The organism is Vibrio sp. 1402 (assembly GCF_033340275.1).
Genome location: NZ_JAWOWE010000009.1, coordinates 115,343 through 173,013 on the forward strand (window position 1 = coordinate 115,343; position 57,671 = coordinate 173,013).

The following is a 57,671-nucleotide window of genomic DNA, read 5'->3' on the forward strand; positions in this document are numbered from 1 at the left end:
AACGTTTAACGTTGAATATGGAAGCGAATCAGCTTCAAATCCAAACTGAGGAAGGTGCAGTTTGTGCTCTGACAGATGCTAAACAAGTTGTAAACGTTGCAGAATACTCAGTGGTGGACTTTGAGGCGCTTGCCAATGAAGCAGATGAGATTGACTTCGCTGTTAAATCAGGTGACAACCAGCTTAGGTTCAATGTCGAAGGTGCAGTAGCAACAGACTCGTTGAGCTTGCCTTTGCTACTCAACCGAGGCCGTTACCACAAGTTATTCAAAGATGAATACAACGGCGAGTTTTACTCCCAAAAAGGTAAAGTTGGCATTGATAACAGCGAATTTGTTGTACCTGGTGTTCGTTTAAAACTGCTGCGCTGGGAAGAAGCCTTCATCAATGACAAAGTCGTTTCTATTTCTGACTGTGACACAATCAAGTTGGATGAGGTGCAAGCCATTGATGACGCAATGCATTCATCCTATGTCGAATTGTATGATTACCTTGAGCAACGCCGTAGTACGCCATCTCTAGCCTCTTGGGGGGATGATTTCACGACACTTGTACAAAATGTAGTAGATGCAAGTCTTGCTTATTTTGAAGCGATTCCAACGGGCAGTATGCTGACCAAAGAGCAAAAAGTAGCGCTGCAAATTGGTTTGGTTAAATCTGAAGGCGAAGAGTATTACTCTCCGTTTCACCCGTTAATCTTGGCTTACTACCTAAACCTACGCAAAGTGATTCGTCAAGATGAAAGCTTTGCTAGCTTGCCAGATGTGACGTTCGAGCGCCTATCGCCTAAAGGCTTATTACCATACGTTTATCATCCTCAGCATGAGTTTTCTTACAACCAACAAGTCAAAGAAAACGCTTTTTGGATCAAAAGTGTCCCTCAAGAGAAGAGCTCACTGACGTTCGTTCGTAAACTCGTCAAAGAAAAAATCGATGAGTTCCAAACCGCATTTTGTCAGTTATTCACAGGTTCTGAGAAGAGCATCATCATTAACGCTGTGAATCAAGATAGCGCAGAAGAACTGTTCATGGGGCTAGTGGATTACATTCGCAGTCACTTGGAACAAGCTGCTTGTGTCCATGTAAACCTTTATGATGACAAGCTGACGTTCAACGCTTTTGACCGTTTTGCAGAGGCGGCAAGCTACGACGAGTTAAAGGAAAGCTTAGAGCTAAATAGAAATAAGAAAGTTCGTGAGCTTGCTGACACAATCATAGATACTCTGCGAACCCGCCTCACGTACAGTAAGTTCACCAATGAACAAGCGGAGAAGGGTGGTCAGGCTTATGCGCATATTTCATTCTTCCGAAACAACGGCAAAGTGGACTGTGCGGATATAGCGATTGAAGACATGACTTCTGGGATTGCATGTGACGGCCTCTTAACTGGAGATGCATCCGAGAGTAATTCGGGCTCTTACTTTACTGGCTTTGGTTTGAAGGGGATTGATTACCAAGACCATCCACACCTAATGATGGCGAAGTACGTTGGTGCTTTACTAAAGCCTGCACTAAAGCCAAATACGCCATACAACGGTACTAACGCAGTTGCGCTTGCAGTGAGTGAAGACTTCAAAGGCCTGTTAGAGCGCTCGTACGACAGCTCCATTTGGACAACTATCATTGATCCAAAAGTGACATTAGACTTCTTCCACAGCAATGAAGATGTAGTGCTAATTCACTATTCCGATCAGTACACCAGTTCATCCAGCTATGATGCGATTACCGTAACGGCGCAGCGTGGTCTGTTCGAAAAAGTCATTAAGCAGGGTGATGGTGGGCAAATTAACGAGTTCAATGCCTTTAATGGCGATTGGCTGTTGAAGATGATGACCTGCGCGCCAACTATCAACAAAGAGCGCAAAGGTGTTATTGGTGCTTATAAGTTTGTGACCAGCTTAGTGCATAACTCAGATATCACTTGGGTTCCGCTTTCTGTGGCAGAAATGATCCGTGTTTCAGGAAACATCGGCCTGAAAATGTCCGACAGTGAATTCTCGCGCAACGTTCATGGTTACAAAAAAGGTGAGATTTCTGATGATGTATTGCTCGTTGGCTTTAAAGGGCAAGACATGTATTTGCTACCCGTGGAAGTAAAAACGGGTTCAATTCCGGACTACAAAAAAGCAGTTAAGCAATCAAAAGAGTTGTTGCGTTACCTTAGCGAAGATCTGCTTGGCAATGACAACCTTGCAAGCAAGCTTTACCGCGGTCTGTTCATGCGCCAAGTGCTAATACAGGTAGACAAGTACCGCTTGTACAACGTGTTCGCTCCAGACTACTTTGACGCACTGCTAGACAACAAAGAAGAGTGGCTGAAAGGCGATTACTCGCTAGCAAAAGTGGCTGATTACCCAGATGGATTTGTTGTCAGCCATCTTGAGGGCGCAGGTTGCTTGCAACCTGAATACCAAATGTTGGAAGGCGTACTAAAAGTTGACCTTCCGATGGGCTTGCTTCCTCGTTTGGTCGAAACGCCACTTCAAGAAGTGCTTAACGGGTTAGATATCGTCAAGTTATGCCACGTACCGACCGAATATGTTCTAGGTGGAAAAACTCAAGCAGAAGTGCTCGAAGCCGACTGCCAAACAGATGTTACGAGTGAAAACGTACACCAAGAAACAGCTGACTCTGAGATTGAGTTAGACACTGAATCTGAAGATCGTTGCTTTGAAGTCGAAGGAGATCAAACTGCTCCGGAGAAAGACGTTTCGGTGCAAGGTGCTGAAGCAGTAGATACCTTTAAGTCACAGCCATCGGGTACTAACTTAAATGTGCTCTTTGGTCACAATGCTTTGACACAAGCACCGCTGAATTGGGAACCAACCAATACGGCTAAGTTTATGAATACCAACACCGGTATCATAGGCACTATGGGCACGGGTAAAACTCAGTTCACTAAATCGGTGATTACACAGCTTTATCGCAATCGGGCAGACAACGTAAACGGTGTGCCAATTGGCATGCTTATTTTCGACTACAAATCCGATTATGTAGACGACAAGTTCCAACAAGCGACAGCGGGTAAGAAGTTTAATCTTCATAAACTGCCATATAACCCATTGAGTTTGTTTGGTGATACGCCAATGCTGCCTGTGCACACTGCGCGTGGTTTTTCTGAAACCATGGGTAAAGCTTTTGGCTTAGGACAAAAACAGCAACTACGTCTGCGTAAGCTGGTGGGTGAAGCTTATGAGTTGGCTGGTATTCGCAAAGCGGATCCAAGCACTTGGACAAAACCAGCACCAACAATATCACAGGTGTGGGACTTGTTTATTGAAACTGATCCAGATGAAGATTCACTATACGCGGCACTTGAAAGCCTATACGAACTAGAGATTTTCGAAGACGACAACACTAAGTGTATGAGCCTTTACGACCTTGTTGATGGCATAACAGTTGTTGAGCTGGCGGGTTACCCGTCAGAGATCCAAAACCTCGTAGTAGCACTAACACTGGATTTGTTCTATTCACAAATGCAGAAGAAAGGTAAGCCAGAAGTACAAGGTGACTTCCGACAAATCACCAAGATGATTTTGGTGGACGAAGCCGACAACTTTATGTCTCAAAACTTCCCAAGCTTGCGCAAGATTTTAAAAGAAGGTCGTGAGTATGGTGTTGGTGTGATTCTGTCTACACAAGACATCACCCACTTCCAAACCGGTGAGAACGACTACTCAAGTTATGTGCTTACATGGGTAATTCACCGCGTTGCGAAGATTCGCCCACAAGAGCTTAAAGCGATGTTTGGTGTGAACGAGAAGGCTGAGCAAGAGAAGCTGATGGAAACCATCAATAAGCTAGAAAAGCACTACAGCTTATACATCGATGGTGCTAAGAAGATAGTCAAGATGCGAGATCGAGCATTTTGGGAAATAAAATTATAGGGTGGTATTACACTTATTTTACGTGTTTAATATCATTGTCATAATGATAACTTAAAAAATATTTATAGCTATGGTTTTTATATTTTTAGTTGAATGGAAAAGTTAGAAAATAAGGCTTATGGAAATAAAAGAGTTAAACTTACAAGTAAAGAATATCTTTCAAGACATTTTAGATGAAGAAATTGACTTGAAGCCAGAATTTCAAAGAGGAGAAGTTTGGACTACACCTAAGAAGCGTTTACTTGTTGATTCAATATTAAGAGATTGGCATATACCTCCACTGCATTTAGTTGAGCTTTCTGACGGTAGAAATGAAGTCTTAGATGGTCAGCAGAGATTGACTGCGATTAGAGATTTTATGAATAATAAATTTTCTATTGATGGCTCTATAGAACCTTATTCTGATGAAGTTGCAAGTCTAGATAAGCTTAAATACAAAGATCTTCCAAGAGAAATCAAGAGGAATGTGGACCAATTTTTGCTGAAAGTTTATAAAATTAGAAACTATGAAAACGGAGAGCCCAATGAGCTATTCCATCGTCTAAACCAAACTGTTAAGTTGACGTCTGCCGAAACGAGAAATTCTATATTTGGTGAGGTTAGAAATGAAATTTCTGAGTTAGTTTCTTATATGGATGAGATTGGCGTTGATAAAGATATATTAGGATTTAGTAATTCTAGGATGGCTTATAACGATATGCTTGCTAGATTAGCCCTAATTCTAGAGAAAGATAACCTAAGGTATCAACTATCAGATAGCAATCTTAATACTAGGTATAGAAGCGAGAAATCATTTGATGAATCGGTCATGAATTCAATCAGATTTTCATTATACTTTTTCTCGAAAGTTAAAATCTTTACAATAGCGAATAATCTAGATTTAAATCTGACTAAAGCTTCGAGTTTAAGTTGGTTGTATTCGATATCTAATGCTTACCTTAAAGGCTTTATTATTGAAAATGATACAAGTAAATTATTGCAATCATTTATACATTTGGAAACAGTTAAATCATATGTAAGAAAAAATGAAGTTGTTCCGGTGGTGTCTTTAGATTATTTCAAAATAGGAGAGCGTAACTTAAGAGAAATAGCATTTTTGTACATTGAACGCTCATCTTCTAGGGTTATGTCTCAGGGGTCATTGGTTGTTAGAGATATAATTATCAATTTAACCTGCTTTATTAATGGTTTAAAAGTATCCTCTTCTCAAGAGCAAGTCATGATAAGTGAACTTGTAAAGCAATTACATGACGGCTCTAAAGTGGATGTTAAGCTATTAGTTGAATCTCTTGCTGATAACTGGTTAGGTGGTAATTTTGAAGATTAAAGAAATAGAAAGAAGTTGGCTTAACGTTCAGAAACTCGGAAACTACCGTAAGCAGTTAAGAGCGGTTTCTTTGACTGATGAATCAAGAGAGGATCATCAATTAGAAATAGATTTTAATTCAGGTATTACAGCTATTTGTGGTAAAAATGGATCAGGTAAGTCATCTTTACTTCGAACAATTTATAATTTCTTTTCAGAATCCTCTTTAAGACATTCTAAAGAAGGACTTAAAGTATCAAAAATAACTGCTGTCAATCATAAAGAAGAAGTCCTTCCTCAAGAGTCTATTAAAAATATTTCAATTTTAGAACCGTTCTCAGTCTTTCAAAAAATACATGAATTTATAACTACAACCGACAATGTAGACGAATTACTTGAGGGGGTTGATTATAATAGTGTTTTGGACGCTAAATCCATTCGAGAAGAATTATCAAATGTAGTGGGTAAGAGTTATTCAAGTATAAAAGTATATGAGATAGAAGATATTTTTCCTGAAGATGAGAATTTCATTCTACCTATTTTTGAAGTTCAGACTAGTTCAGGATTAAGCTATTCAAATAGCAATATGGGTACTGGTGAGTTTATTTGTATTTATATCTTCTGGTATCTGAGTTGGATCGAGAAAGAAACAATACTACTAATTGATGAGTTGGAAAACTCAATCTCCGCTTATAGCCAAATGCGTTTATTAGATTATTTGGCGAAAATATCTAGCTTTAAAGGTATATGGTGTATAATAACAACCCATTCAGAGCATATACTAAACAAGGTTGGCTTGTCTAATATACGAATACTTTCGGAATTGCCAAGTAAAGGTTTGCATGTTGTTAGACCTGAACATCAAATTAAATATTTAAACTCTTTAGGTGTAGGTAAAGATATAAGCGGCTCTATTTTGCTTGAAGATTCATGCGCTCTGTCTTTTTGTAAAGAATTAATAAATAAATTTAACCCTTACTTTTTGCGAGAAAAGCAATTGGTTGGACTTGGTGGAGAGTCAAATATTGAAAAACTGATTAAGCACTTTAAGCCTCATCAAGCAATAAATTATGATTTGTTTGCAGTGTTTGACGCTGATATGTCAAATAAGCTAGAGTCAATGAGAAGCAGTAAAATAAAGTCAATTGCATTGCCTTCAAGTGATTTAAATAATCCAGATGTTGAGATATGGAATACTCTGATTGAACATATTGAATCTCTTGCTACTAGTCTAGATATATCGAAATCTATTTTCGAAGAATCAATTGAAGAGCATAGCGTCAAGGACTATCATGAGCGTTTGATTAGTATTTCTGGCGATATTAATATCCCAGTTGATCGGATACGAGCATCTGTTATAAAAAAATGGATTGAAATTAATCCCCAAAAAGCAGCTGAGTTTGCGCTATCGGCTATGACCCTAGGAAAAAAAGTCGAATCAGATAAGTTAGATTCTATAATTTCGATGATGGAAGAAAATTCTAAATTAGACTTGGGTTTTTTAAGAGAGTTAGTTAAAGCGGCTGAATCTTATGCGGTCTTTACTCATTTTAACGGTATTGAACTCAAAGTAACTCCAGCGACATAGACTTCCTTCGTAGATAAACGAAAGCCTAACGTAAGTTAGGCTTTTGGTTATATGTTGAGGCTAAGTGCATCTAAAGCTTTATGATTTCTAATTGAAGCAATTCCATCTTCGACATGTGCTGCCCAAGCTTGTTGATACGCTTTCGTATCTAGCTCTGGGTAGTACATCTTCAACATTAGTTCAGTAACATCACTAGTCTCGCCAAGCCAAGTGTACTTATCTAGTACAAGTGAACCATCTAACTTAGCTTCTTGGCCTTGGTATCGAAAATCACTTTCAATTGAACGGAAGAAAGCGATACGGGCTGAGACGTTTGGAGTGATGCCAGTATAGCCCTTCAACTTTTTAAGCTGCTCTTCAGTCGAGCGAGTCAGGTTCATACGATTAGGTAGCATTACACAGCCTCCTTAGTTGTTTCTCTCCAGAAGTAACCTTCCTTCAAAGTCGAAGACTTAGTTGTACCGTCAAAACAAATTTCGTAAGTACGAGCAATATCGTCTTGAATAAGACTGGTGTAGTTTCTATCGATCTCGGTATCTGTCGATAGAATCACAACTTGGTGACTGGCGGTAGGGAAGTAATTTTCTACCAGTTTGTCACGGTGATGTGAGTCTAAGCGTCCTAATGGTGTATCGATAATAACTGGTAGCTTACGCCCGGACGTACGACCTAGTGCTTCTAAAATTGAGATAGCATATATCTGCTTTTCACCTGCCGACATGGATTTACGATTGATCTTAATCCCGTGTTCATCCATTAGTTCAACATCAAATGATGTTGGGTTGATTGAAGCGGATAGCTGCAAATCTTCTTTACGAGCCAGCTTCTTGTAAGACTGGACGAACTCATTCTCTAGTTGGTTGACGCGAGCTTTAGTTAGCTGTTCACCAAATTTCTCTAGCAGTAAGATTGAGTTTTGGGCATTGCTAATACTCTGATCTTTATTGGATTGCTCTTTATTCTTATCGTGTAGCTTCTGAATTTGACGAGCAGACTCTAGTGCTTGGCGCAATTCACGTTTTGCTTCTTCAAGCAAAGCGTGGTATTCGACAATCAGCTTTTCTTTTTTCTTATCTAGTGCGCGCACGTCCGCAAAAAGCTCTTGCACCTGCTCTTGCTCAGGAGCTCGTGCGATATTGTTTGAAGCGTTGTCTATCTCTTCTTCGACTTTTTGAAGACGTACTCGTGCTTCATCGAAACGTGAAAAAGATTCTTGAGCCAGGTTTGAGAGTTGATAGTCAATCGTATTCGCTTGACGGTCGGAGATATCTAAAAGCAGCTCAGCAGAATCAAATTCACCCACGTGTGCTTTAAAGCTGTCAGCAATCGCACTTTGAGCCATCTCTGTATCAAAACTTGGGTACTTTGAACGCAGTGTTTCTAAGAATGAGTCCAGTTCATTACCAAAGTTCTGTTTCTTCTTAATCTGTTGTTCTTGCTTGATCTGAGTTTGAAGGCGTTGCATTGCATTAGGTGCTAGTGCGAATGGAAGACTTGTCTCCATCTCCATGCGAATTTGCTTTTCAAGCTCTACTTTCTCTTTAAGTAAGCTATCTACTTTTTGTTGCTCATCTTCTCGGGTTTTAGCCCAAGCGCCGCCGTTTTGAGATAACTTATTCTCTAAATTAAGAATATCGCGTGATACGAGCTCAATTTGTGCATCAACGATGTCCGCTTCACCGCGAAGTTTCTCTGCATTGCGTTCGTGGCTGATACGTTGCTCATCAAGAGAATCCATTTCCTCTTTTAAAGATTGGCTTAGTGCGCTAGAACCTTGTTTCTTCAAGAAGATATTTAAGTCACTCTTGAGCTTTGCGATTACATCTAAACCGAGTAGGCGACGCACTGCTGTTTTGAGTACGCTGCCAGATTCATCTTCCGCTAGTTCCGCGATTTTCTCGCCGTCGAAAAAGAATAAGTCAGCGATTCCTGTTGGGATTAATTCGTTTAGAAAGCCCTGACACTGCTCGTAGTTGAGCTCTGGTATTTGGACGCCATCTTTCTCAAGACACAGGCTATCTTTCTTACCGCGTTTCCAGCCGCGAATCACTTTATAAGTGTTTTCTTCGCCGTTTTGGCTGTATTTAAACTCAAGCTCAATCGATGCGTTATCTTGAACACCACCATGGCCAACGCCTTTATGGATAAGTTCGGATAGGGCATCAACGTACTCGCCATTTGACAACACTTGGCTAAATGATTGACGGCCAAAAAGAGCGAGTCGCACAGCGGTCAGAATTGATGTTTTACCCGCACCGTTAAGGCCACCGAACAGAATGATTGGTCGTTCGGTTCCTTCAATAGGGCCATTTTTACTCAGACGAGCAGGAGCAGGGCGCAAGTCAATCTCATGTACGCCACGGAACACTCGAAAGTTGTTGAGAGTTAGTTTTGTAATTAACATTTCAGTATTTAAAACTCTTTTTGAAGCTGCTTATCTAGATCGGCAAGCTGTTCGTTATAGCGCTCGATCTCTTTTTGGTGGATATCAAACTCGGCTTTACTCTGTAATGAAGCATGCTTTTGTTTGATTTCTTCTAAGCTTCCCCAATCTCTTTTTAATAGCGATGCGATTTTATTTGAAATACCGCTACGACGGCTTAAACCTTCCATCGAGACTTCTAGCTCGATAAGCTTCATGATCATCTCTGGTTCAATATCAAAGTTGTCACAAAGTTCATGGATAAGTTGTGCGTCATCTTTACCAAAACTTGCGTTATCGTCATATACCCAATCAAGGTCGTAACCATAAACTTCTTTGAAAATAGTAGGTAGAGAGTCGTCCCAGTCTGGCTCATTTGGATCGTGAATCCACTCTTGGCGAATAGCATGAAGTTCAGGTACTGTGATCAGCTCGATCTCTCTTCCTTCAGCTTTAAACTTCTTATCCAGTTCAAGCAACTCGCGCAACCATTGACGGCGATATTTCATCCAGTAAGGCCCCGGAACGTGCTTACGTTCGGTTGCGATGTCTTCGCCTTCTTTTGCGTATTGGTAGCTAACTTTACCTGTGCGACGTTTATGGTTTCGGTATTCTTCTTTGTTCGCAGGATCGGTTGTCATTGACAGCTTATTACGAAACTCAAGAAGAGGAGCCATCCATTGTTCACCATTTTGGATAAGACTTTCCATTGCACGGTCTTTCGTTACGACAGTACAGGTCCAGCAACCAAAGCGAGAGTTACCACAAGATGGTGTTGTCTCATCAATGACCATTGGGCATTCGCCTTGACCAGAAGAGTCTTTGTAGAGATTCCACAGCACAAGGTTTTTGCCACCCCACGGATTTTCCCATTCAAGATCATACTCATCGATCCAAATGTTCTTAGGTCCGTACGGGGTTTGTTTAGTTTCTAGGTGGCAAAGACGCAGTAGCTTCCAAACATCATCTACACCCCATGTATCGATAGGGGTAAAAATAAACGCATTTGCAAGTGTTGTGTGGCGGGCTAATCGTGAGCCATCAATTTTGTGTTTCGCGATGACCTGCGCACGTGATGCACTCTCTTGGCTACGAGAGCCAAGTACTACAATCACTTCATCAAACTGTGAGACTTTAGACTTGATAAAGTCGCTCACAGGGTCAATTTTCATTCGTTCTGTACACCAACGGAAAGAACGTGTTGGCGCTGGGTAGCCTTTACCAAGCAAGTTTGCCCAAAATGTTTGATTGTCTTTAGGGACGACTTTATGGCAAGTGATAGGTAGGTTATCGCGCTTCGCGCCTTTCTCGATAGCAGCCAACGAGTCTTTGATGTGGTTAACAACAACAGGTGTTTCAACAAGTGTGTCTGAAGATACAACAAAAACCGGTTTCTGGCGGTCTTTTGGCTCTAAGCCAAGTAGTGCCAAGTAAACTAACGACATTACTGCTGATGAGTCTTTACCACCGCTGTAGCCAATTACCCATGGGCGTTTGTCTGCACAGTAGACACGCTGCACATCTGCAATGTAGTGGCTTAGTTTGTTATTTGCGAAGTCTTCTGCGTTGATAAAGTCTTCGTATTCGGCTAGGTCTTCTGCCAGTTTTAGCTCGTGTATCATGATAACTGCTTCTCTAGAGCTTTCTCTTCTGGGGTTAGTGGTAACCCAAGTTTAATTTTTAGTGCGTTGGCAGTAAGTTGAATGTTCTGTGTCGACTTACTTAATTTGCCGTGGTTCATGCTTCGTTTGATCCAGTCCGGATTGGTTTTTAACCAGTTAACTTTGCGCAACTGCTGAAGCTTTTCTTTCCATTGTTTCGGTTCTTGGCACAGCAGGTGTTTACCTAGGACACCGATGGCATGTAACCCGACGCCATGCGCATGTATATATTCTTGGCGAAGTTGTGCTGGTGATACTTCTTTATCAATAACCAATTGCCAATCTTTTATGTGGCGAGTCACTTCTTCCCAGAATTCAGCTGCAAGTTGCTTTTCTTCTTCGTTAAAGCCGTCCTTGGGACCTTTGCTCAAGAGTGCGCGAGTCGATTGTTTGATGCTACTTAAAGTAAATAGCTTGTTCGACTTAGGGCTAATATTGGATTTCTCCATTTCAGTTAAACCGATGAAAGGCTTAACTTTAGTTGCCAATTCGCGAGCAAGCTCGGAGCTTTCATCTCTATGGTCATACAGCGTACCCAGAGACGGGCTAGGCTTTACCGCGTATTTGTTGAGATCAGCAAACATCTGTTGGCTGCGTGTAAGTCCCTCATCAATGAAGAACAACACAGGGATATTGTCCTGACCTAAGTCCGGGTTTTCCCTTAAGGCTTCTTCGATTGCTTTACGACGATGTTGCCCATCATTGATCAAGATTTGGGCATCCATAGGAACTTTTAGAGTTCCTAAATTCGGTGCACCATCATGATCTTCAAATGATATATCGACACCTACAGATACTGTTAGTGCAGAAAAAACATAATCTTTTGGGTTATCAAGAAGGTACTTAACCATTTCTGGAATACGAGTTTTATTCAACGTTCGTTGAGCTCTTAGCTCAGGCGGAACGTCGTCTTCGTTGTAACTGAAAATTTTAGGAATGATCCTAAGAGGGCACGTTGCAATGTAAAAGGGACGTCCTGCTTGAATACCTCTAACAGCAGGAAAGGAGTAGCAATAGCCTGAATCTTGATTTTGCATGTGAAACCTTAGTTGGTTTGTTATTTTTTGACGTAAAAACTAAAAGTAAGCAAAGTTCATGGTTTTTAGTTTGTCAAAAAATGACATACTTTCGATCTAGTTTGTTATGCAGTCATTTCAAATTTGCGAAATATTGCATTGGTTTGCCAAAATAGGTCGAGTATTTTACAGGGATAGACGTTAGATTTCCATGGCAAGGTCTGTTTTTTCTGAAGGTTTAAGTGGATGCTTTCTTATTTACTTTAAACCCTCTGATTTCCTTATTGTGTTTGCCTAAAAGCACCTCAAATTCTGCTCGAACCATCTGAGTCTCTTCAGTTGGTTCAAACTCCATTAACTTCCCTAATCGCTTATCAAAGCTCTGCTGCTTTTTGTAGTTCTCGTGTTCAGATGGCATATAAAGATGCTTGTTGAGCAGTGGTGGTCTGCGCTTCTCATCTACATAATCAAAGAAGTCGATATCTTGTTCTGCCATTTTTATTTTGATGCGCTCGACCAGAAATGGTACAGAGTGCTCGAAGTTGTCGTAAGCGGTTAAGGTTAGCTTGCCTGACGTGATATGGATTTTGATTAAATCGATTTCTTCATCCAGTTCGCCATACATTTGTAAACCCGCACCTACGTATGTACGCAGTAAGAGTGGTAAATCATCGATGTAGTCACGATGTAGGATAAGAGAATGTCCCTCATTCAATAAACTTGCAGGTAATTGCTTGTGGGCCTTTTCACATTGCGTGTTGATTAGGTCTGTATCGGCTATCGCAAACAGCAATTCTGCAGCGAGATTAAGTGCGGTTTTATAATCATCAAATAAAGCTTTAATATCGCGCTTGAGTGATTCTGGTTGTTGCGTATAAGGCTTTCTCTTCTCAAACAGTCCCATCGCAAAGTAAAGCAACAGGTCTTCTTTACGGCGCTTTTCTGCTTTTTCGAATTCTTTGGTGTCGAACATTTCTTGCAACAGACCAAACACTTTTTTGTGTGAGCCGATAAGTGCTCTTGTTTTGTCTGATTGCTCAAACTCTTCGTTAGCGGGTATGCGACCTAGCGTTAAGCATGTGTTCCAAAATGCGTCGAAAAGTTCTTGGTTTTGAGTGATCAGAAGCTTGGCTTTGTCTTTTGCTTCGACAGGCTCTGGAGAGGTGAGTTGCTGCCATTTATGGTGGCGCTTGTATTTGCTTTGTAAGTACTGCTGCTCTTCGAGCTTATCTTTGAATATGTAAAAAATGCCGGGTGCAACGGTAATGGCATCCTCTTGCAAGCTGCGTTCAATATAAGCCTTTATCTCAGACTGAGCGTAATACTTTTGAAAGGTATTACGGGAAGTAATCACTCCATCTTTATAGGGTTTGAATTGAGCGATATAGCTTTCGTTAGCAAGCATGACAGAAACAACAAGAAACTTATCCGCTAGCTCCCAAGCACCTAACAAAGCATCTAAACGTTCATCTTGGTCTTCAATCACGTTCAGAACAAAGCCAAGGTTGACGATGTCAGAACTCACTTTGTCGTTATCGGGCTGAAAGTTTGGATCCCACCCAAGAGCATCTAATCCATGAGCTTCCAACTCTCTTAAGTCATCACCACGCCCACAGCCATAATCAAAAATAGAATGATTGCCTTCCAAATATCCATATTTTACGAGACTTCTCATAGGAGCAGACAACGCATGCCTGACTAAAGCTGTTCGGTGTCGTTCTACTCCTATCTCGGCTAACTGCGGCACAGCTGAGCAACGAAACAAACGACCATCAACTAGCGCATAACCATGACGTTTAATTATATTCTCCCATGATCGTTTGAAACCAATAATACGACTGTTTACATAAAGGCCTGCATTTTCACCTTCTTGTGTGAGGGAAGAAAAGTGTTCGTAATATTTGCTTTCAGGCAAGACCATGGTTTCTTTACGATGTAAAATCGGCGGGTTATCGGAGTCATTGTAACTCATGGTTTTATGGCTGAGTTTTGATAAGTCGACATTCATGCTTTGCTGTAGCGCAGGGTAGGAGTCGCTATAGAAATCAGGATAGTAAAGTAAGGACAAGCGGAACTCTTTTTTAAACAATTTAACTAGATTCCAACTTTCGTCATCAAGGCTTACCGCTTTTGCTACCGCAGGGATAAACTGAGCTAAGGTGTTAGGCAAAGCACTGAATGCGTCTCTATGAAGGTAAACCGCGTTTGGAAGCTGTTTTCCTATTTTGATTTGTGACACTAGTTTAAAAAAAAGTTCTTCATTCATAGCATTGCTCTAGCTGCGTTGTATGAGGGGTAAGTATATGCCATGTGATTTTACTCAGTCGAACAAAAAAGCGCTGATTAACCAGCGCTTTTGCATTTACTAAGGGCATTACACCTTTTTAAAGATGATGGAGGTGTTGATGCCGCCAAAGGCGAAGTTGTTACTCATCAAATATTTCACGTCCAGTTCTCGGCCTTGTCCGGCGATGTAGTCTAAATCGCCACATTGCTCGTCGAGGTTTTCTAGGTTGAGCGTTGGGTTGAACCAGCCTGTGTGCATCATTTCTAAACCTAGCCACGCTTCAATTGCGCCACACGCGCCTAGTGTGTGGCCAAAGTAGCTCTTGAGTGAACTGATTGGCACTTTGCCCAGAGCATTCGCTGTTGCGTTGCTTTCTGCAATATCACCGCGGTCGGTGGCAGTGCCGTGAGCAGATACATAGTCGATCTTCTCCGCAGGAATGCCCGCGTTTTGCAAAGCCATTTCCATACAGATTTGCATGGTTTCCATCTGTGGTTGAGTGACGTGTGCGGCATCACAGTTGCTGGCAAAACCGATGATTTCTGCATAGATTTTCGCGCCACGAGCGACGGCGTGTTCGTACTCTTCCAGAACCAGCGTTCCCGCACCTTCACCAATCACCAAACCATCGCGATCGGAGTCATAAGGTCTTGGTGTGCTTTTCGGGTCTTCATTCTTCAGACTGGTGGCAAAAAGGGTATCGAAGACAGCGGATTCCGTTGGACACAATTCTTCAGCGCCACCAGCAACCATGACCGTTTGGTAGCCGTGTTTGATCGCTTCGTAGGCGTAGCCGATTGCTTGGCTGCCGGAGGTACATGCACTACTGGTTGGGATCACTCGGCCTTTCAAACCGAAAAATAGACCAACGTTCACCGCCGTGGTATGTGGCATCATCTGCACGTAAGTCGTTGCGGTGATCGCTTTAGTGGTTTTCTCATTCAGCATGACACCAAATGCGCCGATTGCGTCAGTACTGCCTGTTGATGAGCCGTATGCGATACCCGTTTGACCATTGGTGAGTACGTCGTTACCAATCAAACCTGCTTGGCTTAGTGCGTTTTCTGTTGCGACGGTCGCTAATTTGGAAACACGGCCCATGCCGCGTACTTGCTTGCGCTTGTAGTGCTTTGGCAGATCAAAATCTAAAATGGGTGCCGCGAGCTTGGTGTTCAAACCTTCATACTGTTCGTAAGAAGGCATGTATTGCGTCGCGTTCTGGCAGTCACGCAGTTTTGGTTCGACAGATTGCCAATCGTTACCAAACGCAGTCACGCCCGACATTCCGGTTACAACAACTCGACGGCTCATACTAGGCCTCCGTTTACCGAAATGACTTGGCGAGTTACATAGCCTGCGATGTCAGACATAAGGTAACTGACTAAACCAGCAACTTCTTCTGGCTCTCCCATGCGGCGCAAAGGAATTTGCGGCATCGCGTGTTCTTTCACGTGTTCGTCTACCATGCCTGTGTCGATAAGCCCTGGAGCAACGCAGTTTACGGTGATTTTGCGTTTTGCCAGTTCAAGCGCGAGTGATTTTGTTGCACCAATTACGCCCGCTTTCGCTGCGCTGTAGTTAGTTTGACCACGATTCCCCATTAGGCCAGAGACTGATGCAAGGGTAACAATTCGGCCTCCTTTGCGCTTTTGCACCATTGGCATAACACAAGGGTGAAGAACGTTGTAGAAGCTATCTAAGTTGGTATGAATCACACCATCCCATTCTTCTTCGGTCATCGCAGGGAAAGCGGTATCTTTTGTGATGCCAGCGTTGTTTACGACGCCATAGTAAGCGCCGTGTTCGGCGATATCGGCTTCTAGCTTCTCACGACAATCTGTACGGTCACTGATGTCGAATTGGATAAGACGACCGCTACCACTATGCTGTTCGATGGTGTTTAGGGTGTCTTGCGCGCCTTGTTGATCGCCCATGTAATGGACAATGACTTGGAAACCATCTTTGGCTAATTGAACGGCAATGGCTTTACCGATGCCTTTGCTGGCACCTGTAACGAGGACTTGTCGGGTCATTGTTGACTCCTGATTTTCATTTCTTGTAATTTTTCTTCTGATGGAACGTAAACGTTCAATTGGCAAGTCGCTACAACAGTTCCTTGTAGCTCAATACGGGCTGAAAAAACCGCCATACCGTTATCTTCCATAACTTTTTCAGCATACACATCGAGCACCTGTCCGCGAGAAAACGTATCGCATTCAGACGTGTATCGACGGCTACCAAGCAAAAAGCCAATCGGTGGCGCTTGTTCCTTCATTAATGCGTGGTAACTAGACCACGCCGCGACAGATTGCGCCATAAACTCAATGCCAACGTAAGCTGGCACGGTTTGAGAAGTCGAGTCGAAGAACGGGTTGTGTTCTGCGATATCAACCTGGCAGTGAATCGTATCTTGTTGAACATCCAAAGCACGATCAACCAAGATCATTGGTTTGTCGTGTGGCAAAAGTTGTTCGATGGGAGGAAGTTTAGTCATGAGCGTAACCAAAAATAAGACTAATATTATTGCCACCAAAAGCAAAAGAGTTGCTGAGAATCGCTTTGTTACCCAGTTTGGTTGGCGTCTCAACTAACGATATATGGATATCGTCTGCTTTGGTTTCGCAGTGTTGTATTGGCAAATCAAGGTTGTACTTGAGAATATGCCAAGCGATCGCGGCTTCCGTTGCACTTGCTGCGCCTAATGTGTGTCCGGTAAGTGGCTTTGTCGAGCTTACGGGAACGGAGTCACCAAAGCAGCGATGAATGGCTTTGCTTTCCATCGCATCGTTTAACGGCGTTGCTGTGCCATGCGCGTTGATGTAACCAATGTCTTGCGCTGTAAGTCCTGCATTGGCCAACGCTTTTTTCATCGCTTCTTCTGCGCCTAACCCTTCTGGATGTGGTGCGGAAATATGGTGTGCGTCTGAGCTATCGCCAGCTCCGAGAAGGGCAACAGGCGCGGGTGTTTTGCTTAGCAACATTAATGCTGCGGCTTCGCCGATATTGATGCCGTTGCGATGTTGGTCAAACGGCTTACAAAGGGTATCGGATAGGGCTTCTAAACCGTTAAAGCCGTTTAGTGTGAGGCGACAAATGGTATCCACACCACCCACAATGACCGCATCAACAATGCCAGAGCGAATCAGGCGTTGCGCGGTTAAAAAGACACGGCCACTAGAAGAGCAGGCGGTTGAAACTGAGTAATGTGGGCCGCTCAAATCAAAGTAGGCGGCAATAAAATCGCTGCAGTTGCCAAGCTCTTGTTTGGTGTAATGGTAGTCGGCAGGAAAATTACCGTTTGCCAGCTTTTCGCCAAATGCGATTTCGCCATCTGAAATGCCAGATGTGCTGGTGCCGATCACGACTGCGATACGGTCACGACCATATTTAGCAATGGCGTCACGCACGTCGCCTTCGATTTGCAGCAAAGCCGAAAGTGCGAGGCGGTTGTTTCTCGTATCAAACTGGCTGAGTGCGGTCGGTAATTGCGGTAACGTCTGTGCAATTCGACCGATTACTGTTTGGCGGCCTGAATTTAAAATATCTTGGTCAACCACCATGTTGGATGGCTTCGCTCCTGATAAACACTGGTGGATGAGCGCATCATCTTGTCCCATGGCAGAGTGAAAGCCACAGGCCTGAATATACAAAGGTTGAGAAGAGCGAATAGGCATATTGTTATTCTAAATTGTTCTTAATTAATCTGATGTTGCAGTGTTTGAATAGAAATTGAAAACTGATGTTTGAGGTGATGAAAATCAATCTTACCCTCTAACTTGTTAGAAGAGCTGTATTGAATCTTAATGATCTTTTCACCGTCGCTATCAAAGATGGCGCGAGAATTATTTTTATCAATAATTCGCCACCTTACCTCATTTAACGACCCTTCCCAAGCGGAACTCGGCCAGAGCGTGATCATCAGGTTAAATAATACCTGTTCTGGCTGCGGTAGCGAACCTTGTAAACCGTTGAGCACTTCGGTTTGAATTTGTTCTCCATCGTAAGACAGTGAGAGTACTCTCGTCCCCCAGGATGAGAAGCCTGCCAGCACCACTTCGTTGTTGATCACTTGCAGTTGTACCGGAAGTTGCTCAGATTTGGTTTTACCATCTATTGCCCAAGAAGCCGTAATTAACTGACTGGCAGACAACTGATAGCCCAAGCTTGCGGGAGTGGGCAAGCTAACTTGGGTGTGCTCGGCAATGTCGACCTGAGGCGTCGATTGGTGAGGGACCAAGCTGCATGCACTTAAAAACAGGCTCAGTGCGAATAACGTCGCGCAGCGAAAGGCGTGATTGAAAATCATGACGTCGTTTCCTCTGTTTTAATTGCAATCGGAGAGAGCAGCCAAGCGACAAAAATACCACTTAACACCGTAATGCCAAAACTGTGAATCGCGTGAGTTTGGCTGAGTGACAGCAATCCAAATGACAACACAGTGGTCATTGCCGAAAGGGTGATCGCCAATAGTGTGCTCACACTGCGGGCTTTCTCGGCAAAGAACAGAGTGTAATCGATCCCTATACCAAGAATGAGCACCAAGCCAAGCAAGTTGAACAGGTTTAATGTTGTTCCCATCGCGACAGCAGTTGCAAGACCGCAGGCGCAAGCAATCAATGATGGCAGTAAAACTCGGCAACTGTGTTGCAGACCGTACCGCTTGATTAATACCAGAAAGATCACAGCACTGGCGGCTGCCAATAGCTCCATGATTTTGATTCGGTATTCACCAAATAGGGTGGATATTTCTTCAGCTTTGTTTAGGTAGACAACATCAGACTGTGATTTGGCAAATGCCTTAACAACAGCGGAGTCTTGCAATTGGTTTAACACCACTACCGTTGCCGATTTTTCTTTAATTTTACCCAAATGAAGAAAACGTACAGGCGCTGATACCGGGTTTTGCAAGTACTGTTCAACCGTAACAGGGATAAAGTCGGCGTCCATTTTGGGCTTTTTACTTAAGCCCAACCCGGAAGTAAGTGGGCTGGATTGTGTCGCGTAAAGATCGCGAATCAATTGATAGTCTTGTTGCTGACGTTCCACTGAGCTCAAGTAGCGGCTCAGGCTCTGGTAGCTTTCGATGGTGCTTTCCGCTTTCCACGCTTCTAAAGTTGGTGTCAAAGACTCCAGCTTTTTCATTAGGCTTTCGTCATCGTCGGCGGTAACGACCAACATTTGCTGCGAAGATTGCATGCCACTGAGCGTCGTAATCAAGGTTTCTTGCTGCTTGAGATCTTTCGGCATCGTTTGCAGCAGACGAATGTCGTCATCGTAGTTCAATTGCAGCAAGAAAAAGCCACTCGCAACCACACATAACATCGGTAATCCGACTTTAATTCGAGGTTGATTCCAAAGCGTTAACCATTTCGCCAACAGTGATTGTCCTGGTAAGTTCGAAATGGATCGCGATGGGTTACGAGCCAGTATCGGATACCAAGCCACCACGGTGATGTAAGCAGCAATCAGACCAATGGATGAAAACAGCGCAAGCTGCTGCAAACCTGGAAACGGTGCCACTAACATGCCCAAATAGCCGATCAAACTGGTGATTAAGCCAAGTGTGATAGCTATGAAAATATGCTTTAATCCTTGCTCGCTATCCCATTCATTTCCCGCCGCAAGACGTTCGGTTAGGTAGTGGAATGCGTAGTCGATAGACACGCCGATTAAACTTGCGCCAAACACTAAACTGAACAGATGGACTTTTCCAAAAATCCACGTCGTAACGGACAAAGCAACGAGCAAACCAATGGTGATGGAAAGCAGTGCTAGGGACAGCGGCATCACACTCCGAAAGACCAGCAAGAACAATGCAATGATACCGAGTAGAGAGAATACACCGATGGTGCTGATCTCCGATTTTGCACTTTGCGTACCAAAGTCAGCGTAAAATAGAACGCCAGTATGTGCGACTTCAGCGCCATATTTCTGCGCGACGCCTTGTTCTAGCGCTTGAATATCAGGGACTGCAAGTTGCCCAGTTAGGCTATAAGGCGAGTCTTTTAGCTCGGCAGTAATAAGCAAGTATTGAGCACCGTCTTTTTCGACGGACAGATAGCCGTTATCCAATCGGAAAGAGGACGATTGCTGGGTAACTTGGCTCAAATAATCACGAAATAGCAAGAAAGGATCATTTTGTAACTCTTGCCCGGTCACTCCAGAAAACGGGTTGTACAGCGACTGAATCACATGCTGCACTTGCTGTTCTGGATTTTTGCTTAAACGCTCTCGTTGTTCAGGCGTCAGCAATTGGAAACGGTGCTTAAAGTAGTAACTCGCCCAAGCTTGCTGCTCTTGAGGTGAGATTTTTCCCACCACATCGCGAAAATGATTACTTTGTCGTAACCCCTTATCAAATTCAGTGGCCGCTGCAAAAAGGGCATTTTTGTCCGGCGCTGTGATCACGAAAATGACTTTGTCGCTCATACTTGCCGAGACCGACTCAAAGGCTTGCTCAGCCACTGGGTTTTGTTGGTTCTTCGGCAACAGTTTTAAAATGTTGGTCTCAATCGGAGATTCTGCACTCCAAACCCATTGTTTGAGTAGCAACGCGCCCGCTAAAACAACGAGATTGAGCCAAACCAGAGCAAAGGTATGAGTGCCAAGACTGAGTTTAGAAACGGAATTGAGCGTCTTCGGCATCCGTGAGTTCCTGAGGTAGAGAGGTCTGGTTTGTAAACGTGATTTCGGTCTTATCGCCACGCAGCTCTTGCAGGGTTAGGCGATCAATGTGCGTTTTACCGGAAAGAGTGATGGCTTTAAACACCGCATTTAATGGCGACTGTTTGGGCACTAAAACGAGCTGCCACTGATTGTTCTCAACTGAAAAATCGAGTGTGAATTGTTCTTGCAGTGCAGAAGTATCCCCGTGGAACACGGATAAAAACACATGACTAAAGTAGAACGCCATTGGGTTTTCTTGTGCAGAGATCGTTTTCGGTGCTTGGTCGGCAAAAGTCTGACGAAGTTTGTTTTCCGTCAATACCAAATTGACTGCGAAAGGTTCTGTTTGTTGCCACAACAAGCCATGTGTTTTGCTCAGTGTGAACTGACCTTTAGAGGTTAAAGGTTGACTAAACATTTCCAGATGACGCTGCTGCGTAAAATCTCCGCGTACGATTTCATGCTGAGACAACTGCTGTTGAAGCGATGCCAAATCCGTTACATTTGCTGTCGGTGTGGCCAGTGCTGGAACAGAAAATATCAGCAAAAAAGAGAGTAACCACTTTTGCATTAGTCCAGACTCCCATGGTTGTGCCATTGCTCTACTTTATCTAAAAAGATTGCTGGAGAAACAAAGCACATCTCTTGCTTTTCAATGGATACGGCGACTTGCGTTGTATGCGCTTTGCACATACGTTGATTCGTTTCGGCGTCGTAAATCACGTAATCCACACGTAAGCGGTTTTCCCACTCAGTGAGTTGCGCGGTAATACGAATGGTGTGATTAAACGGAATCGCCTTCACGTATTTAACGCGCGTGTCGATGATCGGCCACATGTACCCAGAGTCTTGCATATCGCGATAGCTGTATTGGATCTTCTCCATCAGCACACGACGCGCTTCTTCAAAATATCGAAAGAAGTTGCCGTGATAAATCACGCCCATTGGGTCAGCATCTTGAAAAGAGGTGACCATAGTCACCTCCGCTTCTAATGGGTAGAGAACCTGCTCTTGCATTATACCTCCGCGTAGAGTGGCCAATGACGTTGCTGAATGCGTTCAATGAAATGGCGCAAATCTTGTTCCAATGGGCGATCTTCAATCACAAATTCAAACTCGCTCAGTACGGCGTCACGAATTACTCGCAAACTCTGACTCATGTGGTGTTCGTCCAATTCGTTATGACGGCGACGAATCTCAACCGATTGAACGCTTGCTAGGAGTGAAGCCGCAGCAACTTGCTCTGTTAACTCAAGTACGCGTAAGCAATCACGAGCCGCAATGGTGCCCATGCTCACTTTGTCTTGGTTGTGACATTCGGTTGAGCGAGAAAAAACGCTCGCTGGCATGGTGTTTTTCAACGCTTCTGCCGTCCAAGCTGAGATACCAATCTGAACCGCTTTAAAGCCGTGGTTGATCGGTTTACGCTCGCCTTCTGCACCGGTTAAGTTAAACGGCAGGCCGTTATTGAACTTGTAATCCATCAATTGCGCCATCTGACGATCCAGCAAATCAGCTAAGTTGGCAATGTTCACTTTCAACGTATCCATCGCCATTGCGATATGACCACCGTAGAAGTGACCGCCGTGCAGAACGCGCTCATTGTCGCCATCGATGATTGGATTGTCGTTGGCACTATTTAGTTCATTCTCAATCAATTGACGTAGCCAAGGCAGTGAGTCTTGCACCATGCCAATGACGTGTGGCGCACAACGCAGCGAGTAACGCTCTTGCAGTCGGTCGCTATTGCGTGGCGGACGCTCAGCATTGAGATCATCACGCAGCCAAGCCGCAACTTGCTGTTGACCAGGATGAGGTTTTACCGCAAACAACGCTTCATCAAAGTGGAAGTCATTACCTTGCATACCCACAGAGACCATCGCGGTAATCTTGGTGCAAAGCTGCGCTAGGTATTCTGCACGTTTGTAGGCAAGACAGGCGAGGGCCGTCATCACGGATGTACCGTTCATTAACGCCAAACCTTCTTTTGGTTTTAGGCGAATTGGCTCAATGCCCAGCTCTGCAAACACTTCTTGTGTTGGTCGCACATCACCTTTGTAAAGCACTTCACGTTCGCCAATTAGGGTCGCCGCTAGGTAAGACAGAGGCGTTAAATCGCCACTTGCGCCCACCGAGCCCTCTTGTGGAATACGTGGCGCAATGTCGTGGTTGATAAACGTAACGATTTGGTTCAACAGATCGTGAGACACGCCAGATACGCCTTGCGACAATGAACATAAACGGGTTGCCAGCACCGCACGAGCTTGCTCATGAGAAAGGATTTGACCTAAGCCACAACCATGGAAGCGTGTAAGGTGCAACGGAAGTTCATCCACAAGAGCGGGTGGAATCGCCACAGTACATGAATCGCCGTAACCCGTGGTCACGCCGTAAATAACGCCTTCTTCTTTCAGTAATCGTTCCAGAAACGCCACGCCACGATCAATTTTCGCGGTAAATTCTGGCGAGGTGTTCATGTTTGCCTTTGCACCTTGAGCAATGGCAACGACATCTTCGATGGTTAAAGATTGGGCACCAAAAGTGATGTTGTGATTATTGTTGTTTGTCATGTGGCTGATTACTTAAAGTCCAGAAGTTAAAAAAGTTGTACCACTGTAACGGCGCTTGCAGTGTGTGGTGTTCTAATCTTTGTGCGTACTGTTGAACAACGTGTTCTAGTGCCTGCTGACGCTCCTTGCGCGGTAGCGTGATTTGGTCACTAAAGTGTTCAAAGTACACATTAAAATGCGGAGTGTTCGCTTCATCGTCGCGTAGGCCGAAGAGTAGATAGACCGGCGCTTTTAATACCGAGGCTAGCATGAATGGGCCTTGCGGGAATGGGGCAGGTTTACCAAGAAAATCTGCCCAAACGACACGATTTTCTTTGCTGGTGGAAGTGCGATCGCCAACGATCACCACCCATTCGCCTTGCTCGATTTTTTGTTGGAGCAGAATCGCGGTGTCTGGTCCCATTGAGCTGACTTGAATCAGATTCAGTTCCGAATTTGGGTTTACCGCCTTCATTACCGCATTAAATTGTTCAGCGTGTTGGGTAAATACCAAGGCATTGATTTTGACATGAGAGTGTCGACGACCAAGCGCACGGCAGAGTTCGATATTGCCAAGGTGCGAGCCTAAAATGAGCACGCCTTGTTTTTTCTGCGCCATCTCTTCGAAATGATGCTGGCCGTGAATGGTTAGGTTATCGACGTTAAAGTCACCTTGCCATGCTGCCAGTTTGTCGAGCATGGTTCGCCCAAAAGAAAGCAGATGATGATAGCTGTCCAACTGTTTTGGTAGTGCGATGCTCTGCTGCGTTGCGTAGTACTGCAAGTTTTGCAGGTAAATCTCAGACGCTTCACGGGCAGATTTACCCGTGAAGTGGTAGTAGCGCATGACTAATTTTAAAATCAGGTCAAACGCTTTTCTGCCGAACAAGCGGTAAACCGCGAGTAAGGTTTTGATGCCTAAAATCGTGCCTTGTTCTTTTCGTTTCGACCAGTGGGCATTACTGTCATCTGTGTTTTGGCGCTTTCTGGCGAGTAGCGAAGGAATGCGCGGCAACATGCCAAAAAATAGGCGAGTGTGCATCCAGCTTATCTTGACGTTATCCCACAATGCGTCGAAGTGGGAAATGCCACCTTCAGGGTAGATCACGCGCGTTGGAACAAAATCAATGTCGACGCCTTCCCAGTACATTCGCACTAGAATTTCGATATCAAAATCCATGCGTTTGCCGATACTGTACTTGTTCAACACGGCGACCGTTTTCGCCACTGGGTAGGCGCGAAAACCGCACATGCTGTCTTTGATAGACAGTGACAAGGTTTCTATCCACACCCACACGTGCGTAGCGTAGCGACCATACAAACGGGATTTAGGTACGCTCTCGTCGTATATCGGTTGGCCCGAAATCAGGTTATCTGGTTTTGTTTCGCTGGCGCTGAGCAATTTCGGCAATGCTTCTAGGTCGTGTTGACCGTCTGCGTCGATTTGAATGGTGTGCGTAAAACCAAGTTGGTGAGCTTGATGTAGGCCTGCCATCACCGCGCCACCTTTGCCTTGGTTTTCACTCAAACTAATCAGTTTTATCAGCCCTTGTTCACTCAAAGCAGAAAGCGCTTGTTTGGTGTCTTCATTGCTGCCGTCGTCCACGACCAGCACTGGCAAAGCGAAAGAGGATAACGATGCCACCACGTCTGCAATTGTGCTGCCGTGGTTGTAGCAAGGAATTAAAAAGCAGGGACGGTAATCACTCACGTGACTCACCCAGTTTCATTTTGCCTGAAGAGTGAGTCACCAAGGTTTCACCGTTTTTCGATGTGTACTTAAAGGTCAATTTCTCGCGCTCATTGTCCCAAGAGAGTGAGAGACAAACGTCGGCGTTTGGCAGAATCGGCTCTTGAAATTTGATGACTTCCATTCCTTTAAATACCTTGGGAGTGTTCAAATATTGAACGGCGTAGAACAACGCCCAATCAATTTGAGTGACGCCGGGTAAAAGAGGGAAGTGATTGAAATGACCTTGGAAATCTAAGATGTCAGCATCCACTCGCAGCGACAGCTCCGCGGTATGGTCACTCACTTCAATATTCTGAATAGTTGGTTTTCTTTTATCCATGTTACTAGCTTTATTGGAATAGTTTTTCAATTTCAGCAACTTGGCGTTTGCCTTGGCTGTTCAATGGAATTTCGTCGACCACTCGGAATTTTCTCGGGATAGCGATCGGTTCTAGCCAATTGCGCAGTGCCTTGCGAAGCTCAAGCCAAAATTTGCCTTTACCAAGTTCATTAAGCACATCGCTGCCTTGATCGTTAAGTACGATGATCGAGACTAATGTGAGGCGACCAGATTCTTCCATTGGGATCACCACGCTTTCTTGAATCCACGGCAATTGCTCTAAACGTTTTTCCACTTCGACAAGGGAAATACGCTTTTCTTCGACTTTGACGATTCGGTCAGTGCGTCCACGCAATTCAAAAGAAATACTATCATGGAAATAGCATTCATCCGCAGTTTGGTACCAAGTGTTTTCATCAATGTGTGGCGAGCGGAGCTTTAAACAATTTTCATGGTTAAGCTCGGCTTCAACACCAGGGAATAACGTCCAGGGAGTGCTAGCTACGTGCTGCTGACGGTAAGCGATGCCGCCGGTTTCTGTGCTGCCAAACACTTCAATAGGAAGTGACCCAAACAACTCCTGGCTGTGCTGCGCCGCTTGGTTTGGCAAGGGGCCGCCAGAAGAAAATACACACCGAATCGCAACCGGATCGTGCTCTTCACTGAGTCGTTTTAGTAACGCAGGGCTGCTTACTAGCGTGGTGTCAGCGTCAGCGTGATGGACAATTTGCTCTGGGAACTCAAGGTTGTGTGCTGAAAATGGACGTGCGGAGCACAAAGGCCACAATACGCGGAACAGCAAGCCGTAAATGTGTTGATGAGAAACGGTGCTTTCAACGCGTGTGCTGGCAATCGTGTCGCCCCATAGGTTATCTAGAATAGCAACTTCGATATCGAGCTGTTTCAGCGTTTTTGCAATGGCTTTTGGTGTGCCGCTTGAACCCGAAGTAAATAGCGTTACTGGTATTTCTGCCAGGTTTAATTCACGCCAAAAATAAGGTTGTTTGGCCTCTGGCTCGCTAATCACGGTGGTTTCTAGCAATGATTGAGCTTCGATCAAAAGCGAGCTCACGAGTTCTGGAGCCGAGACATCGGCATCATGCAGCAACAAATCGTAGTGCTCACTGAGCTCTTTGAGTGCTTCTGGTTGGTAATTACCAGGTAATACAATGGATTTTCCTGCATAACAACAAGCAAAAAAGCCAACGGCAAACAGGTAGCTGTTGCCAAAACACAACGCAATGTTTTGCGTTGGTTGGGTTTCTAGCTGTTGAGTAAGTGTTGCGACGTGCTGTTGGAAATCACCCCACGTGATAACCGTATCGCGATCGTAAGAGACTGGGGATTGCTCAGACCTCTCTGCGATGAACAAGGTCGCAAGGGAGGTAAAGCTCGAATACGTTGTATTCATACGATTAGTGTTCCTTTCGAACAAATTGACGCACGATCCATTCTCCAGCGAACAAGCCACCAGCAAGTAAGTAGCTGATGAGGCCGTTATAAAGCGTCCATATTTTTACTGGTAGGAAACAGGTATAGAGTGCAACGGCAGCGTTGAGCGTAAAAAAGGCGCACCAAACCACCGTCACTTTGCGAGTGTAAGCCACGCCACTAGCCGGAAGGTCGGGTTCTTGCAAGCGAGCAAGCCTCTCTATGATCGATTGCGGCTGTTTTAAGCTCAGTCCAAATACACACAGCATACATAAATTGACAACGACAGGGTAAAACTGAAGCCACCCGTGTTGTTTAAACACCATGCCAAGTGTAATTAGAACAATGCCAACAGCGCCCGTAGCGAGCGCCAAGAATTTAAACTCTTTTAGTGGGGTCTTATTTGCGACGAAAACACGCAAAAGTAACGCAGCAATTAACAAGCCCCCAACTAAGTTCAAGCCATATTTATCTATACCGAAATAGACGGCGAAGGGGTAGGCAAGCAGTACAATTGCAGACAGACCAGTCAGCAATTGGCGCATTAACTTTCCTTCAATAACTCAGTAACAGCGTTAACCACATCGTCAACGGTTCTTACTGCACTAAACTCTGCTGGCTTGATTTTTTTGCCAGTGACATTCTGTAGGTGTACGACCAAATCAACGGCGTCAATGCTATCAAGATCGAGATCTTGGTATAAGTGCGCATCTGATTGAATGTCGGCTGCGTCAATTTCGAACAGCTCAACAAGCGCATCTTTAACTTGTTCAAATACTTGATCTTTATTTACATCAGTCATGAATATACCTACAACTTATTCATTAGTTTGAGAAGAAACGTATTTCGCTAGATTTGCTACAGACGCAAAGTGTTCGCGCGTATTTGAGTCGTCGGCATCAATAACGATGTTGTATTGTTTTTTTATTGCGAGTCCAAGCTCAAGCGCGTCGATAGAATCTAAGCCAAGTCCATCACCAAAAAGTGGTGCATCCGTTTCAATATCATCTACGGTTAAATCTTCAAGGTTTAAAGCATCAATAATAAGTTGCTTAATGTCGTTGTGTAACTGTTCCACTGGGACCTGCTTATTAATAAAAGTTTTCTGGAAAAATGTTTTCAGCTAGGTGCTGTTGTAAGCGTCGCGCCGCTATTGTCGGCGACGTAGTTTGCTTTATAAAGGGGGTAATCTCAACTTTATCCTTAACTTCAACCCTGAAAAAGGGCTTTGTTGCCGGTACTTGATACCATTTTTTCTCTTTTGTGAGGAAACTTGGTGTTACCGTAATATGGACCACCCTTAAATCTCGCTCTGTTCTTACCGCAATTTGTGCTGCACCACGTTGTAATTTCGGTTCTACACCTGGCGTTGTTCTTGTTCCTTCAGGGAATATAAGCAACACGTTGCCTTTGTTAAATCGCTCATCACAAAGTGCTAATAAATCATCCGGTGCTTCATTGGGAATATATCCGGCTGCTTTTACGATGTGCTTCATAAAAGGATTCGACCATATTGCCGATTTTACTAAACAGTCGCAGCGATTTAATTGTGAAGCAATGAGAACGTAATCGATTAAACTAGGGTGGTTGGCAACAATTAAACAATTACGATCTTGTTGAAGAATATCGGCACCAATAATTTGATAATCGATTGCGCCACTCAACTTCATCAATTTACAAAATGTGTTGAATGAATATCGAATCGCACCTTGAACTTTATATTCGCGTTCCGTTTGGTCTGAAACAAAAATACGAATGGTCGGAATAACAATGAAGCTCAGTACTAAACCACCTAACCCAAATACTGAAAAACAAAAGCCTGTTGCTAGCACACGCCAATACTGATTTAAGCGAGTCATTTTTTGTGCCATTCCCAAGCTTGTTGCGGAGCGAAAATAGTCCACTGGCTTTTATCTAACAAGTATTGTTGCAAAAATACTAAACCTTGAGGAAGAGGATGACCGGAACGTTCTGCGTTTATGGAGCTTTGTATCGCGAACTTGTCTCCATGAGAAAGTATTAAGCCAAGTCCAAACCCTTGGTATTGTTGGTTTTCATATTCTAAATAAGAGTCAGGCATAGGCTCATCAAAATCAACAAGCAGTACTTTTTTGTCAGGATTGTCGGACAAAAACAGCCATGCTTCTAATATTGCGCTTTGGAATGTGTTTTCTGCCGCAGCGATAGAAGTTAGGGGAATGGGTTGTTTAGTTGCGATAGTGGCAAGCCCTGCGGCGGTATTGTGCACCGATTGAGAAAAAGCCATCGGAGACGCCTCTTCTCCATTAATTATATCTTCAACTAGTGCGACGCTGCGATGCAGTTCACCATGACGGCTTGAAAATACGAGGTAATCAACTTGATGTTGATTAAGCATTTCGATTGCAGTTTGTACCGCCAGTTTACTGAGTGGGCTCATTCTTCTGCGCATCATCGCAGGAATATTTGCAACATTGATTTTGCCATCTTCTGGCCATTTTATCTCTGTTGCCCATTGTTTCCATTCATTGGATTCGGATAAACCGAATGAATTCGCTGTCCACGCATCAATATTGAACGAAATGTTGATCTTCGAGTTTGGCATATTGGGTTAAATTGTTTATTTTACAGCTCGATACAAATTGGGGTTGACCCAAATTCACAATAAAAAGGAAATTATCATGTCGCGTTTTAAGCTGTATGTCTCGTTATTATTAACTTTGCTTCTTGTTGGTTGTGGACGAGTACAACCTGTAATGAATGTGGAGGATACTCCAGTTGCTTATGATCTTCAAAATAAACAAGTAAAAATGGCCATAGTGCAATCAGCAACTAACCGAGGCTGGACGATCGAAGAAGTAAGCCCTGGTGTTCTTATTGCAAAAATCCACGTTCGTAAACACTCTGCAGAAGTAAAAATCCCATACAATAATAAATATTACTCAATTATTTATCTCAACTCAGTAAATCTCAAAGCAAGTGATGGCAAAATCCACCGCAATTACAATCGTTGGGTAAACAACTTGAATGTTGATATTCAGCGAGCTATTGCATTGTTGGGCAATCAATCTCAACAATAAAACTATTAATTGCAGTTAGGTTTTTCCGTGTTAAATCAAAATAATGACCCTTTTAATGCTTTTGAAGCGAAGACAGAAGCTCAGAAGTTATCTTTTGCACCAATCGTGTTCCAGACCGCCAAAACGCTTCGAGATTTAGGTATTTTAGCCGCTTTAGACAGCGCTGGCGCTCAAGGCATGAGTGCCACAGATATTGCCGAGAAAACGGGAGTATCAGAATATGGTGTTAAAGTACTGTTGGATATGGCGATTAGTGCGCATATTGTTTTATGGGAACGACCTAACTATTCGCTTGCAAACCTTGGTTTTTACCTTCTTCATGATGGTATGACGAATGCAAACATGGATTTTACGGCAGATGTTTGTTACGCCGCGATGATGCATTTGACGGAAGCAATTCAAGAAGGTAAACCGTCTGGTTTGAAAGAGTTGGGCAATTGGGAGACCATCTATCAAGGTCTATCGACGTTACCAGAACAAGCCAAACAGAGCTGGTTTAAGTTCGATCATTTCTATTCGGATCGCTCGTTCCCACTTCTGCTTAAAGAGGTATTTGCAAGCAAGCCAAAGCATCTTGTGGATATTGGCGGAAATACGGGAAAATGGGCGATTCAGTGTTGTAAACATGACCCTGACGTTCAAGTGACGATTGTTGATTTACCGCAGCAATTAGAAGTAGCGATGAAGAATGTTTCAGAAAACCAGTTCGTCGAGCGTGTACGTCCATACCCTGCAAACATGCTTGATAAAGCACAAACATTGCCTGAGCATGCTGACGTATGGTGGATGAGCCAGTTCTTGGATTGCTTTTCCCCAATTGAGATCCTCAATATCCTTACAAAAGTTAAAGCCCAGTTAACGAAGGGAGATACTATTTACGTATTGGAGCTGTTTTGGGATGCTCAAAAATACGCGGGAGCTTCCTATAGCCTTAATGCCACTTCTCTTTATTTTACCTGTTTAGCTAACGGTAATAGTCGCTTTTATCGCAGTGATGATTTCTTAGAAATTGTCGAAGCGGCAGGTTTATCTGTCGTTGAAAGAACCGACAATATTGGCCTTGGTCATACCTTATTAAAACTACAAGCAAACTAAATTCAGAATGAAAACAGAGCTCAAGCAAGTTGTTGTCGTAGGAGCGGGGCCATCAGGTTCAACCGTTTCTGCGTTATTAAAATCGCGTGGCATAGATGTTGTTGTCTTAGAAAAAGCGACTTTTCCACGCTTTTCCATAGGAGAAAGCCTGCTCCCTGCATGTATGGAAGTTGTTGAACAAGCAGGAATGACCAATGCAGTAAAGCAGTTTGGCTTCCAGTATAAAGATGGTGCTGCATTTCGTCGTAATGGCGTATACACCCAGTTCGACTTTACAAACAAATACACGCCAGGACCGGGCACGACGTTTCAGGTTCAACGTGCCAGCTTTGATAAAGTATTGGCAGATAGCGCTGAAGAGCAAGGCGTAGAGATTCGCTATCAGCATGAACTGCTCAATCTAGTGTTTGAAGGGAAAAAGTCTCGATTAGAAGTGCTCGACTCAAATAAGAAGGCTTATCAAATCGAAGCAGATTTTGTGTTGGATGCCAGTGGCTTTGGGCGTGTTTTGCCACGCTTGTTGGAGCTAGAAGAACCTTCTTGTCTTCCGCCTAGAAAAGCGATCTTTACCCATATCGAAGATCATATCTCTCCCCAAGAGCCGGAATACGATCGCAACAAAATTTTAATTTCAGTTCATCCTGAAAATCACGATGTATGGTACTGGCTAATCCCATTCTCTAATGGTACCTGTTCGTTTGGTGTGGTGGGTGAGCCAGAATTTTTCGAACAATACCCAGAAGATAAGATTGCAGCGTTGCAGCAGTTAGCCAATGAAGAGCCGGGTTTGGCTGCTTTATTGCGAAACGCGAATTACCCGAATCCAGCAGGCGAGTTGGGTGGCTATTCTGCTAACGTCAAACGTTTAGCGACAGAGCACTACGCGTTGCTTGGTAATGCTGGTGAGTTTCTTGATCCTGTATTTTCATCGGGTGTCACTATCGCCATGAAATCGGCAGAGTTTGCAGCGGACTGCTTGGTTCGTCAGCTGAATGGTGAAAAGGTTGATTGGCAAGAAGAGTACTCGCAACGCTTAATGGTGGGAGTGAACACATTCCGCACTTATGTGGAAGGCTGGTACAACGGCACGTTGCAAGATGTGATTTTCTATCAAAACCCGAACCCACGTATTAAACAGATGATTAGTGCGATTTTGGCTGGATATGCTTGGGATACGAATAATCCTTACGTTAAACAAAGTGAGCAGCGTTTGTCGACGCTTGCAGAACTGGTTCGGGAAGCTGAACTGTAAGAATATACATTCGCTTATCCGAGAATCAGTAAACTTAGGTCTTACCAAAAAATTGGTAAGACCTTTTTAATGCCTCTTTACTTTTACTTCTAGCGTGTTGGAGACACATTGACCACTTACATCGGCGTGTATCGAATTTGAGAATTTTTATGGTGACATTGATCACATCCAGGATTCCTGTTGCTGATATTTATATTAAATTTGTAGGAAATGGATTACATTCTGGGAGTGTTCCCTACATCCGGCTTCGTTGTGAAAACGGTTTATAAGCAACTGTATAAGTTAGTAAAGTTCCAAAAACTACATCAAAAAAAAGACAAGTTTCTTACCAAATCAATTCGCTTGGTGAGTTCGAGCCATCGACTACGCCAAACGCTTCCTCTACTTTCTAAAATTGTCGAAGAACATGACGCATCAACGGTCTCTTCGATTGCAGATCCCGAGAACGCGGTCGCGTGGGGAGGTAAAGTTTCTCCAGAGTTCAAATCTAAAGTCATTCGTATTAGTAAAGAGCTAAAGATCAATCCTAATCATCTTATGGCGTGCATGGCATTTGAAACTGCTGAAACTTTCAGTCCAAGCATCAAAAATGGTTCCGGAAGCGGGGCTACAGGGTTAATTCAATTTATGCCCTCTACCGCAGAGTCATTAGGAGTGAACACAAAGACTCTTGCGAGAATGAGCGCGCTTGAACAACTTGACTATGTGAAAGCGTACTATTGGCCCTATCGAAATAAAATTAATAGCTTAGAAGATGCTTACATGGCCATTCTCTACCCTGCTGCGATTGGTAAACCGCCGTCTTTCGTTTTGTTCAGACAAGGCTCAATTGCCTATCGACAGAATGCAGGTATCGATCGCCACAACACGGGGAAAATCACGCTTAATGATGTTTCCTACAAAGTGAGGAAAAAATTAGAAAAAGGTTTGCAGCCCAATTTCATGGGCTAAGATTGTGTCATGTTCCTAGTTTTTCGCGCATGAATCCTTCTGTTACTTCACGGGGATTCTGATACACTACGCGCCCATTTCCTCTGTTGAGACCTTTCTATGCCATTTTCTAAGCTTGGTTTAAGCGCATCGATTGCTGATGCAGTAAAAGCGCTAGGTTATGAAAAACCCACTTCTATCCAACAAAAAGCCATTCCAATCGTATTGCGTGGCCGCAATTTAATTGCAGCAGCGCAAACGGGCACAGGTAAAACGGCCAGTTTTGTTCTGCCAATCTTAGAAAAGCTTAGTCGAGGCGAAACGCAACGTAAAAAACGCGCTCGTGCGATTATCCTAACGCCAACACGCGAACTTGCGCTTCAGGTTCATCAAAGTATTGAAGCTTATGGTAAAAACTTACCATTACGCTCAATGGCGATGTTTGGTGGTGTGGATTATGCACCACAAAAACAAGCCTTGATCGAGGGTGTCGATATTGTGGTAAGCACGCCTGGGCGCTTGATTGATCTGTACGGTCAACGCGCGATTCACTTTGATGAAGTGGAAACGCTAGTGCTTGATGAAGCCGACAAAATGTTGGATATGGGATTCATCGATGCGATCGACAAAATCGTCGACTGTATGCCAGAACATGTGCAAAGTTTGCTGTTCTCAGCGACGTTATCTAACCCTGTTCGTGACTTGGCGAAAAATGCGATTATTGATCCTGAAGAGATCACGATTGCAAAGCACAGCGCCTCAAAATCAAATATTAAACAGTGGATCACGACCGTCGATAAAGACATGAAGTCGTCGCTGTTAAGTCACTTGCTTAAAGAAAATGACTGGTCGCAAGTACTGGTATTTATTGAAACTAAACACGGCGCAGCCAAACTGGTAAGCCAACTTGAGAAACGTGGCATTGTGGCAGAAGCATTCCACAGTGGCCGTAATCAGCGTGTTCGCCAGGAATTAATAGAAAAGTTTAAAGCGGGTGAAATCCAGTACTTAGTCGCAACCGGCGTTGCTGCGCGCGGTATTGATATTGATAATCTGCCAGTTGTCATCAACTACGATTTACCTTACCCAGCGGATGAGTATGTACATCGTATTGGTCGTACAGGTCGTGCTGGCGCGAAAGGTGAGGCGATATCACTGGTTTCAAAAGACGACTTTAAGAACCTCTGCATGATTGAAAGTCGTTTAGGGCACTTGCTAGAGCGAGTGGAAATTGAAGGTTTTGCGCCAAGAAAGCCAGTACCAATTTCAATTTTAAATTACGTGCCTAAGAATAAACGTAAACCGCACGATAAGCGCGAATCAAAATAGCCAGTTTATCCCATGATCTAAAAGCCGCATTCTTGCGGCTTTTTGCGTTTTTAGGCATCCAATTATGTAGCCATCGCGACGGTTTCTATTCGGTAATGAGGAAAAAAGTTAATCAGTGTCATACGCTTAACACGTAAAGTGAATCAAGGTGCGTTAAGCTTTTGTCAATTATCTGTCCGCAGGTTTGCACAAGGTAAGGAATGGGCGCAAACTTTTTTGCTTGCTAATGAATGCATAAGATGGGGCACAAATGAAAACAGGTGATAAGCAATTCGCCGTTATTGGTCTTGGCCGATTTGGTTTGGCAGTGTGTAAAGAGTTACAAGATTCAGGTGCTCAAGTTTTAGCCGTTGACATAAACGAAGACAGAGTTAAAGAAGCCGCCAGTTTTGTTAGTCAGGCGGTTGTGGCTAACTGTACTCACGAAGAGACGGTTGCTGAGCTCAAACTTGATGATTACGACATGGTGATGATTGCCATCGGAGCGGATGTCAATGCCAGTATTCTTGCGACATTGATTGCTAAAGAGGCGGGAGTAAAGTCAGTATGGGTTAAAGCCAACGACCGGTTCCAAGCTCGTGTTCTGCAAAAAATTGGCGCAGACCACATTATCATGCCGGAGCGTGACATGGGGATACGTGTCGCGCGTAAAATGCTCGATAAACGGGTTCTTGAGTTCCACCCATTAGGCAGTGGCTTAGCTATGACGGAGTTTGTGATTGGCTCTCGTTGGATGGGTAAGACACTAAGTGATTTGGCCCTGTGCAAAGTCGATGGCGTGCAAGTGCTAGGGTTTAAACGGGGCCCAGAAATTACCAAGGCACCTGACCTTAATACCACACTAGAAATTGGTGACCTAATTATTGTGGTCGGCCCTCAAGATGCGCTCGCAAATAAATTAAAATCGCTATGACGTATTTTCATCAGAAAGGTGTTTTTTACGCACCAGATGGTAAACAAGAGAAAGCGAAAGGCAATGAACCGCGAATTATATTGCTCAGTTTTCTCGGTGTTTTACTGCCTTCTGCGGTATTGCTAACCTTGCCAGTTTTTTCTGTTACGGGCCTGTCGATAACGGATGCTTTGTTTACCGCAACGTCCGCTATTAGTGTGACAGGGCTTGGTGTTGTCGATACTGGGCAACACTTTACGCTTGCGGGTAAAATCTTGCTGATGTTTTTAATGCAAATCGGTGGATTGGGGCAGATGACTTTGTCGGCGGTCTTACTCTATATGTTCGGCGTGCGTTTGAGTTTGCGTCAACAAGCGCTGGCGAAAGAAGCATTAGGGCAAGATCGGCAAGTCAATCTAAACCGACTAGTAAAGCGGATTGTTGTTTTCGCGCTTGTTGCAGAAACGGTCGGGTTTATTTTTCTCTCTATCCGCTGGGTCCCTGAAATGGGCTGGCAGACTGGTATGTTTTACGCCTTGTTTCATGCAATTTCTGCATTTAACAACGCTGGGTTCGCGCTGTTTTCTGACAGTATGATGAGCTTTGTGAATGATCCGTTGGTTATCTTTACACTGGCGGGGCTATTCATTTTTGGCGGGCTTGGCTTTACTGTTGTGGGTGACATCTGGCTAAACTGGCGCAAAGGTTTCCACTTTTTGCATCTTCACACCAAAATCATGCTGATTGCGACACCGATATTGCTCTTAGTCGGAACGATGATGTTTTGGTTACTTGAGCGAAGCAACCCAAACACAATGGCGTCTTTACCTGCAACAGGGCAATGGTTGGCGGCATTCTTTCAATCTGCGAGTGCTCGAACGGCAGGGTTTAATAGTGTTGACTTGGCGTTGTTTACCCAGCCAGCCTTACTGGTCATGATTGTTCTGATGTTAATTGGAGCGGGTTCCACCTCAACGGGGGGCGGTATTAAAGTTTCCACATTTGCTGTTGCGTTTATGGCTACGTGGACCTTTTTACGCCAAAAGAAACATGTGGTTATGTTTAAGCGAACCATAAATTGGCAAACTGTGACTAAGTCATTGGCAATTATCGTTGTGAGCGGAGCCATCCTGACAAGTGCAATGTTTTTATTGATGCTTACCGAGAAGGCCAGCTTTGATAAAGTTATGTTTGAAACCATTTCCGCATTTGCCACAGTGGGGCTCACCGCAGGTTTGACTGCGGAACTTTCTGAACCTGGTAAATACATTATGATCGTGGTGATGATCATTGGTCGTATTGGGCCGCTCACGCTTGCCTACATGTTGGCACGTCCTGAACCTACCTTGGTCAAATACCCAGAAGACGCCGTTCTTACAGGTTAATATAGCGTTAAACAATGGCCGCGCGACCACTACGAGCATTGATTAATAGCAGTGCTCGTACATTTATAGAATATGTGGAATGTTGCCCAGTTTTACCTATAAATTCGTAGAAGTTCATTTCTTCTTCCTTTCGTTTCGATACTATTCATTCACTCAATTTATATTCTCAGAAGCTACGCTCATAACAGCGTTTTGGAATCCGACGCTTTTGTAGTGTGACACCAAACTACGTCGTGTTATCTGAGCGAATTGATACCAGCCTTCGTCAATAGTCACTCAGTCTTACTCTATGCCCATAGGGTTACTTTGTGTTTGTTGTGCTTGGTATGAATGAACGAATCGAAAAGATGGAGTCGTACTTTGAAATTCAACACACTCGCCATGGCTATGCTAACTGCGCTTCTTGCAGGGAAGAGCATGGCAACTACTCCGCCATCGCCGGTTTGGCATACTATTGCGTTGAGCGATGGTAGCTCCAGTGAGGCAATTCTACGTGGAACGGCAGATTTCCACTGGTTTGAAGATAAGCAGGGCAATGCCTTACTTCAGGAAGACGGCGTTTGGTTTTTCGCGCAGATTCAGCGCGAGTCAGACACGCCAATATTGATCTCGACAGGTGTGGTGAAAACGCAGTCGAGTGAGCCACCTGAGTCGGCGAAGTTTCGCCCGGATTTACAAGTTAAACCGCAATTATCTTCTCTAAAAACCATTGAGCCGATGGCACGAAAAAACCTACTGCGTTCGGCGCAAGGTTACCAGGCGATGAGCAGTTCAACGGTGAAGCAGCAGCCCCTATTGGTTGTGCAAGTTTCGTTTGATGACCAAGCAATGGTGCATGATTTTGAGCAACGCGTATTTAATACCAATGGTCAAAGCGTTGTGGATTACTTTGATAAAAACTCTCAAGGTAAATTCAAAGTTGTTCCTGCACTTGAGAGTTACGGCACCGCCAATGACGGTGTGATAGATGTGACTGTGGCACAAAGCCACCCTAACTGTCACTCTAGTTCGACTGATAAGACATGCACCGCCAAGTTGAATGCGGTTTTCACCGAGGCTTATCAAAAACTGGATCCATACTTTAATCTTTCGGCCTACGACAGCAATCAAAATGGTACCGTAGAACCGTCAGAACTCTCTGTCATGTTTATTTTTGCGGGGGGAGATCGTTCAACAGGGGTTCTCAACCGTCCTGCGATTTGGCCGCACAAATTCTCTCACGATGATGTCACACTAGATGGTAAAAAGATCACAGACTATTGTGTGTTCGCTGACTATCAAGTTGATCATCAAGCGACGTTGGGCGTGATCGTACACGAGCTTGGCCACTTAATGCTTGGCTTACCGGATTTGTACGCAAGGAACAGTGATGCCTCGATCGGCTCTTGGGGCGTGATGGGTGGCGGTTCATGGGCGCAGAAACCGGGAGATTCATACGCTGGTGACACTCCGGTGAACATGAGTGCATGGAGCAAACACGCTGCTGGTTTTGTTGTACCAACGGTAACTCATGAAAGTCCAGCGCCTATTTCTGTGAACAACGACGATGTCAAGCTGGTGTATCTCGACCCGTACTTGAAAGAGTTTGGCCCACGTGTTTACTTGGAAAATCGCACCTTTAGCGGTTACGACCGAGCATTGGCGGCTGAAGGTATCCTGGCGACGTCGGTCAATGTCCAGAACCGCTTTAATGATGTTGGCGCGATGCAGGTTCAAATCATGCAGGCTGATGGTCTGAATGAGTTAGAAAATGATGGTAGGAGTGACGCTGACGATTTATACCCTAATGGTGGCAATGTCATTTCAGATACATCGACCCCGGGTCTGAGAACGATCACAGGGTTTGATACTGGGGTTCGTATTTCCAACATTGCCAGCAACACCAACGGTGGTAGCTTTTCTCTTGAGCATACAAACGAACCAAATAAATCAGCATGGCTGAACTCTCTTCATCAAGGTTATGTGTACGCGAGTGGGAGTAACACTCTGGCGGTGTCACTGGACTTGAATAGTGATACAGAGCTTGATGGCCTTCAACTTTATGCGCAAAGAGATAGCGCTCAAAGTGACATGACTTATCGAGTTTGGCGATTCCCATTTTCTGGAAACATTGGCTATCGATTAATATTGAATCAAAACAACGCTGAGCTTTTACAGCAAGGTAACTTCCAAAAGTCATCTCGAATTTTATTCCCCCAATCAAGCCAATTGAGTGCGGGTCAGCACTTATTGGTCGTTGAATTGGAAGGCGGTCAATTTGATGCAAACTTTGACTTCGGCCGCTTGCTAAAAACTGAAAAAGCCTCCCTACCTGTAATGTGGACTGGTGATTACAGTGAGATTGGCACGTTTGGTCTAGAAAAAGCCGGGTTCTCTTATATTCCGTTTGCAGCATTATTAAATGTGGATGCGAGCAACTTGGTTGAAGCGAAATCTGATTCGTTACAAACCAATAAAAATACGCCAATCAAACTGAACCTGATGGACAATGATTTCATGGCGGTAGGGTATCAGTTCAATGTGGACATTGTGCAGAAGCCTGAGCACGGCACCATCTCTGGCAACCAGTACCAACCTGAAGCTAACTTCGTTGGTCTGGACACTTTCCAATATCGTTTGTTGTCGGTTGATGGTGCGTACTCATCTTCAATCGTGAATGTGCAGGTGGAAGTGCTTGGCAGCAACGAAGCGCCAGTGGCCGTGATTGATGTTGATAATAAAGACATGACGGTTGGGCAGCGAGTCACGTTGTCTGCGTTAAATAGTACGGATGCTGATGGTGATGTGTTGAGTTATAAATGGGAGCAGTTGGCTGGCACTTCAGTTTCTCTTGGCAATGCAACCAGTGTTAGCACAAGCTTTACGGTGCCTCAAGGTGCAAAAGCGGGTGAGGTTCTGACATTCCGTTTAACCGTGACTGATCCTAGTAATGAAACGTCCAGTGCTACCGTCGATTTAACCATGAAAAACGCAGCGCCACTTACGCTTGCAGATACGGCGACCGTTGCCGTTGGTGAAAGTATTCTGATTGATGCAGCGAGCAACGATTCGGATGTGAACGGCGATAAACTGGTTGTAGAAAGCGTACAGAACGTAACGGGTGTGGGAAGTGCGAGTGTAGAGAATGGCAAAATCCGTTTTCAAGCACCGGATAGCCCTACTGACGGCATCAAGCTGCAATATACGGTTTCAGATGGTCATGGTGCCACTGCTACGGGGGAAGTTATCGTGACGGTTGTTGCTTCTTTGAAGACAACGACATTCAAGAACTCTGAAGGTAGCGGCAGTGTTTCTTATTGGGCTTTGATGTTGCTTGCAACATTAGGCTGGCGACGTCGCGTCTAAAACGGTATTAATTGCGGTATAAGCCACTCACATTGAGTGGCTTATTTTTTACCTGATCTATTTTGGTTTCGTTCTCATTGTCTTATGAGATGTGTTTCTCATTATTTTTAAAGCGATTTTTCTACTCTGCGGTTACCCTAGGGGCCGATTTTTATGAACTAAGGATGTTATATGTCTACCGAGGGCTTTTCTGTTTCGGAAATATGCCGAGAAGCGGCAGTGATGGTGAGAAGGAATCTACTCGCAATTGTTATTGCTTGTATTCCGTTGATTATCGTGCACTCAATTTTTGCTTTTATGTATCCTGAAATGACGGGGCAAGATCAAGCGAACGTTCAAGAAGGCAATGTCGCAGGATTTTATTTCGTCACAATTATTTTGTACCCACTTGTTGCCGCTATGGCGGCTGTGCGTGTGCATCGAATTTATTTAGCCGGCGATTACATGCACTCTGCGTTGGATGTATTTCGTTTGTCAGCGCGAGAATTCCGTTTCATAGGCTGGTGGATACTGTTTGGACTGATGATGATGCTCGTTATTGGTATCCCGATCTTTGTGTTGTCGTTTATCTACATTGCAGAAAGTGGTGAAGCCGACTTTGTTGCTATGGCTATTATCACAACGATTGCAAGCATTCCCGGCTATTGGGTAATGGCGCGATGGTCATTTGTGTTGCCAGCGACTGCAATGGATCATCAGCCGCGCAGTTTGCGTCGTTCGTGGAATCAGAGCAGACCATACAACAAACAAGTATTCATTTTGATGGGACTAATTCCATTGGGGGCGGGCTTGCTCAGTCAGCTGATCTTTAGCCACTTTACGAATCTCTTTATGTTGAGCCTCGTCGGTGTGGCCTATGGTATTTTTGGCGCGTACCAGCTGGCATTGTTATCGTTGAGCTATAAAACGGTAGTGGATATCGAACGCGCTCGTTTTGATACGCCATCACAGCCACCAAAAACGGGTGAAGAATTTTCCGCTTAACCCTTTGATCGTTTTTACATGCTACCTCCGTTTAGGAGACGGTCTGCGGCAGGTTGATACCTTCCTGCCGCCTTCACGTTATTCACGCAAAATACCCATGCCCATTTCATGGCTGAATGACAGGGACATTCACACGTATACTCACAACAGTACTTCTTTTTGTTAAGGAACCCTACATGTCCATTTGGCAACGGGTCAATTTCACCCATCGCTTTAGTCAATTACCGTCAGCGTTCTATACGTTGGTCGAGCCACAACCCTTGGACAACACTCGCTGGGTCGCTTGGAATGGTGAGTTTGCACAGCAGTTTGGTTTACCAGCAGAGCAAAACGATGAGTTATTGGCGGTTTTTTCTGGGCTAAGTGAATTCGAACAATTTCGTCCTCTTGCGATGAAATATGCAGGCCATCAGTTTGGCGTTTACAACCCAGATTTGGGCGATGGACGTGGATTACTGTTGGCAGAAATTGAGCATCAGAATGGTACTTGGTTTGATCTTCACCTCAAAGGTGCAGGGCTAACGCCTTACTCGCGAATGGGAGATGGGCGAGCGGTATTACGCTCAACTATCCGTGAGTACCTGTGCAGTGAAGCCATGGCGGGCCTTGGGGTTCCGACGACACGTGCTCTCGGTATGATGGTCAGTGATACACCTGTTTATCGAGAAAAAACGGAATCGGGCGCTTTGTTACTTCGAATGGCTGAAACCCATGTTCGATTTGGTCACTTTGAGCATTTCTTTTACACCAACCAGTTAGCAGAGCAGAAGCTGTTGGCGGATAAGGTGATTGAGTGGCACTTTGCTGATTGTGCATCGGCGGAGAAACCATATGCCGCGATGTTTGACGCCATCGTGACTAAAACAGCCGAGATGATCGCATATTGGCAAGCTTTTGGTTTTGCGCATGGTGTGATGAATACCGATAACATGTCAATTCTTGGGCAAACTTTTGATTATGGTCCGTTTGGCTTTCTTGATGATTATGAGCCGGGATACATTTGTAATCATTCAGACTACCAGGGTCGTTACGCATTTGATCAACAGCCTAGAATTGCGCTTTGGAACTTGTCAGCATTGGCGCATGCGCTATCGCCACTCGTTGAACGAGAAGATTTAGAATCGTCGTTGAGTCAATTTGAAGTTCATTTAAGCCAGCAGTTCAGCCGCCTCATGCGTGAGAAGTTGGGCTTAAAAACTAAGATAGCGGAAGACGGGCGTTTGTTTGAAGCTATGTTTGAGCTTCTTCACCAGAACAAAACGGACTACACTCGCTTCTTCAGAACACTTTCAAACCTTGATAATGCGCCTTCCCAAGCCGTAATCGATTTATTTCTCGACCGAGAAGCTGCGCGAGCTTGGCTTGATCTGTACTTAGCTCGGTGTGAGCTAGAGGTTGATAAACTAGGGGGCCAGATTTCAACCGAACAGCGTTGCAAACAGATGCGTCAAGCCAATCCCAAATACATCTTGCGTAACTACTTGGCTCAGTTGGCGATTGATAAAGCGGAAGAAGGGGACTTTAGCGAATTACACCGATTGGCCGAACTGTTAAAACGCCCATTTGATGAGCAACCCGAGTTTGATGATTATGCGAAATTGCCGCCGGAATGGGGGAAGAAAATGGAGATAAGCTGTTCTTCATAAATGGGTCATTTCCCACCCATTTATATCTTTTTCTTGGGTGGAATTCACTCGTTACACTTCGGATTCATGTTAATGGTCTTTTTTAATTTATTGAAATACATATAAATTTTAACATGGTCCATTAATTGCTCTTTGTTGAACATCCGTACCCATCGCCTAACACCTAGTTACTCATGGACGGGATGGGATGTGATTCAACAAGGAGAATAATAATGTTTAAGCCTCTAACTCTACTATCTGTCTCTGCACTTGCTGTTACCAGTTTTAATGCTGCCGCAAATTGTGACCCAGGTGAAACGGTCATCAAGTTTAGCCATGTAACGAATGCGGACAAACACCCTAAAGGCATCGCGGCTTCGTTACTTGAAAAGCGCGTCAACGAAGAGATGAACGGTAAAGTCTGTATGCAGGTGTTTCCTAACTCAACACTTTATGATGATGACAAAGTGTTGGAAGCGCTACTGAATGGTGATGTTCAACTCGCTGCTCCTTCTCTTTCTAAGTTTGAGAAATTCACCAAGAAGTACCGCCTTTTCGATCTTCCTTTCTTGTTCGATGATGTCGACGCGGTTGACCGTTTCCAAAACTCGGAAGCGGGTGAAAAGCTGAAAAATTCAATGAAACGTCGTGGCCTACAAGGCATTGCGTTTTGGCATAACGGCATGAAGCAAATGTCAGCCAACAAGCCGCTCATTTCTCCAACTGATGCTGAAGGACTTAAGTTCCGTGTTCAAGCCTCTGATGTACTCGTTGCTCAGTTTGAGCAGCTAGGTGCTAACCCACAAAAAATGTCGTTCAAAGAAGTTTACGGCGGCTTGCAAACTAAGGTTATTGATGGTCAAGAAAATACTTGGTCAAACATTTACGGCAAAAAATTCTTCGAAGTTCAAGATGGCATTACGGAAACGAACCACGGAATTCTGGATTACTTAGTTGTGACGTCAAACGACTTCTGGAAAAACCTACCAGATGATCAGCGCGAGCAGTTAAATACCATTATTCAAGAGGTAACTGCGCAGCGTAATGCTGAGTCAACCAAAGTAAACCTTGCGAATAAGAACAATATCATCGAAGCCGGTGGTGTGGTTCGTACTCTAACGCCAGAACAGCGCCAAGAGTGGGTCACTGCACTTCAACCAGTATGGAAGAAGTTCGAAAAAGACATTGGTTCTGACCTAATCGAAGCCGCTTTGGCGTCTAACCAAAAATAATAACAGCTAGCACATTTAGCCCTCTCAAACTGAGGGGGCTCTTTCCCCCTACAGACGACGTGATGTAATTATGGAACAGACTTTTTTTGCCAAGGCTGGACGAATCACCGATGCCATTGAAGAGACTTTGATTGCTTTCTTCTTGGGTGCCATGACCTTGCTGACCTTTGCCAATGTCATCTTTCGTTATGTCTTTAACGACAATATTCTTTGGGCGCTTGAGCTCACCGTTTTCATGTTCGCATGGATGGTGTTGGTTGGCGCATCTTATGGTGTGAAAAAACACTTTCATATTGGTGTCGATGTCATTATTAACATCGTTCCGGAAGGTAAACGAAAAGCCCTGGCGCTTTTTGCAGCAATGTGTTGCTTAGCCTTCTCTATTTTGCTGTTAATTGGCGCTTGGAACTACTGGTATCCGTTCGCTACCGACCGAGCGTGGTATGAAACGGACGATATTCCGATGCCTGAAATACTCCAGTTCATGGCCGACTGGTTAAATGAGGGAGAGCGTTATGAAAAGCTGCCACGTTTTATTCCTTACTTCGCTTTGCCACTTGGAATGGCGCTACTAACGTTTAGATTTGTTCAAGTCACGTGGCAAATCGCTACTGGTAAGCTCGATCGCTTGATTGCAGGACATGAAGCGGAGGAAGAGCTCGAATCTCTTAAAGCTGAGATGAGTGACGCTGAAGACGTAATGGCTCCAAAGGCCTCGCAAGACGCTAAAAACAAGGAGCAATAAGCCATGGATATCTTATTTCTATTTTTGATGGTAATTGGCTTTATGCTGGTTGGCGTGCCAATTGCTATTTCGCTGGGCCTTTCCAGTGTTCTTTTCCTTTTAATGCATTCGGATGCCTCTTTAGCGTCAGTTGCTCAAACGCTGTTTAATGCATTCGCGGGCCACTACACGCTATTGGCTATTCCATTCTTTATATTGGCTTCAAGCTTTATGTCGACGGGTGGCGTAGCAAAGCGGATCATTCGTTTCGCCATTGCCATTGTAGGCTGGTTCCGCGGCGGTTTGGCGATGGCTTCGGTTGTAGCGTGTATGATGTTTGCCGCGTTGTCAGGTTCCTCACCTGCAACGGTTGTTGCCATAGGTAGTATTGTTATCGCAGGTATGATCAAAAACGGTTACTCAAAAGAGTTTGCCTCTGGGGTAATTTGTAACGCAGGTACGCTAGGGATTTTGATCCCACCTTCGATTGTGATGGTGGTGTATGCAGCCGCAACGGATGTGTCAGTTGGACGTATGTTCCTTGGTGGTGTGATTCCCGGTTTGCTGGCGGGTGTCATGTTGATGATCGCGATTTACATTGCCGCGAGAATCAAGAACCTTCCAAAGCAACCTTTTGTCGGTTGGAAAGAAACTTTTGATGCCGCCAAGGATGCAAGCTGGGGCTTGTTGTTGGTCGTCATCATTCTTGGTGGTATCTATGGCGGTATCTTTACGCCGACAGAAGCCGCTGCGGTTGCTGCTGTGTACTCATTCTTTATTGCTAACTTTGTATACAAAGACATGGGGCCATTTGCAGACAAGAAAAACACTAAACCTGCGCTCGTTAAAATCTTCCAAACCTTTGTTCATAAAGACACGAAACACACCCTGTATGAAGCGGGCAAACTCACCATCATGCTGCTGTTCATCATTGCTAATGCCTTAATTTTGAAGCATGTTTTAACGGAAGAACGCATCCCGCAAATGATCACCGAGTCGATGCTCTCGGCTGGTCTCGGACCAATCACTTTTTTGATTGTGGTGAACGTCTTGTTGCTGATTGGTGGTCAGTTCATGGAGCCATCAGGCTTGTTGATCATTGTTGCGCCGCTCGTGTTCCCAATTGCGATTGCATTAGGTATAGACCCAATTCATTTGGGCATAATGATGGTGGTGAATATGGAGATAGGAATGATAACGCCGCCCGTGGGTCTTAACTTATTTGTGACCGCTGGTGTTGCCAAAATGTCGATGATGAACGTAGTGAAGGCAGCATTACCCTGGGTTGGAGTGATGTTCTTGTTCCTAATTATCGTCACATATGTACCATGGGTTTCGACTTGGTTGCCTACTACCTTGATGGGGCCGGAGATCATTACCAAGTAATGGAAGCCAGAAAGTAGAAAGAGGTGTGAGAATTCACACCTCTTCGTCTATTGACTTGTAACAAGTTTTGCGCGGGTCTGAATTAATTCGACGTTCATAGTGTCGCCACCTCTTTTTATTTTTACGACGCTCTTCACCGAATCTTCTCTCTTCTTGATAGCAACCGTCTACGAGCACGGTATCTGTAACAATCGGTATTCTCACTTTTTCGTTCATATCTATAACAACCATGATAAACCCGTTGTTAAAAATTATGATTCAAGTTGAATATAATGCCAGCTATTTGAACGTGTTTTATTTGTAAAGGTCTTTATTTATTTGGTAGCGCTGCATCTTGTCGTAAAGGGTTTTTCTTGGCACATTCAATTGGCACATTGTCTGTTTAATACTACCGTTGTTTTCTAATAAAGCGCCTTCAATGGCTGCTCTCTCAAACTCCGCCACTTGCTCTGCAAGGCTTGAGGAAGACTTAGCGACTGGGTTTGATTCTCCCAACTGAATTAACTTACCCAATAGCACAAAACGCTCTGCAGCATTTCTGAGTTCTCGAACATTGCCAGGCCAGTCATGGCTCATCAGTTGCGCTAGATCTTGGGGTGACAAGCTAGGTGAGCTTTTGCCATAACGTGAAGCTGCTACCAACAGAAAGTGGTGAAAGAGGGCTGGAATGTCTTCTTTTCGTTCGCGTAGTGGCGGGAGATCCAAGGTCACGACATTGAGCCGATAATAGAGATCCTGACGGAAAGTACCTTCTTCAGCTGCGTGTTTTAAATCGACCTTTGTTGCGGCAATCACTCGAATATCTAAAGGCAATAATTCATTTGAACCGACACGCTCAATCACGCGCTCTTGTAATACCCTCAATAAACGAATTTGGGCTTGGATAGGCATCGACTCGATCTCATCCAAGAAAAGTGTGCCGCCTTGTGCAAACTCAAATTTACCGATACGACGGCTTTCGGCGCCAGTGAATGCGCCTTTTTCATGGCCGTAGAGTTCACTCTCAATTAAGTTCTCTGGAACCGCTCCACAATTTACGGCGACAAAGTTTTGGTTCCGGCGAGAGCTTTGCTCATGTAAAGAACGAGCGATTAACTCTTTCCCTGTACCGGTTTCACCAAACAATAAAATATCGGCGTCGGTATCGGCGATTTGGGTGATGGTCTCTCGTAATATTTGGATGCTAGAGGTTTCACCAATAACTCGTGGACCAAGGGTTTTACTGGCTTTAAGTGACAGGCGCAGTTTTTCATTTTCATTGGTTAGTTTGCGCTTCTCAATCGCCCGCTTAACCGTTTCAACCAAATGCTCTGGCGCAAAAGGTTTCTCAATAAAGTCGTAAGCGCCTTGATGAAGGGCTTGCACTGCCATGGAAATATCACCGTGTCCAGTGATCATGATGACGGGTAAGTTTGCATCGCGTTGAGTCAAAGTTGTTAGCATATCCATACCAGAAATGCCCGGTAAACAGATATCAGTGACCACGACGCCAGCTTCTTCTCCTTGCTGCATCGCTATTAAAGCCGATTCTGCATCCACAAAAAACTTGGCGTCGATATCCGCAAGTTCAAAGGTCTGTTCTATAGCGAGTCTGAGATCGGCCTCATCATCAATAAAAAACACCTGACACATGATCTTATCCTTTTGATGGTTCAGTGTTGTAAGAAGTGATAGGTAAACACAATGAGAATCGAGCGCCGCCTTGTTCTCGATTATGGGCACATAATTTTCCATTCATACTGGCTAAGATTTGTTGCGAGATAGAGAGACCCAAACCTAAACCGTTCAGTTTAGTGGTTAGAAACGGCTCACATAAATCAGAAAGTGAGAAAGAGCCAAGTCCTGGGCCATTATCATCAACATGAATCCAAACTAAATCAGTGTGCTCATCGTGTTCTACAGATAATTCTACCTGTTTGTCTTGTTGTTCTTTGAGTGCTTCTATCGCATTAGTCAGTAAATTGACCAACACTTGCTCCAGTTGAATAATATTGATCTGCACTTCAACATCATGCTCTGGCAAATTTGTTTCTAACGTGACGCGCCCTGATTTAAATGCGGGCTTCATCAGTTCTTTTACAGAGGCTATCACAGGGAACAATCGAGATTGAGCCAACTCGTCACCACTGGTTTTTTTGGCGAAAGAGCGAAGTTGCTGACTGATATTTGCCATACGGTCAGTGAGAGCAGAAATGCGAGTGAGATTATCTTCCACTCGCTCATATTTTTCTTTTTTTAGAAACAGCTTGCCGTTCTCCGCAAAGCTACGAATTGCTGCAAGTGGATTATTCAGTTCATGGCTGATACTGGCCGACATTTGTCCTAACACCGCGAGTTTCGCTGCTTGCACCAATTCATCTTGAGTAACGCGTAAAGTTTGCTCGGTATCGATACGCTGTGCGATCTCCGCTTGCAACTCGGCAGTCCGTGCCATGACTTGATATTCCAACTTTTGATTTGCTTCTTGTTGAATTCGTTCAAGTTGCAAGTGACGCTGTTGACGGTGATAGATAAGCTGACCAATTAAAAACAAAACCATGAATGCTAGAGTGAGTACAAAGATGTAACCCATGGTGAACCAAACGATCGACTGTTTAGGAGACAGCACACGAATTGTCAGTTTGAGTTCGGGAAGGGGCAGCGAAGAGACCACCAAGGTTCCTTTATTGTATGGGTAACCCTGTTTAAGCTCAGAATGCACCTCGTCCAAACTACCCACTAATCCAAGCGTTTCAATTGGCGCATCAAGATATTGTTGGCTTGCCCAAACTTGCTTTTTCTCTTTTTTTGTCAGTGGTTGTAAGCTTTTGAGCAGCCATTCACTTCGGCTACTCATGAAAACAATTCCGTATGGGTCGCTGGCGACAAAAACACTGTTTGGTTGCTGCCAGTTGTCCTCTATCTTACTTAGGTCCATCTTCACCACGACGACACCAAGTACACCGCCAGCGTATATGATGGGATAAGAATAGTAGTAGCCACGTTTACCAGATGTTGAGCCCAGTGCGTAGTATTGGCTTCTTTTGCCTACAATGGCTTGTTTGAAATAAGGGCGAAATGCAAAATTTCGCCCGATAAAGGAGCGCTGTTTACGCCAGTTGCTGGCCGCGATCGTTGTACCCCATTGATCGATTAAGTACGTATCCGCTGCTTCAATCACGCCATTAACGGATTCTAAATACCGATTAGTGATTTCCAGTTGCGCACTGTTGTTGGGGTGCAGAAGCGCTTGATAAAGAGGATCATCTTTAGCGAGAAGATTTGGGATATGGGCGTACTTATCGAGTTTATTTTTTATATGGCCAGAAAATTGCTCAAGCTGTGATTGGTGTTTATCAAGTAGAGATTGATAACTGGTCTGCCAAACCCAATGGCCACCGATAATTGCGCACAGGAAATAGAAAGCAAAAAATGTCAGCAGAATCCGTTTTTTTTGCGACATCCTTACACTCCTTACAACTTCCTTTGGTCACGTAAGAAAATGTTAATAGTTTGTAGGAAGGATTAGGGATTTAGTTTTCAACTCTGTGGAGTAAAACAAGAGCAAGATCTCTTTTTAGGCTTTTCGATAAAAAAACCGGTCGATTCTCTTGAAAAAGTCGCTATTGTCCCCATTCTAGATATGCTGGCGATGCTTAGACGGTGTCTGAATCGCATTTTTGAAGAAAAAATGGGTCAGCATTCGAGAATTTAGCGCAGACAATGTCCACATAGTGGCTATTGGCTCGACAGGGTTGCGACAGATCGCTAGAATGTCGCGTCTAAAAATTCTGTCCTGAGGCTAATAGGAGATACCTTTGGTTATTTTATCGAAGATATCACTGATTAGTCCGGTACTGACAACCAGTATCGATACTCGATTTTAAATTAGGTGTTCGGACAGAACACTACACAAGGATGAAGCGTAAGCTCCTCTGAGTTTCGCTCATACGCTCGGAAAACCGAGCCACTTTAGAGGTTTATATATAATGCAAGTTACTGTTGAAACGCTAGAGGGCCTAGAGCGCCGTCTAAACATTACTGTTCCAGCTGCAAACATCGAAGACGCTGTAACAGCTGAACTACGCAACATCGCTAAAAACCGTCGTTTCGATGGTTTCCGTAAGGGTAAAGTGCCTCTAAAAATGGTTGCTAAGATGTACGGCAAAGCAGTACGTCAAGACGTTCTTGGTGAAGTAATGCAACGCCACTTCATCGAAGCTATCGTTAAAGAGAAAATCAACCCAGCTGGCGCTCCAACTTTCGCTCCTGTAGAGAACAAAGAAGGTTCAGACCTAGTTTTCACTGCAACTTTTGAAGTTTACCCAGAAGTTGAGCTTAAAGGCCTAGAGAGCATCACTGTTGAAAAACCACTAACAGAAGTTAAAGATGCAGACGTAGAAGAGATGATCGATACTCTACGTAAGCAACAAGCAACTTGGGTTGAAGTTGAAGAAGCAGCAGAAGATGGCAAACGCGTAAGCATCGACTTCGTTGGTTCTATCGACGGTGAAGAGTTCGAAGGCGGTAAAGCTGAGAACTTCCCTCTAGAAATGGGTGCTGGTCGCATGATCCCTGGTTTCGAAGACGGTATCGCAGGTAAAACTGCTGGTATGGAATTCGACATCGACGTGACTTTCCCAGAAGATTACCACGCTGAAAACCTAAAAGGTAAAGCAGCTAAGTTCGCAATCAAAGTGAACAAAGTTGAAGCTCGTGAACTTCCAGAACTAAACGACGAGTTCGTTGCTAAGTTCGGTGTTGTTGAAGGTGGTGTTGAAGCACTTAAAGCTGAAGTTCGTAAGAACATGGAACGCGAACTTAAGCAAGCTGTTAAGAACCGCATCAAAGAGCAAGCGATTGACGGTCTAGTTGAGCAAAACGACATCAACGTACCATCAGCGCTTATCGAGCAAGAAATCCAAGTTCTACGTCAACAAGCTGCACAACGCTTCGGTGGTAACCCAGAAGCTGCTGCTCAGCTTCCACGTGAACTGTTCGAAGAACAAGCTAAACGTCGCGTAGTTGTTGGTCTTCTACTAGGTGAAGTAATCAAATCTGAAGAGCTAAAAGCGGACGACGAGAAAGTTAAAGCTCTAATCGAAGAAATGGCTACTGCATACGAAGATCCATCAGAAGTTATTGCTTACTACGAGCAAAACGAAGAAATGATGAACAACATGCGCAACGTAGCTCTAGAAGAGCAAGCAATCGACGCGATCATCGCTAAAGCACAGGTTTCTGAGAAAGAAGTAGGCTTCAACGAGCTACTTAACCAACAACAACCTGCTGCTTAATAAGCAATATCTTGCGTAGAAGGTTGACTTAACGTTAACTATTCTGCTAACAATGGTCCGTATGATAGTCATCATCCGGGCCATTTATTTTAGGGACATAAGAATATGAGCTACCAAGAAAAAAATGCAATGTCGCCAATTATGGACGCGCTAGTACCAATGGTGGTTGAACAAACTTCCCGAGGCGAACGCTCTTACGACATCTACTCACGTCTGCTGAAAGAGCGCGTGATTTTTTTAACGGGTCAAGTGGAAGACCACATGGCAAACCTTGTCGTGGCTCAGCTACTTTTCCTAGAATCTGAAAATCCAGATAAAGATATTTTCCTATACATCAACTCGCCAGGCGGCAGCGTAACAGCTGGTATGTCTATTTACGATACCATGCAGTTCATTAAGCCAAATGTCAGCACTGTGTGTATGGGTCAAGCATGTTCAATGGGTGCCTTCCTGCTTGCAGGTGGTGCGCCAGGTAAGCGTTACGTACTGCCTAACTCTCGTGTAATGATCCACCAACCATTGGGTGGTTTCCAGGGTCAAGCTTCTGATATCCAAATCCATGCTCAGGAAATCCTGACGATTAAACAGAAGCTAAACAAGTTGTTAGCAGAACATACAGGCCAACCTCTTGAAGTCATTGAGCGCGATACTGATCGTGATAACTTCATGTCATCAGAGCAGGCTGTGGAATACGGTATCGTGGATGCAGTGTTAAGCCACCGTGGCGAGTAATTAGCCAGCGCATTTTGGCAAAAATTGATATACACTCATTCATGAAGAGTAAAGGCTAAGAGGTTAGCGAATGACAGATAAAAGCAAAGAAAGTGGCAGCGGTAAATTGCTGTACTGTTCTTTCTGCGGCAAAAGTCAGCACGAAGTTCGCAAGCTAATCGCAGGTCCGTCAGTGTACATTTGCGACGAGTGTGTCGACTTATGTAACGATATTATTCGCGAAGAAATCAAGGATGTTCTCCCTAAGAAAGAATCTGAAGCGTTACCAACGCCAAAACAGATCCGTGAACACCTTGATGACTATGTGATCGGGCAAGATTACGCGAAAAAAGTGCTCGCAGTTGCGGTATATAACCACTACAAGCGTTTACGCAATGGTGATACAACGAGCGAAGGTGTGGAGCTTGGTAAGAGTAACATCCTTCTAATTGGTCCTACAGGTAGTGGTAAAACACTACTTGCGGAGACATTAGCTCGATTCTTGGATGTGCCATTTACAATGGCAGACGCGACGACACTAACCGAAGCCGGTTACGTAGGTGAAGACGTTGAAAACATCATCCAAAAGCTTCTGCAAAAATGTGATTACGATGTAGCTAAAGCGGAACGCGGCATCGTTTACATTGATGAAATTGATAAGATTTCACGCAAAGCTGAAAACCCATCTATTACGCGTGACGTATCTGGTGAAGGTGTTCAGCAGGCGCTACTAAAACTTATCGAAGGTACGGTTGCATCGGTTCCACCTCAAGGTGGTCGTAAGCATCCTCAGCAAGAATTCCTACAAGTGGACACATCTAAGATCCTGTTCATTTGTGGTGGTGCTTTTGCTGGCTTAGACAAGGTGATTGAGCAGCGTGTTGCAACAGGTACAGGTATTGGCTTTGGTGCTGAAGTTCGTTCGAAGAATGAATCGAAGACGGTAGGTGAGCTATTTACTCAAGTTGAACCTGAAGACTTAGTGAAGTACGGCCTCATTCCAGAATTCATTGGTCGTCTACCTGTAACAACAACACTGACTGAGCTTGACGAAGAAGCGTTGATTCAGATCCTATGTGAACCGAAGAACGCACTGACCAAGCAATATGCAGCATTGTTTGAGCTAGAAAACGCCGAACTTGAATTCCGTGAAGATGCGCTGCGCGCTATCGCGAAAAAAGCAATGGAGCGTAAAACAGGTGCTCGTGGCTTACGCTCGATTCTTGAAGGCGTGCTACTTGAAACCATGTACGAATTACCATCTGCAACAGACGTTAGTAAAGTCGTGATTGATGAGTCCGTCATTAATGGCGAGTCAGAGCCACTGCTTATTTACAGTAACGCAGACAATCAGGCAGCTGGAGCAGAGTAAATTCAGCCATAATGAAAAAGGAGGTAAGTAATTACCTCCTTTTTTTATTTCTCTTATTGAATCCAAACAATTAGCCCCCATATACTGCCTTAAGTAATACGTTAAACGTGAAAGCGGAAGAGAGAATTATATGAACTTGGAACGTTCCGAGCGTATCGAGATCCCGGTACTACCTCTACGTGACGTAGTGGTCTACCCACACATGGTTATTCCATTGTTTGTTGGTCGTGAGAAATCGATTAGCTGTCTAGAAACGGCGATGGAAACCAACAAACAAGTTCTTCTTGTGGCACAAAAGCAAGCGGATACTGACGAGCCTACGGTTGACGACCTATTTGACGTAGGTACGGTAGCCACCATTCTCCAGCTCTTGAAGCTTCCGGATGGCACAGTAAAAGTATTGGTCGAAGGCCAGCAGCGAGCAAAAATCAATCACTTTAAAGAGAGTGACTTCTTCCTAGCGGAAGCTGAATTTGTTGTTACGCCAGAATTGGATGAGCGTGAGCAAGAAGTGATTGTGCGCAGCGCGATTAATCAGTTTGAAGGGTTCATTAAGCTAAACAAGAAGATTCCACCAGAAGTGCTAACGTCACTTAATGGTATCGACGAAGCCGCACGCTTAGCGGATACCATTGCGGCTCATATGCCGTTAAAGTTGGTGGATAAGCAGCAAGTGCTTGAAATTGTTGACGTCACTGAGCGTCTGGAATTCCTGATGGGCCAGATGGAATCAGAGATCGACTTGCTGCAAGTTGAAAAACGAATTCGTGGTCGCGTTAAAAAGCAAATGGAAAAATCTCAGCGTGAGTATTATCTGAATGAGCAAATGAAAGCGATTCAGAAAGAACTTGGTGAGATGGAAGACGCACCAGACGAGTTCGAAACGCTACAGAAGAAGATTGACGAATCAAAAATGCCTCAAGAGGCACGTGAAAAGACAGAGCAAGAGCTGCAAAAGCTTAAGATGATGTCTCCAATGTCTGCTGAAGCAACAGTGGTTCGTAGCTACATCGATTGGATGGTCAGCGTTCCTTGGGCTAAGCGCTCAAAAGTTAAGAAAAACTTAGCGAAAGCAGAAGAGGTTCTTAATGAAGATCACTACGGTCTAGAACGCGTCAAAGAACGTATCCTTGAATACCTGGCTGTTCAAAACCGTATCAACAAGCTAAAAGGTCCTATCCTTTGTCTTGTTGGTCCTCCTGGTGTAGGTAAAACGTCTCTTGGTCGTTCAATTGCTTCAGCTACAGGCCGTAAGTATGTTCGTATGGCGTTGGGTGGTGTGCGTGATGAAGCGGAAATTCGTGGTCACCGTCGTACTTATATCGGCTCATTACCAGGCAAATTGATCCAGAAGATGTCGAAGGTTGGTGTGAAGAACCCGCTGTTCTTATTGGACGAAATCGACAAAATGTCTTCCGATATGCGTGGTGATCCGGCATCGGCTCTACTAGAAGTACTTGATCCTGAACAGAATAACTCGTTCAACGATCACTACCTAGAAGTGGATTACGATCTCTCTGACGTTATGTTTGTTGCGACATCGAACTCGATGAACATCCCGGGTCCATTGTTAGACCGTATGGAAGTTATTCGTTTATCTGGTTACACCGAAGACGAGAAGCTGAACATTGCAAAACGTCACCTTGTTGATAAACAAGTGAAGCGTAATGGCTTGAAAGCGGATGAGATCGTCATTGAAGATTCTGCGATTATTGGCATCATTCGTTACTACACGCGTGAAGCGGGTGTCCGTAACTTAGAGCGTGAGATTTCTAAGATCTGCCGTAAAGCGGTGAAGAACATCTTGCTGGATAAGGACATCAAGTCAGTAACGGTAACGATGGACAACCTAAAAGAGTACTTAGGTGTTCAACGTTTCGATTACGGTAAAGCGGATGAAAGTAACCGAATTGGTCAAGTAACTGGCCTAGCTTGGACCGAAGTGGGTGGCGATCTATTAACGATTGAAACTCAATCAATGCCAGGTAAAGGTAAGCTGACACAAACGGGTTCTCTTGGTGATGTGATGCAAGAGTCTATCCAAGCAGCAATGACAGTGGTTCGCTCTCGTGCAGAAAAGCTAGGTATCAATACTGACTTCTACGAGAAGAAAGATATTCACGTACACGTCCCGGAAGGCGCGACACCAAAAGATGGCCCAAGTGCGGGTACAGCAATGTGTACAGCATTGGTTTCTTCTCTAACAGGCAACCCTGTGAAAGCAGAAGTAGCGATGACGGGTGAAATCACACTGCGTGGTGAGGTTCTACCTATCGGCGGCCTAAAAGAGAAGTTACTTGCGGCACACCGTGGTGGCATTAAGACAGTGCTAATTCCAAAAGATAACGAGCGTGATTTGGAAGAGATTCCTGATAATGTTATCGCGGATCTGGAAGTTATCCCTGTACAGTGGATTGATGAAGTACTGAAAGTCGCACTAGAGCGAGACCCGACGGGCGTTGAGTTTGAGTCTCAAAAATAGTGATGTGTAGCAAAAATAAGTAAAAGTTTACGCTGATAAGCCCAAAAAGGCTTGTCAGCGTTTTTTTTGGGCGCTAAGTTAGTTTCGATAGCTGCTAGCCCTTGATGAATAAGGGGTGGAGCATATTTTCTTAACAATGGAACGAAAGTCATCACAAAAATAATCACAGATGACACAAAGGGGAAATTACAGTGAATAAAACTCAGTTAGTAGAACAAATCGCAGAAAATGCAGATATTTCTAAAGCGTCAGCGGGTCGTGCTCTAGATGCATTCATCGAAGCAGTAAGCGGAACTCTTCAATCTGGTGATCAAGTCGCTCTAGTTGGCTTTGGTACATTCAGCGTTCGTACTCGTGCTGCACGTACTGGTCGTAACCCAAAAACTGGTGAAGAAATCCAAATCGCAGAAGCAAAAGTACCAGCTTTCAAAGCTGGTAAAGCACTGAAAGACGCTTGTAACTAATCACGGCGTTATTTCTGTAACCGGCCATTTGCTTAACTTTTGCTCAAACAATAAGTTTCGAACAAAAATTTACAAACTTCGAGCCGAACTTTCTTAAATTATGCGCATCATACTGATGCGCATTTCTTTTTCTGATATTATTGCGCCATTATTTCTATTAGATAGAAGCAGTAGGCTTCAATTGTGGAGAGCAGTTAAATTATGATGGATCGACTACGCGAAGGCGTGAATAGCATCGCGGTCAAAATTATCCTTGGACTTATCATCCTGTCTTTCGTATTTGCAGGTGTAGGTAGCTACATCGTTGGTGGTAGCAACAACTCTGCAGCGAAAGTCGGTAACACTGAGATTCCTCGTGGTGAGTTCGAGATGGCATACCAAAATGAGCGTAACCGTATGCAAGCTCAGTTGGGTGACTACTTCTCTCAAATGCTGGCTGACCCTGCATATGTTGAATCTTTCCGCAAATCCGTTTTAGATCGAATGATCAATGACGTGTTGCTTGACCAACAAGCTGAAGCTTTGGGTCTGCGAATCAGCGACACTCAAGTGCGTAGCATGATTCTAGACATGCCTCAGTTCCAATCTAATGGTCAGTTTGATCAAGAGATCTATCAAGCTTCTTTGCGTCGTGCAGGCTTTTCGCCAGACTCTTTTGCTGAGTACATGCGTCGTGAATTGGTTCGTGAGCAACTGCTGAATGCGCTACAAAACAGTGAATTTATTCTGCCGGGCGAAGTACAAGCAGAAGGCAAGCTGTTCACTCAAACTCGTGATATTCGCACGATTCAGATCGACTTAGCGGAGTTCGCGAAAAATATTGAATTGACCGACGAAGAAATTCAAGAGTACTACAAAGCAAACCCAGACAACTTTACACGCCCAGAGCAGGTTAAAGTCTCTTACATCGAACTGTCAGCTGAAGCGCTAAAGGAACAAGTTAATGTTTCTGATGCTGAGGTGAAAAAGTACTACGACGAGCACTTAAACAAATACTCTTCAGAAGAGCAACGCCGTGTCGCTCACATTCTTGTAGAAGGGGACGATGAAGCAAAAGCGCAAGCTATCCTAGATGAGCTAAACGCGGGTGCAGATTTTGCGACGCTTGCTCAAGAGAAATCTGACGATTTTGGCAGCGCTGAAAACGGTGGTGACTTAGGTTGGATCGAGCGTGATGTGATGGACCCTGCTTTTGAAGAAGCGGCATTCGCACTGAAGAATCCTGGCGATACGTCGGGTCTAG

47 protein-coding genes (2 of these 47 running past the window's edge) are annotated in these 57,671 nt (G+C 44.3%); 22 read left to right on the forward strand and 25 right to left on the reverse strand.

Translation table 11 applies throughout. The annotated features are described in order from the left end of the window. From dptH to R7044_RS17040, 3 genes are all read left to right on the forward strand, one after another. Positions 1-3,887: the 3' portion of a DNA phosphorothioation-dependent restriction protein DptH gene (gene dptH / locus R7044_RS17030; RefSeq protein WP_225455696.1), read on the forward strand. 1,258 nt of this gene lie to the left of the window's left edge; 3,887 of the gene's 5,145 nt are visible here — the last part of the coding sequence; the start codon falls outside the window, past its left edge; it ends in the stop codon at positions 3,885-3,887. A 118-nt stretch (positions 3,888-4,005) separates the two neighbouring features. After that, positions 4,006-5,214, forward strand: a complete 1,209-nt coding sequence (locus tag R7044_RS17035) for a DUF262 domain-containing protein (protein ID WP_225455697.1) — start codon at positions 4,006-4,008, stop codon at positions 5,212-5,214. After that, on the forward strand, positions 5,204-6,781 hold the full coding sequence (locus R7044_RS17040; RefSeq protein WP_225455698.1) for an ATP-dependent nuclease: 1,578 nt from the start codon (positions 5,204-5,206) through the stop codon (positions 6,779-6,781). The genes R7044_RS17035 and R7044_RS17040 overlap by 11 nt, the downstream gene beginning before the upstream one ends. Before the next feature lie 47 nt (positions 6,782-6,828). Here R7044_RS17040 and dndE read toward each other — a convergent pair whose 3' ends face one another. The 22 genes from dndE to R7044_RS17150 form a co-directional block, all read right to left on the reverse strand. Further along, positions 6,829-7,176, reverse strand: coding sequence for a DNA sulfur modification protein DndE (dndE, locus tag R7044_RS17045; RefSeq protein ID WP_225455699.1), 348 nt, complete (start codon positions 7,174-7,176; stop codon positions 6,829-6,831). Beyond that, positions 7,176-9,185, reverse strand: a complete 2,010-nt coding sequence (gene dndD, locus R7044_RS17050) for a DNA sulfur modification protein DndD (RefSeq protein ID WP_225455700.1) — start codon at positions 9,183-9,185, stop codon at positions 7,176-7,178. Before dndD ends, dndE begins: the two co-directional genes overlap by 1 nt. An 8-nt stretch (positions 9,186-9,193) precedes the next feature. Further along, entirely contained in the window at positions 9,194-10,825 is a 1,632-nt protein-coding gene (locus tag R7044_RS17055; protein WP_054576713.1) for a DNA phosphorothioation system sulfurtransferase DndC, read from the reverse strand. Further along, complete coding sequence (dndB, locus tag R7044_RS17060) at positions 10,822-11,901, reverse strand: DNA sulfur modification protein DndB (protein WP_225455701.1); 1,080 nt, start codon at positions 11,899-11,901, stop codon at positions 10,822-10,824. Before dndB ends, R7044_RS17055 begins: the two co-directional genes overlap by 4 nt. A 217-nt stretch (positions 11,902-12,118) precedes the next feature. Further along, entirely contained in the window at positions 12,119-14,146 is a 2,028-nt protein-coding gene (locus R7044_RS17065; RefSeq protein ID WP_225455702.1) for a DNA phosphorothioation-associated putative methyltransferase, read from the reverse strand. 108 nt (positions 14,147-14,254) lie between these two features. Next, a complete protein-coding gene (locus R7044_RS17070) occupies positions 14,255-15,478 on the reverse strand; it encodes a beta-ketoacyl-ACP synthase (protein WP_054865730.1) in 1,224 nt (407 codons plus the stop codon). Continuing rightward, positions 15,475-16,200 carry a 3-oxoacyl-ACP reductase FabG gene (fabG, locus tag R7044_RS17075; RefSeq protein ID WP_064376299.1) on the reverse strand — a complete coding sequence of 242 codons (726 nt, stop codon included), beginning with the start codon at positions 16,198-16,200 and terminating at the stop codon, positions 15,475-15,477. The genes R7044_RS17070 and fabG overlap by 4 nt, the downstream gene beginning before the upstream one ends. Further along, positions 16,197-16,661: a hotdog family protein gene (locus tag R7044_RS17080; protein WP_225455703.1), complete on the reverse strand. Its 465-nt coding sequence runs from the start codon at positions 16,659-16,661 to the stop codon at positions 16,197-16,199. Before R7044_RS17080 ends, fabG begins: the two co-directional genes overlap by 4 nt. After that, positions 16,654-17,841 (reverse strand): beta-ketoacyl-[acyl-carrier-protein] synthase family protein, encoded by a 1,188-nt coding sequence (locus R7044_RS17085; RefSeq protein WP_054730341.1) that lies wholly within the window; start codon positions 17,839-17,841, stop codon positions 16,654-16,656. The genes R7044_RS17080 and R7044_RS17085 overlap by 8 nt, the downstream gene beginning before the upstream one ends. 20 nt (positions 17,842-17,861) lie before the next feature. Continuing rightward, positions 17,862-18,473 carry a DUF3261 domain-containing protein gene (locus R7044_RS17090; RefSeq protein WP_017634797.1) on the reverse strand — a complete coding sequence of 204 codons (612 nt, stop codon included), beginning with the start codon at positions 18,471-18,473 and terminating at the stop codon, positions 17,862-17,864. Further along, positions 18,470-20,812: an MMPL family transporter gene (locus R7044_RS17095; protein WP_225455704.1), complete on the reverse strand. Its 2,343-nt coding sequence runs from the start codon at positions 20,810-20,812 to the stop codon at positions 18,470-18,472. The genes R7044_RS17090 and R7044_RS17095 overlap by 4 nt, the downstream gene beginning before the upstream one ends. Further along, on the reverse strand, positions 20,784-21,404 hold the full coding sequence (locus R7044_RS17100) for a LolA family protein (protein ID WP_017819935.1): 621 nt from the start codon (positions 21,402-21,404) through the stop codon (positions 20,784-20,786). Before R7044_RS17100 ends, R7044_RS17095 begins: the two co-directional genes overlap by 29 nt. Then, positions 21,404-21,850 carry an acyl-CoA thioesterase gene (locus tag R7044_RS17105; protein ID WP_042523992.1) on the reverse strand — a complete coding sequence of 149 codons (447 nt, stop codon included), beginning with the start codon at positions 21,848-21,850 and terminating at the stop codon, positions 21,404-21,406. The genes R7044_RS17100 and R7044_RS17105 overlap by 1 nt, the downstream gene beginning before the upstream one ends. Next, positions 21,850-23,403 carry a histidine ammonia-lyase gene (gene hutH, locus R7044_RS17110; protein WP_225455705.1) on the reverse strand — a complete coding sequence of 518 codons (1,554 nt, stop codon included), beginning with the start codon at positions 23,401-23,403 and terminating at the stop codon, positions 21,850-21,852. The genes R7044_RS17105 and hutH overlap by 1 nt, the downstream gene beginning before the upstream one ends. Next, positions 23,387-25,093 (reverse strand): glycosyltransferase family 2 protein, encoded by a 1,707-nt coding sequence (locus R7044_RS17115; RefSeq protein ID WP_182039297.1) that lies wholly within the window; start codon positions 25,091-25,093, stop codon positions 23,387-23,389. Before R7044_RS17115 ends, hutH begins: the two co-directional genes overlap by 17 nt. Continuing rightward, the gene (locus R7044_RS17120) at positions 25,086-25,454 is read right to left on the reverse strand and encodes a (3R)-hydroxymyristoyl-ACP dehydratase (RefSeq protein WP_005396010.1); all 369 of its coding nucleotides are present in this window, start codon (positions 25,452-25,454) and stop codon (positions 25,086-25,088) included. The genes R7044_RS17115 and R7044_RS17120 overlap by 8 nt, the downstream gene beginning before the upstream one ends. A gap of 10 nt (positions 25,455-25,464) precedes the next feature. Continuing rightward, positions 25,465-26,865: an AMP-binding protein gene (locus R7044_RS17125; RefSeq protein WP_017819932.1), complete on the reverse strand. Its 1,401-nt coding sequence runs from the start codon at positions 26,863-26,865 to the stop codon at positions 25,465-25,467. Positions 26,866-26,869: 4 nt separating this feature from the next. Then, entirely contained in the window at positions 26,870-27,430 is a 561-nt protein-coding gene (locus tag R7044_RS17130; RefSeq protein ID WP_017819931.1) for a hypothetical protein, read from the reverse strand. Then, a complete protein-coding gene (locus R7044_RS17135) occupies positions 27,430-27,687 on the reverse strand; it encodes an acyl carrier protein (protein ID WP_005382279.1) in 258 nt (85 codons plus the stop codon). Before R7044_RS17135 ends, R7044_RS17130 begins: the two co-directional genes overlap by 1 nt. A 15-nt stretch (positions 27,688-27,702) precedes the next feature. Next, complete coding sequence (locus tag R7044_RS17140) at positions 27,703-27,963, reverse strand: phosphopantetheine-binding protein (protein WP_005382278.1); 261 nt, start codon at positions 27,961-27,963, stop codon at positions 27,703-27,705. Between the two features lie 13 nt (positions 27,964-27,976). Continuing rightward, positions 27,977-28,744: a lysophospholipid acyltransferase family protein gene (locus R7044_RS17145; protein ID WP_005388305.1), complete on the reverse strand. Its 768-nt coding sequence runs from the start codon at positions 28,742-28,744 to the stop codon at positions 27,977-27,979. Beyond that, positions 28,741-29,469: a beta-ketoacyl synthase chain length factor gene (locus R7044_RS17150; RefSeq protein ID WP_017819930.1), complete on the reverse strand. Its 729-nt coding sequence runs from the start codon at positions 29,467-29,469 to the stop codon at positions 28,741-28,743. The genes R7044_RS17145 and R7044_RS17150 overlap by 4 nt, the downstream gene beginning before the upstream one ends. Before the next feature lie 76 nt (positions 29,470-29,545). Here R7044_RS17150 and R7044_RS17155 point away from each other — a divergent pair, with 76 nt between their 5' ends. The 13 genes from R7044_RS17155 to R7044_RS17215 all read left to right on the forward strand — a co-directional run bounded on the left by R7044_RS17155 (position 29,546) and on the right by R7044_RS17215 (position 46,123). Then, a complete protein-coding gene (locus tag R7044_RS17155; protein WP_005382272.1) occupies positions 29,546-29,944 on the forward strand; it encodes a hypothetical protein in 399 nt (132 codons plus the stop codon). 27 nt (positions 29,945-29,971) lie between these two features. Continuing rightward, a complete protein-coding gene (locus tag R7044_RS17160) occupies positions 29,972-31,039 on the forward strand; it encodes a methyltransferase (RefSeq protein ID WP_225455706.1) in 1,068 nt (355 codons plus the stop codon). 7 nt (positions 31,040-31,046) lie between these two features. Continuing rightward, a complete protein-coding gene (locus tag R7044_RS17165) occupies positions 31,047-32,291 on the forward strand; it encodes an NAD(P)/FAD-dependent oxidoreductase (protein ID WP_005382268.1) in 1,245 nt (414 codons plus the stop codon). A 210-nt stretch (positions 32,292-32,501) separates the two neighbouring features. Continuing rightward, entirely contained in the window at positions 32,502-33,242 is a 741-nt protein-coding gene (locus tag R7044_RS17170) for a transglycosylase SLT domain-containing protein (protein WP_081008346.1), read from the forward strand. Between the two features lie 99 nt (positions 33,243-33,341). After that, positions 33,342-34,550: a DEAD/DEAH box helicase gene (locus tag R7044_RS17175; protein ID WP_033906892.1), complete on the forward strand. Its 1,209-nt coding sequence runs from the start codon at positions 33,342-33,344 to the stop codon at positions 34,548-34,550. A 250-nt stretch (positions 34,551-34,800) separates the two neighbouring features. Then, positions 34,801-35,463, forward strand: a complete 663-nt coding sequence (locus R7044_RS17180; RefSeq protein ID WP_005388291.1) for a potassium channel family protein — start codon at positions 34,801-34,803, stop codon at positions 35,461-35,463. After that, positions 35,460-36,827 (forward strand): TrkH family potassium uptake protein, encoded by a 1,368-nt coding sequence (locus R7044_RS17185; protein WP_025766961.1) that lies wholly within the window; start codon positions 35,460-35,462, stop codon positions 36,825-36,827. The genes R7044_RS17180 and R7044_RS17185 overlap by 4 nt, the downstream gene beginning before the upstream one ends. A gap of 360 nt (positions 36,828-37,187) precedes the next feature. Beyond that, entirely contained in the window at positions 37,188-40,172 is a 2,985-nt protein-coding gene (locus tag R7044_RS17190) for a M6 family metalloprotease domain-containing protein (RefSeq protein WP_225455707.1), read from the forward strand. A gap of 171 nt (positions 40,173-40,343) precedes the next feature. Next, entirely contained in the window at positions 40,344-41,156 is an 813-nt protein-coding gene (locus R7044_RS17195) for a hypothetical protein (protein ID WP_033906890.1), read from the forward strand. Between the two features lie 176 nt (positions 41,157-41,332). Further along, positions 41,333-42,802, forward strand: a complete 1,470-nt coding sequence (locus tag R7044_RS17200) for a protein adenylyltransferase SelO (protein WP_225455708.1) — start codon at positions 41,333-41,335, stop codon at positions 42,800-42,802. A gap of 212 nt (positions 42,803-43,014) precedes the next feature. Continuing rightward, entirely contained in the window at positions 43,015-44,013 is a 999-nt protein-coding gene (locus R7044_RS17205; RefSeq protein ID WP_017634784.1) for a TRAP transporter substrate-binding protein, read from the forward strand. A 70-nt stretch (positions 44,014-44,083) separates the two neighbouring features. Continuing rightward, on the forward strand, positions 44,084-44,758 hold the full coding sequence (locus R7044_RS17210) for a TRAP transporter small permease (RefSeq protein ID WP_005384308.1): 675 nt from the start codon (positions 44,084-44,086) through the stop codon (positions 44,756-44,758). Between the two features lie 3 nt (positions 44,759-44,761). Beyond that, the gene (locus tag R7044_RS17215; RefSeq protein WP_005382255.1) at positions 44,762-46,123 is read left to right on the forward strand and encodes a TRAP transporter large permease; all 1,362 of its coding nucleotides are present in this window, start codon (positions 44,762-44,764) and stop codon (positions 46,121-46,123) included. A 33-nt stretch (positions 46,124-46,156) separates the two neighbouring features. On the opposite strand, the gene R7044_RS17220 is transcribed toward R7044_RS17215, so the two are convergent. From R7044_RS17220 to R7044_RS17230, 3 genes are all read right to left on the reverse strand, one after another. Beyond that, positions 46,157-46,339, reverse strand: a complete 183-nt coding sequence (locus R7044_RS17220) for a hypothetical protein (protein ID WP_021034161.1) — start codon at positions 46,337-46,339, stop codon at positions 46,157-46,159. Between the two features lie 78 nt (positions 46,340-46,417). Beyond that, on the reverse strand, positions 46,418-47,755 hold the full coding sequence (locus R7044_RS17225) for a sigma-54-dependent transcriptional regulator (protein ID WP_017819922.1): 1,338 nt from the start codon (positions 47,753-47,755) through the stop codon (positions 46,418-46,420). 4 nt (positions 47,756-47,759) lie between these two features. Next, a complete protein-coding gene (locus tag R7044_RS17230) occupies positions 47,760-49,565 on the reverse strand; it encodes a sensor histidine kinase (protein WP_017819921.1) in 1,806 nt (601 codons plus the stop codon). Positions 49,566-50,091: 526 nt separating this feature from the next. Here R7044_RS17230 and tig point away from each other — a divergent pair. From tig to ppiD, 6 genes are all read left to right on the forward strand, one after another. Further along, on the forward strand, positions 50,092-51,399 hold the full coding sequence (gene tig / locus R7044_RS17235; RefSeq protein ID WP_005382251.1) for a trigger factor: 1,308 nt from the start codon (positions 50,092-50,094) through the stop codon (positions 51,397-51,399). 105 nt (positions 51,400-51,504) lie between these two features. Next, positions 51,505-52,131, forward strand: a complete 627-nt coding sequence (gene clpP / locus R7044_RS17240) for an ATP-dependent Clp endopeptidase proteolytic subunit ClpP (protein ID WP_005382347.1) — start codon at positions 51,505-51,507, stop codon at positions 52,129-52,131. Between the two features lie 70 nt (positions 52,132-52,201). Then, positions 52,202-53,482: an ATP-dependent protease ATP-binding subunit ClpX gene (gene clpX, locus R7044_RS17245; RefSeq protein WP_005382345.1), complete on the forward strand. Its 1,281-nt coding sequence runs from the start codon at positions 52,202-52,204 to the stop codon at positions 53,480-53,482. Between the two features lie 130 nt (positions 53,483-53,612). Continuing rightward, complete coding sequence (gene lon, locus R7044_RS17250; RefSeq protein ID WP_005382343.1) at positions 53,613-55,964, forward strand: endopeptidase La; 2,352 nt, start codon at positions 53,613-53,615, stop codon at positions 55,962-55,964. Positions 55,965-56,155: 191 nt separating this feature from the next. Beyond that, the gene (locus R7044_RS17255) at positions 56,156-56,428 is read left to right on the forward strand and encodes an HU family DNA-binding protein (RefSeq protein WP_005382341.1); all 273 of its coding nucleotides are present in this window, start codon (positions 56,156-56,158) and stop codon (positions 56,426-56,428) included. Positions 56,429-56,629: 201 nt separating this feature from the next. After that, on the forward strand, positions 56,630-57,671 hold the 5' portion of the coding sequence (gene ppiD / locus R7044_RS17260; protein ID WP_213905389.1) for a peptidylprolyl isomerase. The gene runs 818 nt beyond the window's last position; only the first 1,042 of its 1,860 coding nucleotides appear in the window; the start codon lies at positions 56,630-56,632; its stop codon lies off the right edge, out of view.

Bases quoted from the DNA above. Each gene is read 5' to 3' on its own strand.
- R7044_RS17120 (WP_005396010.1), bottom strand. From the start codon at position 25,454: ATGGATAAAAGAAAACCAACTATTCAGAATATTGAAGTGAGTGACCAT.
- R7044_RS17145 (WP_005388305.1), bottom strand. From the start codon at position 28,744: ATGACTCGCTTAAATCAGTATTGGCGTGTGCTAGCAACAGGCTTTTGT.
- clpP (WP_005382347.1), top strand. From the start codon at position 51,505: ATGAGCTACCAAGAAAAAAATGCAATGTCGCCAATTATGGACGCGCTA.
- R7044_RS17035 (WP_225455697.1), top strand. From the start codon at position 4,006: ATGGAAATAAAAGAGTTAAACTTACAAGTAAAGAATATCTTTCAAGAC.
- lon (WP_005382343.1), top strand. From the start codon at position 53,613: ATGAACTTGGAACGTTCCGAGCGTATCGAGATCCCGGTACTACCTCTA.
- dndB (WP_225455701.1), bottom strand. From the start codon at position 11,901: ATGCAAAATCAAGATTCAGGCTATTGCTACTCCTTTCCTGCTGTTAGA.
- R7044_RS17095 (WP_225455704.1), bottom strand. From the start codon at position 20,812: ATGCCGAAGACGCTCAATTCCGTTTCTAAACTCAGTCTTGGCACTCAT.
- R7044_RS17135 (WP_005382279.1), bottom strand. From the start codon at position 27,687: ATGACTGATGTAAATAAAGATCAAGTATTTGAACAAGTTAAAGATGCG.
- R7044_RS17100 (WP_017819935.1), bottom strand. From the start codon at position 21,404: ATGCAAAAGTGGTTACTCTCTTTTTTGCTGATATTTTCTGTTCCAGCA.
- R7044_RS17195 (WP_033906890.1), top strand. From the start codon at position 40,344: ATGTCTACCGAGGGCTTTTCTGTTTCGGAAATATGCCGAGAAGCGGCA.
- R7044_RS17155 (WP_005382272.1), top strand. From the start codon at position 29,546: ATGTCGCGTTTTAAGCTGTATGTCTCGTTATTATTAACTTTGCTTCTT.
- R7044_RS17105 (WP_042523992.1), bottom strand. From the start codon at position 21,850: ATGCAAGAGCAGGTTCTCTACCCATTAGAAGCGGAGGTGACTATGGTC.
- R7044_RS17175 (WP_033906892.1), top strand. From the start codon at position 33,342: ATGCCATTTTCTAAGCTTGGTTTAAGCGCATCGATTGCTGATGCAGTA.
- R7044_RS17130 (WP_017819931.1), bottom strand. From the start codon at position 27,430: ATGCGCCAATTGCTGACTGGTCTGTCTGCAATTGTACTGCTTGCCTAC.
- R7044_RS17165 (WP_005382268.1), top strand. From the start codon at position 31,047: ATGAAAACAGAGCTCAAGCAAGTTGTTGTCGTAGGAGCGGGGCCATCA.
- R7044_RS17180 (WP_005388291.1), top strand. From the start codon at position 34,801: ATGAAAACAGGTGATAAGCAATTCGCCGTTATTGGTCTTGGCCGATTT.
- R7044_RS17085 (WP_054730341.1), bottom strand. From the start codon at position 17,841: ATGCCTATTCGCTCTTCTCAACCTTTGTATATTCAGGCCTGTGGCTTT.
- R7044_RS17230 (WP_017819921.1), bottom strand. From the start codon at position 49,565: ATGTCGCAAAAAAAACGGATTCTGCTGACATTTTTTGCTTTCTATTTC.
- R7044_RS17070 (WP_054865730.1), bottom strand. From the start codon at position 15,478: ATGAGCCGTCGAGTTGTTGTAACCGGAATGTCGGGCGTGACTGCGTTT.
- clpX (WP_005382345.1), top strand. From the start codon at position 52,202: ATGACAGATAAAAGCAAAGAAAGTGGCAGCGGTAAATTGCTGTACTGT.
- R7044_RS17210 (WP_005384308.1), top strand. From the start codon at position 44,084: ATGGAACAGACTTTTTTTGCCAAGGCTGGACGAATCACCGATGCCATT.
- R7044_RS17205 (WP_017634784.1), top strand. From the start codon at position 43,015: ATGTTTAAGCCTCTAACTCTACTATCTGTCTCTGCACTTGCTGTTACC.
- dndE (WP_225455699.1), bottom strand. From the start codon at position 7,176: ATGCTACCTAATCGTATGAACCTGACTCGCTCGACTGAAGAGCAGCTT.
- R7044_RS17170 (WP_081008346.1), top strand. From the start codon at position 32,502: ATGGATTACATTCTGGGAGTGTTCCCTACATCCGGCTTCGTTGTGAAA.
- R7044_RS17220 (WP_021034161.1), bottom strand. From the start codon at position 46,339: ATGAACGAAAAAGTGAGAATACCGATTGTTACAGATACCGTGCTCGTA.
- R7044_RS17080 (WP_225455703.1), bottom strand. From the start codon at position 16,661: ATGACTAAACTTCCTCCCATCGAACAACTTTTGCCACACGACAAACCA.
- R7044_RS17225 (WP_017819922.1), bottom strand. From the start codon at position 47,755: ATGTGTCAGGTGTTTTTTATTGATGATGAGGCCGATCTCAGACTCGCT.
- R7044_RS17065 (WP_225455702.1), bottom strand. From the start codon at position 14,146: ATGAATGAAGAACTTTTTTTTAAACTAGTGTCACAAATCAAAATAGGA.
- R7044_RS17125 (WP_017819932.1), bottom strand. From the start codon at position 26,865: ATGAATACAACGTATTCGAGCTTTACCTCCCTTGCGACCTTGTTCATC.
- R7044_RS17055 (WP_054576713.1), bottom strand. From the start codon at position 10,825: ATGATACACGAGCTAAAACTGGCAGAAGACCTAGCCGAATACGAAGAC.
- R7044_RS17185 (WP_025766961.1), top strand. From the start codon at position 35,460: ATGACGTATTTTCATCAGAAAGGTGTTTTTTACGCACCAGATGGTAAA.
- R7044_RS17200 (WP_225455708.1), top strand. From the start codon at position 41,333: ATGTCCATTTGGCAACGGGTCAATTTCACCCATCGCTTTAGTCAATTA.
- dndD (WP_225455700.1), bottom strand. From the start codon at position 9,185: ATGTTAATTACAAAACTAACTCTCAACAACTTTCGAGTGTTCCGTGGC.
- tig (WP_005382251.1), top strand. From the start codon at position 50,092: ATGCAAGTTACTGTTGAAACGCTAGAGGGCCTAGAGCGCCGTCTAAAC.
- fabG (WP_064376299.1), bottom strand. From the start codon at position 16,200: ATGACCCGACAAGTCCTCGTTACAGGTGCCAGCAAAGGCATCGGTAAA.
- hutH (WP_225455705.1), bottom strand. From the start codon at position 23,403: ATGACAAACAACAATAATCACAACATCACTTTTGGTGCCCAATCTTTA.
- R7044_RS17090 (WP_017634797.1), bottom strand. From the start codon at position 18,473: ATGATTTTCAATCACGCCTTTCGCTGCGCGACGTTATTCGCACTGAGC.
- R7044_RS17215 (WP_005382255.1), top strand. From the start codon at position 44,762: ATGGATATCTTATTTCTATTTTTGATGGTAATTGGCTTTATGCTGGTT.
- R7044_RS17150 (WP_017819930.1), bottom strand. From the start codon at position 29,469: ATGCCAAACTCGAAGATCAACATTTCGTTCAATATTGATGCGTGGACA.